44 protein-coding genes, 1 tRNA gene and 2 riboswitches are annotated in these 46,582 nt (G+C 48.4%); of the genes, 19 read left to right on the top strand and 26 right to left on the bottom strand.

The window, feature by feature from the left end; translation table 11 throughout:
* Positions 1–130 precede the first annotated feature (130 nt).
* Complete coding sequence (locus ACJAYR_RS13115) at positions 131–880, top strand: protein phosphatase CheZ (RefSeq protein ID WP_415237017.1); 750 nt, start codon at positions 131–133, stop codon at positions 878–880.
* Here the strand turns inward: ACJAYR_RS13115 and thrB are convergent.
* The gene (gene thrB / locus ACJAYR_RS13110) at positions 877–1,851 is read right to left on the bottom strand and encodes a homoserine kinase (protein WP_415237016.1); all 975 of its coding nucleotides are present in this window, start codon (positions 1,849–1,851) and stop codon (positions 877–879) included. The two genes, ACJAYR_RS13115 and thrB, sit on opposite strands and share 4 nt — an antisense overlap.
* A gap of 23 nt (positions 1,852–1,874) precedes the next feature.
* Complete coding sequence (gene ispH / locus ACJAYR_RS13105) at positions 1,875–2,831, bottom strand: 4-hydroxy-3-methylbut-2-enyl diphosphate reductase (RefSeq protein WP_415237015.1); 957 nt, start codon at positions 2,829–2,831, stop codon at positions 1,875–1,877.
* A 196-nt stretch (positions 2,832–3,027) separates the two neighbouring features.
* On the opposite strand from ispH, the gene ACJAYR_RS13100 reads away from it, so the two are divergent.
* Complete coding sequence (locus ACJAYR_RS13100; RefSeq protein ID WP_415237014.1) at positions 3,028–3,597, top strand: hypothetical protein; 570 nt, start codon at positions 3,028–3,030, stop codon at positions 3,595–3,597.
* Between the two features lie 44 nt (positions 3,598–3,641).
* Here ACJAYR_RS13100 and ACJAYR_RS13095 read toward each other — a convergent pair whose 3' ends face one another.
* The gene (locus tag ACJAYR_RS13095; protein WP_415237013.1) at positions 3,642–5,051 is read right to left on the bottom strand and encodes a methyl-accepting chemotaxis protein; all 1,410 of its coding nucleotides are present in this window, start codon (positions 5,049–5,051) and stop codon (positions 3,642–3,644) included.
* A complete protein-coding gene (locus tag ACJAYR_RS13090) occupies positions 5,026–5,547 on the bottom strand; it encodes a PAS domain-containing protein (protein ID WP_415237012.1) in 522 nt (173 codons plus the stop codon). Before ACJAYR_RS13090 ends, ACJAYR_RS13095 begins: the two co-directional genes overlap by 26 nt.
* Before the next feature lie 195 nt (positions 5,548–5,742).
* Positions 5,743–5,829, top strand: a riboswitch (glycine riboswitch).
* A gap of 3 nt (positions 5,830–5,832) precedes the next feature.
* Positions 5,833–5,932, top strand: a riboswitch (glycine riboswitch).
* Between the two features lie 60 nt (positions 5,933–5,992).
* On the opposite strand from ACJAYR_RS13090, the gene gcvT reads away from it, so the two are divergent.
* The 4 genes from gcvT to gcvPB are packed head-to-tail and all read left to right on the top strand — an operon-like array spanning position 5,993 to position 10,418.
* Entirely contained in the window at positions 5,993–7,102 is a 1,110-nt protein-coding gene (gene gcvT / locus ACJAYR_RS13085; protein ID WP_415237011.1) for a glycine cleavage system aminomethyltransferase GcvT, read from the top strand.
* Positions 7,103–7,144: 42 nt separating this feature from the next.
* Positions 7,145–7,519 carry a glycine cleavage system protein GcvH gene (gene gcvH, locus ACJAYR_RS13080; RefSeq protein WP_415237010.1) on the top strand — a complete coding sequence of 125 codons (375 nt, stop codon included), beginning with the start codon at positions 7,145–7,147 and terminating at the stop codon, positions 7,517–7,519.
* Positions 7,519–8,862: an aminomethyl-transferring glycine dehydrogenase subunit GcvPA gene (gene gcvPA / locus ACJAYR_RS13075; RefSeq protein WP_415237009.1), complete on the top strand. Its 1,344-nt coding sequence runs from the start codon at positions 7,519–7,521 to the stop codon at positions 8,860–8,862. Before gcvH ends, gcvPA begins: the two co-directional genes overlap by 1 nt.
* On the top strand, positions 8,859–10,418 hold the full coding sequence (gene gcvPB / locus ACJAYR_RS13070) for an aminomethyl-transferring glycine dehydrogenase subunit GcvPB (protein ID WP_415237020.1): 1,560 nt from the start codon (positions 8,859–8,861) through the stop codon (positions 10,416–10,418). The genes gcvPA and gcvPB overlap by 4 nt, the downstream gene beginning before the upstream one ends.
* 305 nt (positions 10,419–10,723) lie before the next feature.
* Here gcvPB and ACJAYR_RS13065 read toward each other — a convergent pair whose 3' ends face one another.
* From ACJAYR_RS13065 to ACJAYR_RS13030, 8 genes are all read right to left on the bottom strand, one after another.
* Positions 10,724–11,209 (bottom strand): F0F1 ATP synthase subunit B, encoded by a 486-nt coding sequence (locus tag ACJAYR_RS13065; protein ID WP_415237008.1) that lies wholly within the window; start codon positions 11,207–11,209, stop codon positions 10,724–10,726.
* Positions 11,209–11,700, bottom strand: coding sequence for a F0F1 ATP synthase subunit B' (locus ACJAYR_RS13060; RefSeq protein WP_169544564.1), 492 nt, complete (start codon positions 11,698–11,700; stop codon positions 11,209–11,211). Before ACJAYR_RS13060 ends, ACJAYR_RS13065 begins: the two co-directional genes overlap by 1 nt.
* Positions 11,701–11,754: 54 nt before the next feature.
* Positions 11,755–11,979 (bottom strand): F0F1 ATP synthase subunit C, encoded by a 225-nt coding sequence (locus tag ACJAYR_RS13055; protein WP_025898179.1) that lies wholly within the window; start codon positions 11,977–11,979, stop codon positions 11,755–11,757.
* A gap of 55 nt (positions 11,980–12,034) precedes the next feature.
* Entirely contained in the window at positions 12,035–12,787 is a 753-nt protein-coding gene (locus ACJAYR_RS13050) for a F0F1 ATP synthase subunit A (protein ID WP_415237019.1), read from the bottom strand.
* Between the two features lie 49 nt (positions 12,788–12,836).
* Positions 12,837–13,151, bottom strand: a complete 315-nt coding sequence (locus ACJAYR_RS13045; protein ID WP_415237007.1) for an AtpZ/AtpI family protein — start codon at positions 13,149–13,151, stop codon at positions 12,837–12,839.
* Between the two features lie 161 nt (positions 13,152–13,312).
* Entirely contained in the window at positions 13,313–16,777 is a 3,465-nt protein-coding gene (gene smc, locus ACJAYR_RS13040; protein ID WP_415237006.1) for a chromosome segregation protein SMC, read from the bottom strand.
* Positions 16,778–16,797: 20 nt separating this feature from the next.
* The gene (locus ACJAYR_RS13035; RefSeq protein WP_415237005.1) at positions 16,798–17,466 is read right to left on the bottom strand and encodes a DsbA family protein; all 669 of its coding nucleotides are present in this window, start codon (positions 17,464–17,466) and stop codon (positions 16,798–16,800) included.
* A 78-nt stretch (positions 17,467–17,544) separates the two neighbouring features.
* A complete protein-coding gene (locus ACJAYR_RS13030) occupies positions 17,545–18,030 on the bottom strand; it encodes a DUF721 domain-containing protein (RefSeq protein WP_415237004.1) in 486 nt (161 codons plus the stop codon).
* Between the two features lie 79 nt (positions 18,031–18,109).
* On the opposite strand from ACJAYR_RS13030, the gene mutY reads away from it, so the two are divergent.
* Positions 18,110–19,213, top strand: coding sequence for an A/G-specific adenine glycosylase (mutY, locus tag ACJAYR_RS13025; RefSeq protein ID WP_415237003.1), 1,104 nt, complete (start codon positions 18,110–18,112; stop codon positions 19,211–19,213).
* Between the two features lies 1 nt (position 19,214).
* Here mutY and ACJAYR_RS13020 read toward each other — a convergent pair whose 3' ends face one another.
* From ACJAYR_RS13020 to ACJAYR_RS13010, 3 genes are all read right to left on the bottom strand, one after another.
* Positions 19,215–19,634, bottom strand: coding sequence for an EF-hand domain-containing protein (locus ACJAYR_RS13020; protein WP_415237002.1), 420 nt, complete (start codon positions 19,632–19,634; stop codon positions 19,215–19,217).
* A 41-nt stretch (positions 19,635–19,675) separates the two neighbouring features.
* The gene (locus ACJAYR_RS13015) at positions 19,676–20,761 is read right to left on the bottom strand and encodes a site-specific DNA-methyltransferase (protein ID WP_169544571.1); all 1,086 of its coding nucleotides are present in this window, start codon (positions 20,759–20,761) and stop codon (positions 19,676–19,678) included.
* 96 nt (positions 20,762–20,857) lie between these two features.
* The gene (locus ACJAYR_RS13010) at positions 20,858–21,475 is read right to left on the bottom strand and encodes a ribonuclease HII (RefSeq protein ID WP_415237001.1); all 618 of its coding nucleotides are present in this window, start codon (positions 21,473–21,475) and stop codon (positions 20,858–20,860) included.
* Between the two features lie 281 nt (positions 21,476–21,756).
* Here ACJAYR_RS13010 and ACJAYR_RS13005 point away from each other — a divergent pair, with 281 nt between their 5' ends.
* Genes ACJAYR_RS13005 through ACJAYR_RS12985 form a run of 5 tightly spaced genes read left to right on the top strand, consistent with a single transcriptional unit; the run spans position 21,757 to position 28,022 of the window.
* Positions 21,757–23,853 carry a hypothetical protein gene (locus ACJAYR_RS13005; RefSeq protein WP_415237000.1) on the top strand — a complete coding sequence of 699 codons (2,097 nt, stop codon included), beginning with the start codon at positions 21,757–21,759 and terminating at the stop codon, positions 23,851–23,853.
* A gap of 16 nt (positions 23,854–23,869) precedes the next feature.
* On the top strand, positions 23,870–25,030 hold the full coding sequence (locus ACJAYR_RS13000) for a hypothetical protein (RefSeq protein WP_415236999.1): 1,161 nt from the start codon (positions 23,870–23,872) through the stop codon (positions 25,028–25,030).
* Positions 25,031–25,058: 28 nt separating this feature from the next.
* The gene (locus ACJAYR_RS12995) at positions 25,059–25,682 is read left to right on the top strand and encodes an RNA polymerase sigma factor (protein WP_415236998.1); all 624 of its coding nucleotides are present in this window, start codon (positions 25,059–25,061) and stop codon (positions 25,680–25,682) included.
* On the top strand, positions 25,679–26,305 hold the full coding sequence (locus tag ACJAYR_RS12990) for a hypothetical protein (protein ID WP_415236997.1): 627 nt from the start codon (positions 25,679–25,681) through the stop codon (positions 26,303–26,305). Before ACJAYR_RS12995 ends, ACJAYR_RS12990 begins: the two co-directional genes overlap by 4 nt.
* A gap of 1 nt (position 26,306) precedes the next feature.
* Positions 26,307–28,022 (top strand): S8 family serine peptidase, encoded by a 1,716-nt coding sequence (locus ACJAYR_RS12985; protein WP_415236996.1) that lies wholly within the window; start codon positions 26,307–26,309, stop codon positions 28,020–28,022.
* A gap of 43 nt (positions 28,023–28,065) precedes the next feature.
* Here the strand turns inward: ACJAYR_RS12985 and ACJAYR_RS12980 are convergent, their stop codons facing one another.
* The 8 genes from ACJAYR_RS12980 to ACJAYR_RS12945 all read right to left on the bottom strand — a co-directional run bounded on the left by ACJAYR_RS12980 (position 28,066) and on the right by ACJAYR_RS12945 (position 35,193).
* Positions 28,066–28,638 carry a peroxidase-related enzyme gene (locus tag ACJAYR_RS12980; protein WP_415236995.1) on the bottom strand — a complete coding sequence of 191 codons (573 nt, stop codon included), beginning with the start codon at positions 28,636–28,638 and terminating at the stop codon, positions 28,066–28,068.
* A gap of 26 nt (positions 28,639–28,664) precedes the next feature.
* Positions 28,665–29,636, bottom strand: coding sequence for an MDR family oxidoreductase (locus tag ACJAYR_RS12975; protein ID WP_415237018.1), 972 nt, complete (start codon positions 29,634–29,636; stop codon positions 28,665–28,667).
* Complete coding sequence (locus ACJAYR_RS12970) at positions 29,614–30,312, bottom strand: TetR/AcrR family transcriptional regulator (protein WP_415236994.1); 699 nt, start codon at positions 30,310–30,312, stop codon at positions 29,614–29,616. The genes ACJAYR_RS12975 and ACJAYR_RS12970 overlap by 23 nt, the downstream gene beginning before the upstream one ends.
* 47 nt (positions 30,313–30,359) lie before the next feature.
* A complete protein-coding gene (locus ACJAYR_RS12965) occupies positions 30,360–31,457 on the bottom strand; it encodes a PA0069 family radical SAM protein (protein ID WP_415236993.1) in 1,098 nt (365 codons plus the stop codon).
* 79 nt (positions 31,458–31,536) lie between these two features.
* A complete protein-coding gene (locus tag ACJAYR_RS12960; protein ID WP_415236992.1) occupies positions 31,537–31,902 on the bottom strand; it encodes a PilZ domain-containing protein in 366 nt (121 codons plus the stop codon).
* 116 nt (positions 31,903–32,018) lie between these two features.
* Positions 32,019–32,567, bottom strand: coding sequence for a molybdenum cofactor biosynthesis protein B (gene moaB, locus ACJAYR_RS12955; RefSeq protein WP_415236991.1), 549 nt, complete (start codon positions 32,565–32,567; stop codon positions 32,019–32,021).
* The gene (locus ACJAYR_RS12950; protein WP_415236990.1) at positions 32,554–34,335 is read right to left on the bottom strand and encodes a transglycosylase SLT domain-containing protein; all 1,782 of its coding nucleotides are present in this window, start codon (positions 34,333–34,335) and stop codon (positions 32,554–32,556) included. Before ACJAYR_RS12950 ends, moaB begins: the two co-directional genes overlap by 14 nt.
* Positions 34,336–34,380: 45 nt before the next feature.
* Entirely contained in the window at positions 34,381–35,193 is an 813-nt protein-coding gene (locus ACJAYR_RS12945) for a uracil-DNA glycosylase (protein WP_415236989.1), read from the bottom strand.
* A 322-nt stretch (positions 35,194–35,515) separates the two neighbouring features.
* On the opposite strand from ACJAYR_RS12945, the gene ACJAYR_RS12940 reads away from it, so the two are divergent.
* The 5 genes from ACJAYR_RS12940 (at position 35,516) to ACJAYR_RS12920 (ending at position 40,899) form a co-directional block, all read left to right on the top strand.
* Complete coding sequence (locus ACJAYR_RS12940) at positions 35,516–37,165, top strand: 4Fe-4S dicluster domain-containing protein (protein WP_415236988.1); 1,650 nt, start codon at positions 35,516–35,518, stop codon at positions 37,163–37,165.
* Between the two features lie 128 nt (positions 37,166–37,293).
* Positions 37,294–39,054 carry a tetratricopeptide repeat protein gene (locus ACJAYR_RS12935; RefSeq protein ID WP_415236987.1) on the top strand — a complete coding sequence of 587 codons (1,761 nt, stop codon included), beginning with the start codon at positions 37,294–37,296 and terminating at the stop codon, positions 39,052–39,054.
* On the top strand, positions 39,051–39,932 hold the full coding sequence (locus ACJAYR_RS12930) for a 4-(cytidine 5'-diphospho)-2-C-methyl-D-erythritol kinase (protein ID WP_415236986.1): 882 nt from the start codon (positions 39,051–39,053) through the stop codon (positions 39,930–39,932). The genes ACJAYR_RS12935 and ACJAYR_RS12930 overlap by 4 nt, the downstream gene beginning before the upstream one ends.
* On the top strand, positions 39,922–40,752 hold the full coding sequence (locus tag ACJAYR_RS12925) for a hypothetical protein (protein ID WP_415236985.1): 831 nt from the start codon (positions 39,922–39,924) through the stop codon (positions 40,750–40,752). The genes ACJAYR_RS12930 and ACJAYR_RS12925 overlap by 11 nt, the downstream gene beginning before the upstream one ends.
* A gap of 72 nt (positions 40,753–40,824) precedes the next feature.
* Positions 40,825–40,899: transfer RNA gene (locus tag ACJAYR_RS12920), tRNA-Gln, on the top strand.
* Positions 40,900–41,135: 236 nt separating this feature from the next.
* Here the strand turns inward: ACJAYR_RS12920 and ACJAYR_RS12915 are convergent.
* Entirely contained in the window at positions 41,136–42,002 is an 867-nt protein-coding gene (locus ACJAYR_RS12915) for a DMT family transporter (protein ID WP_415236984.1), read from the bottom strand.
* A 193-nt stretch (positions 42,003–42,195) separates the two neighbouring features.
* Between ACJAYR_RS12915 and ACJAYR_RS12910 the strand changes: the two genes are divergently transcribed.
* A complete protein-coding gene (locus tag ACJAYR_RS12910; RefSeq protein ID WP_415236983.1) occupies positions 42,196–43,350 on the top strand; it encodes a winged helix-turn-helix domain-containing protein in 1,155 nt (384 codons plus the stop codon).
* A gap of 320 nt (positions 43,351–43,670) precedes the next feature.
* Complete coding sequence (locus ACJAYR_RS12905; protein WP_415236982.1) at positions 43,671–44,327, top strand: hypothetical protein; 657 nt, start codon at positions 43,671–43,673, stop codon at positions 44,325–44,327.
* Positions 44,328–44,848: 521 nt separating this feature from the next.
* Here ACJAYR_RS12905 and ACJAYR_RS12900 read toward each other — a convergent pair.
* On the bottom strand, positions 44,849–45,526 hold the full coding sequence (locus ACJAYR_RS12900; RefSeq protein WP_415236981.1) for a gamma-glutamylcyclotransferase: 678 nt from the start codon (positions 45,524–45,526) through the stop codon (positions 44,849–44,851).
* A 358-nt stretch (positions 45,527–45,884) separates the two neighbouring features.
* The coding region (locus tag ACJAYR_RS12895) for an acyl-CoA dehydrogenase family protein (protein ID WP_415236980.1) at positions 45,885–46,582 on the bottom strand (698 nt) is incomplete at its 5' end.

Raw genomic sequence — 46,582 nt, 5'->3', positions numbered from 1 at the left:
CCCTTCCTAACACATTCATAGATAAAGGAGGTCTGTAAAATTTGATGCAATTAACAGAATATTAGGTGCTTTTTGTCAAAATCGAAGACTAGGAACAAAGTCTTAATAACGGTAACGGCTGGGAGCTCCCATGAGCACAACACAAAAGAAGATGTATTCTGCAGAAATCAGGCAGCTTCAAAAAGACGGCAACGAAACACAAAGTTCTGTCGTGGGTGAAGGAATAAGCCAGCAGCAATATCAGGAATTGCTGGATGCTATTAATTCTGTAAGAGAGGACATCAATAACGTTGATCCGTCTTCTGCTGCAACGGCGGCCGTCAATGAAGCCGTGATGGAAGATTTCAAAAAAGAATTCGCCGAATCGTTACAACTGAAAAGCGAGCTTGAAGAATTATCTCGGGTCATTCTCGATACCCGGCGCGAAATTGCATCTTTAAATGCTCATGATTCAGGCCCTAAAATTCATGCGATGACGGATCAGCTGGACGCCGTTGTTGGCGACACGGAAGGGGCGACTAACGCGATCCTTGAAGCGGTAGAGGTTATTGAAGACAAGAACGAAAGCCTTCAGCTAAACGCGACTGATCCTGATGAGATTGAAATAACCGAAGGCATTAGCAACGCGATTATGAAAATCTATGAAGCCTGTAACTTCCAGGACATTACAGGGCAAAGAATTTCCAAAGTCGTTGGCACGCTAAAATTTGTTGAAGACCGTATCGCAGCCATGATTGATATTCTTGGTGGCGATAGTGAATTGGCAGAGCTTGAAACAATCAATCAGCCCTCACGCATGGACGGCGAGGTTGAACTTAGTGGACCAACTGTCGAAGGCCACGAAATCAGCCAGGACGAAATTGACGCCCTGTTTGATTAAGGAAGGTCGATACCAAATTCTGCGACGGATTTTACATCTCTCAGAAAGCGGATTTTCTGTAAATATTCTGACGGGTCTTTTGGTTTTACCAAGGCCCCGTCAATCTGATTAATCCAGTCATACAACCGTGTTAGATAAAACCGCATTGCTGCCCCGCGAGATAAGAGAGGGAGGGCTTGAAGTTCGGTTTTTTCAAGTGGCCGGGCGCGTTGATAGCTGTTTAAAAGACGCCGGGCCTTTGTAATGTTAAAGCTCGCATCACTTTCAAAACACCATGCGTTCAGGCAGACAGCAATATCGTATGCCAGAAAATCATTGCAGGCGAAGTAATAGTCGATAACGCCGCTAACCTGACCGTTCAAAAAGAAGATGTTATCCGGAAACAGGTCCGCATGTATGACACCTTCTGGCAGATTTTCAGGCCAGTTTTTCTCCAAATCTCCAATTTCTGTGGAGATCTCGCTGATTTCCCGTTTTGAAATGAGGTCGATGCCCGTACTGGCAAGACTGGCCTCAAAAAGGGGACGCCAACTGTCAATGGTCAACGAATTGGGTCTTTGTATTTGAAAACCGTCACCCGCAATGTGTAAATCAGCCAGTGAACGCCCCAGCAGGGCACAGTGTTCAGGGGAAACGCGTCGCATCGACCGGCCTTCAAGAAATTCGATTAAGGCGGCAGGTTTACCCGCAACGCGGGACAGGCTTTCACCGGATTTGGTTTTAACCGGGCGCGGCGAAACATATCCATGATCTGCAAGATGCTCCATTAATCCGAGGAAAAATGGCAGGTCTTCTTCGTTTACCCGCTTTTCGTAGATCGTTAAAATAAAATGTCCTGTTTCTGAATGAAGCAAAAAGTTGGAATTTTCGACCCCCTCCGCGATCCCTTTACAGGACAGTATCTCGCCGATGGGATAATTCCCGGCAATCAGATCAAGATCATCGTCAGATATGTCGGTGTAAACAGCCATGGTGGTTCCAGCAATTCCTATTCTTATTCGCTCACATTTTCCAATTCGCGCGGAAGTTTGAACGTTACATGCTCTTCGGTTTTTACAACTTCTTTTATGGTCACGTCATACCGTTTGGCAAAGGCATCAGTTACCTCTTCAACAAGTGTTTCCGGGGCAGAAGCACCAGCTGTTATCCCAATCGTCTGGCAGCCTTCCAGATTGTCCCACGGAATGTCCGTCGCCCGTTGAACCAGTGATACATGCTGGCAGCCGATCTTTTTTGCCACTTCCACCAGACGCATAGAATTTGAAGAGTTTGGCGCACCGATGACCAGAATACCATCACATTGCGAGGCAAGTTCCTTTACCGCAGCCTGCCGATTGGTCGTCGCGTAACAGATGTCTTCTTTCTTGGGCGCTGCGATTGACGGGAAACGGCGGCTTAACGTCGCCACGATGTCTCTTGTTTCATCAACAGACAAGGTTGTTTGCGTCAAATAGGCAAGCTTTCCATCTATATTTTTTGGCTCGAATTTCTCGGCATCCGCAACCGTTTCGACCAGACTGATTTCTCCGGCGGCCAATTGTCCCATTGTGCCAATGACTTCCGGGTGCCCTTTATGGCCAATCAGAATAATTTCCTGTCCGTCCTTTTTGTGCCGTTCTGCCTCCCGGTGGACTTTGCTGACCAGTGGGCAGGTTGCATCAATGAAGAACATTTTCTTTGCTTCTGCCTCGGCTGGAACTGACTTTGCAACACCATGGGCGGAGAAAATGACAGGGACGTCAGCGGGGACATCTGACAGTTCATCAACGAAAACAGCCCCCTTTTTTTCCAGATTTTCAACCACATAACGATTGTGAACAATCTCATGGCGGACGTATACGGGAGCGCCATATTTTACCAACGCTTTTTCAACGATTTGAATCGCTCGATCAACGCCAGCACAAAATCCGCGCGGAGCGGCGAGAAGAAGAGTTCTTTTTTCACGTGTCATACCATCCACCTCCGGCAGAAATAGCTGATTTATTCCTGCTTTTCAGAATTATCCAGCAACAATGCGCCGCGTCGCTTGCTAAAAGGAGCCGTCCATCCTAAATTCGGCGAATTAGTACATCAATTTCCAGATGAACACCAGTGTGAGACGTACTAATCCGGTCATAGAATTTGGAATAATGAAAGAAAAGCAGGGTATGATACGTTTTTTCAGTCGCGGAAAACTTGTAGCTTCGATGATTTCACTGTCTTTGTTGAGCGCGTGTAGTGGATCCTTTGATGCGGCCCTCCCAGATATTTTTAATCCAAATAAAGTCGTCCTGCCGTGCCCTGCTGTTTCAGTTCTGCCAAATGCGGACACGATAACCGTTTTTCAGGAAGGCCCGGGCCGCGATCTTGTCGATGTCGAATATGAGGGAATTATTGCACCTGTCAGCGGGGAATGTTTTTATGAAAACGATGATACCGAACTGGTCGTGGAGTTAATTTTACGAATTGGTGCGATCAAAGGGCCCGCGGCGAAAAGCCAAACCCATACATTCCCGTTCTTCGTAGCGATAGCAGACAGCTCTCGTCGGATTTTGACAAAGAAGGTCCTGCAAAGTCCGGTAGAGGTTGCAGAAGGTCGGCGTCGAGGTGCTGTTCAGGAAGAAATTGTGCAACGAATCCCCTTGCCAACCAATCGGGACGGCCGTGATTACACGATCGTTTTAGGACTGCAACTCACCAAGGAAGAGCTGGAATATAACCGTAACAAGGTCAACTAGTTACGGCGCCGGATCGCGGACCCGCTGTTCAAAACGACTTATTGTCAAACGACCTTTCGAACATGTTCAAGGAAGGAAGAGACATTGTCTTCCAGCCCTTTTGAATGTTCCTGAAGGGCGTCGGCTTCGGTAAGTAGCTTTTTACTGGTGGCGGAGGTTGCCTCCGTCGATACTTTTACAGTCTTGATATTATTTGACACCGATACAGTGCTTTCAGAGGCACTGGCGACACTTTGCGCAATTTCCTGAGTGGCGGCATTCTGCTCATCCATGGCCGAGGAAATTGCGGTGACAGCATGGTTGATATCGCTGACCGATGAATTGATTGTCTCCATGGAAGAGACGGCTTCATCCGTCGCGTTTTGAATATCAATGATCTGCTTGCTGATATCTTCGGTTGCCTTTGCTGTTTGATTGGCCAGATTTTTAACTTCGTTGGCAACGACCGCAAAGCCCTTACCTGCATCGCCCGCCCGGGCGGCTTCGATGGTGGCATTCAAGGCCAGAAGATTTGTCTGACTGGCAATATCTTCAATCAGCTTCACAACTTCGCCAATCGATTGGGCGGCGAGCGCCAGACCTTTGATTTTCGTATTTCCGCTATCGGCCATTTGTGAGGCCGTTTGTGCATTTTCAAGGGAGTTCCGAACTTGTCGTCCGATTTCCTGAATAGAGGCTGACATTTCTTCTGCTGAACTTGCAACAGTTTGAACATTAGAGGAGGCACTTATCGCTGCGTTGTTGACATTATCGACCTGTGTTGCTGCATCACTTGCATGACTTGAAAGAATATCGGCTGAATGGTGCAACCCTTCGGCGCTCTCATATATTGATTTTGAGACGCTGCCGATTGTGTGTTCAAACTGATAAATGACATCGCTAAATTCATTCGTCCGATGCTCAAACATGTTTGTGCATTCATTAATGGTAGCAGCCGTGCGCTTGAACGCACCATCCATATCAAAATCAATAATTCGGCGGTAATATTTCTGGTCGGCCACATGTTGCATGGACGCCGCGGCTTCCCTCATAAAGGCATCGGTCCGATCTGCCAATTCATTAATGGACCACATCAATTCAGTGAGATCGGTGCCTTCTTCTATGTGGGAAATTCGGGCTTCAAAATCACCCGTAGCCAGTCGTTTGCAAATATTTTCAATTTTTTTGATTTCGTCAGCGGAATGGGAGGAGGTTTGAAACCCGGTATGGTTCATGTCGCCCGCCCGTGCTTCCAGCATCAATCTCATATTGTCCCGTTCCTGCGCCGCTTTTCGGGCGTCCAGTCTGAACTTAAATGCGACAACGGCCACTGCCGCCAAAGCACCGACAAATGCAATGGACATGAAGTTGAACGAATTTTGGGTAAACAGGTAAATCGCGAAAGCCGCACTGGTAAAAAGGACGGCTCCAATTACGGGCGAAATGGATTTAAAGAGAGAAGAGCCATTTGTCATAGTTGCCTCCTTGATCCTGGATAAATGTTGAGAGCAAGCCAAGGGAGGCATTTAATCCTTCTTTCGGCGACGAATGGGATTTCTCTTCGGCAACAAGTTTCTGATAGAAAGGGGCAATTATGTTGGTGACGATGTCCGGATCAACGGCCCGCCTGTTGGAATGGTATCCGACTGTGACGTCATCTTGAATAGAAGGGGTTACATGAGCGAAGACCCAGTAGTAATCACCGTTCTTGCACAAGTTTTTCACATAGGCAAAGACTTCATTGCCTTTTTCCAGCTGATCCCACAAAAAATGGAAAATCGCTCTTGGCATATCTGGATGGCGGATAAGGTTATGCTGGACACCAAGTAGTTCCGGTTCGGAAAAATCTGATATCTCCATAAATTTCCGATTGGCGTAGGTAATCTTACCACTTAGATCTGTCTTGCTGACAATGATTTCTTTTCTGCCAAGATGACGTTCCTGATCTGTGGGCGGAGTGTCTGGGCGCATTCTGTTTTAAACCATCTTTGTTTCACTGTTCTATTTCCCCACAGTGGCTTAAAATGGTTAATACTTAGTAATATTATTAATTTGCTGTTGTTTAAGTCAGCAAGAAATTTAAGTCTAAATGTTCTTAGTTCGTAGGAAGGCCGTTTGTTCGTTTGACAGAATGAAAAGCTTGGCTATTATCACGGCTTCATACAGATGATCCCTGCGGGAGAGATGGATTTGTCCATCGCCGAAGGAGCAACCGCCCCGGAAACTCTCAGGCACCCGGACCGCAGGGGGATGAAACTCTGGAAAGCAAATTACCGTTGGTAATTTCACCGAAGGGGTAAGCGTTCGAATCCAGTAGGATTCGCAACGTCAAATCTCTCAGGTCCTTAAGACAGAGGGGGTTGCTTTCGGTACAAGTGTATCGCGGCATAACCTCTTTGCTGGATTGAGATTTCTTATGGTAAACACTTCTGATGTTAATCGGACCGTTCTTTACGACCTTCATGTAGAGCTAGGCGCCAAAATGGTCCCGTTTGCCGGGTATGATATGCCTGTGCAATATCCTGATGGAATTATGAAGGAACATTTACAAACCCGCGAATCTGCCGGGTTGTTTGATGTGTCTCATATGGGGCAGGTAGTGATCACCGGGAACGATCCTGCAAAATCCATTGAAAAGCTTGTGCCCGGCGATATCCAGTCCCTTAAGACCGGTGAAATGCGCTACAGCTTTTTTACAAATGAGCAGGGCGGTATTCTGGATGATCTTATTATCACGCGCCGCGAGAATGATCTGTTTGTTGTGGTGAATGCTGCCTGCAAAGAACAGGATATTGCCCTTTTAAAAAACGGATTGGCGGGCGAGGCCGTTGTTGAAGAGCTGACAAACCGGGCTCTTGTTGCTTTGCAGGGCCCAAAAAGTGCCACCGTTTTAACGCGCTTTAATCCGGAAGTGGCGACTATGCCATTTATGAGTTTCAAGGAACTCGAGATCGATGGCGTCCCGTGTTTTGTAACCCGGTCAGGGTACACAGGTGAAGACGGATACGAAATTTCAATTCCAAATGAAAACGCCGTTGCAATTTGCAAGAAACTCCTCGCAGAGACGGAAGTCGACCCCATTGGTTTGGGTGCGCGCGATTCCTTACGTTTGGAGGCAGGCCTGTGTTTGTATGGCCATGACTTGACAACGGAAACAACTCCCGTGTCGGCGGGTCTGTTGTGGGCAATCAGCAAACGGCGACGGGAAGAAGGCGGATTTCCAGGCGCCGATACTATTGTAAAAGAAATTGCGGACAAGCCTGCCATGAAACGCGTTGGAATTCTGCCTGAAGGGCGGGCACCCGCAAGAGAACATACAGAAATTGCGGATATGGACGGAAATGTTGTCGGCGAGATTACATCCGGCGGGTTTGCGCCCAGCCTGCAGGCACCGATTGCAATGGGCTATGTTCCTTTGGCACTCGCAGCCGCGGGAACAGAAGTTCAACTTATTATACGCGGAAAAGCAAGGGCGGCAAAAATCGTCAAGATGCCGTTTGTCGAACAAAGATATTACCGGGGCTAGGCCCTCAAACCTGAAAATTTAGATTGAATTTGGGAAAATCAGATGAGCATTAAATATACCAAAGATCACGAATGGATTTCCATTGAGGGTGACATTGCGACCGTTGGCATTAGTGATTACGCACAGCAGCAACTGGGCGATGTCGTTTTTGTCGAAGTCCCCGAAGTAGGCGCTAACCTTGGAAAAGGGGACGAACTTGCTGTTGTTGAAAGTGTTAAAGCAGCATCAGAAGTTTATGTTCCTGTTGCCGGTGAAGTTGTTGAGGTGAACGGTGATCTTGAAGAAACACCGTCTTTAGTAAATGACGAAGCGTTGGGCAGCGGCTGGTTTGCAAAGCTTAAAGTGGCGGACGCCTCTGATCTGGACGATCTGATGGATGAAGATGCGTACAAGTCTTATATTGAAGGTCTTGGCTAATGAGATATATGCCGCATACCGCTGCCGAGAGGCAGGCGATGCTGGAAAAAATCGGTGTTGGGTCGGTTGATGATCTCTTCGTTGATATTCCAGAGGACGCGAGACTGAAAGGCCTGCTGGATTTGCCAAAGCATGCACCCGAGATGGATGTGGATGCGCAGATGCAAGCCTATGGCGCGAAAAGTCTTTCGCCGACAAAAGCACCTTTTTTTCTGGGGGCCGGTGCGTATCGACATCACGTTCCTTCGGTTGTTGATCATTTGATTCAGCGATCTGAATTTCTGACTGCCTATACGCCCTATCAGCCGGAAATCAGTCAGGGAACGCTTCAGGCGCTGTTTGAATTTCAAAGTCAGGTGGCATTGATCACCGGAATGGATGTGGCAAATGCTTCCATGTATGACGGCGCAACATCCTGTGCGGAAGCCGTCTTGATGGCATGTCGCGTGACACGGCGCAAAAAAGCAATCCTGTCCGGTAATCTGCATCCGCATTACCGAGAAGTTACTCAGACAACGCTGCAATATACTGATTTTGAAGCTGTGGAATATCCAACAGTCCCAATGGGAGATGAGGATTACACAGCAGGTCTTGGAAAAGATATTGCCTGTGTTGTTGTTCAGAACCCGGACTTCTTTGGTCGTTTGCAGGATCTAAGTGACCTTGCGGAGCAGTGCCACGAAGTAGGCGCATTGCTGGTCGTTGTTGTGAACGAAATTGTATCGCTTGGCGCGGTAACACCTCCCGGTGACATGGGGGCTGATATTGTTGTGGGTGAGGGGCAGTCTATTGGTGTTCCTTTGTCTTATGGGGGACCTTATGTTGGTCTGCTTGCAACGCGCGATAAGTTTGTCCGGCAGATGCCCGGCCGGCTGTGCGGCGAAACAACCGATCAAGAGGGAAAACGTGGTTTTGTTTTGACCCTTTCGACGCGGGAGCAGCATATCCGCCGTGAGAAGGCGACCAGTAATATCTGTACCAACGCTGGTTTGTGTTCGTTGGCATTTAGCATTCACATGAGCCTTCTGGGAGAAACTGGTTTTGCCAAACTTTCAGAAATCAATCATGGTGAAGCGGTTACGGTCGCTGAAGCCATTGATTCTTTGGAAGGTTTTGATGTTCTGAACGACACTTTCTTCAATGAATTTACCGTGAAATTACCGTGTTCTGCCGAAAAAGCTGTCGAAGCGATGGCCGACAAGGGAATTTTGGGGGGCGTCCCCGTCTCTCGGCTTATCCCCGGAAATGCCGCGCTGGACAACCTGCTGCTCGTTGCCGTCACGGAAACAGTAAAAGCAGCCGATGTTGAAAAGTTGGTTTCTGCCTTGAAGGAGCTTGTCTGATGCTAAACAATGTTGGACGTCCGACCCGTCCGGGTGAATTGGATGAGGCACAGGCCGTTTCTGATACCTTCACGGGAAACCGGGCGCTTAATCTCGAAACACCTCTCATTTTTGAGCAAGGGGTTACTGGCCGCGTTGGTGTTGATTTGCCGGAACCGAAAAAGGTAAAATCCCGTCTTGGGGGGCTGGGTCGCAAAAAAGCGACCGGACTACCCGATTTGTCAGAACCGCAGGTTCTTCGTCACTATGTCCGGTTAAGCCGCCAAAATTATTCCATTGATGCAGGTTTTTACCCTCTGGGTTCCTGCACGATGAAGCATAATCCGCGCATCAATGAAAAAGCAGCGCGGATTGCCGGTCTTGGCGATATCCATCCTTTACAGCCAGTAAGCACTGTTCAAGGCGCGCTTGCCCTTATTGATGATTTGGGTCATTGGCTGAAAACCATAACCGGTATGCCTGCCGTTGCCATGTCTCCTGCAGCAGGCGCCCATGGTGAGTTATGCGGTGTTATGGCGATCAGGGCTGCGCATGAAGCAGCCGGAGAAGGCGCGCAACGGAACCGCATTCTTGTTCCTGAGTCAGCACATGGTACCAACCCTGCTACCGCAGCTTTATGCGGATATAAGGTTGACGCTGTGCCCGCAAGGGCTGACGGTCGCATGGATATGGAGGCCTTTAAAGCCAAGCTGGGACCTGATGTTGCGGGTGTCATGCTGACCAATCCAAACACCTGCGGCCTGTTTGAAAATGACGTCAAGTTGATTGCCGATCTGGTGCATGAAGCAGGCGGGTATTTTTATTGTGATGGTGCAAACCTGAATGCCATTTTGGGCCGGACCCGTCCGGGCGATCTTGGTGTTGATGCGATGCATATCAATCTGCACAAAACCTTCTCTACGCCTCATGGCGGTGGTGGCCCGGGTTCAGGCCCAGTTGTGCTATCTGATGCCTTGGCGCCTTATGCTCCTGTTCCATACGTGGTCAAGGACGACAGCGGATATAGGCTTCAGGAACATGTGGAGGGGAATGCGGAAAATAGCTTTGGACGCATGAAAACCTACCATGGACAGATGGGTATGTTTATCCGGGCGCTGGCCTACATGCTTAGCCATGGCTCAGATGGACTGCGGCAGATTGCCGAAGATGCCGTTCTGAACGCCAACTACATTCGCGCTGGCTTAAACGATGTATTGCATGCACCCTTTGATGGAGTTTGCATGCATGAAGCGTTGTTCGATGACAGTACTTTGAAGGACACTGGTGTTACGACACTGGATCTGGCAAAGGCGATGATCGATGAAGGATATCATCCGATGACGATGTATTTTCCTTTGGTTGTTCATGGTGCGATGCTGATTGAACCGACAGAAAGCGAAAGCAAGGAAACATTGGATCTGTTTATCGGGAGCATGCGTTATCTGATCGATAAGGCAAAAACCAGCAATGATCCGACTGTTTTTTCTCAGTCTCCGCAATATGCGCCGAGGCGTCGCCTGGATGAAACAGGGGCAGCCCGGAAACCGATTTTGAGATGGAAACCATCTGAACAATAAGATCGGTTAAGAACCTGCAACGCTCCGCCATTTTTTGGCGGGGCGTTTTTTTGTGGAATGGCCAACAGGGGCCAAGTTTATCCCCTTTTTGGTCGGGAGAGGGAAGTGGATGCCAAGCAGCGCCATTGGGCGCTCATTCGCGCTTTAACGCGGTTCTATGAATGGATTTCAAGGCGGTAACACTCAGCCACCTATTTCCAATGGTCTTTGTTTAAAGGGAAAGACGCTTTCAATGAAATATCGAAGGCATAAAAAAACCCTGCATCGAAATGCAGGGTTTGTGAATTTTTGCGTTGGAACGGCAATCAGTTCAGCTGTGATCCAAGATCCTTGATCGACTGATCGATCAGGCTTCCGGCTTCTTTCGCCTTCAGGTTATCTTTCATCAGCTTCTCGGACGCTGCGATCGCAACATCAACGGCAATATTCTGAACTTCAGCGAGGGCTTTTTCTTCGGCCTGTTTTATTTTGGCTTCAGCAAGTTCCTGCCGTCGTTTTAGCGAGGCCTGCAATTCTGCTTCACTCTCTTTACGGAGAATTTCAGCATCTTCTTTGGCTTTTGCAACAATGTCTTCAGCCGTAGCGAGAGCATCCCGCTGGCGGCGCTGATAATCAGCAAACATTGCTTGGGCTTCTTCGCGAAGCTTCTGTGCTTCGTCAAGCTCGTTTTTAATACGATCGGCCCTGTCGTCGAGCTGCTTACCGACAATGGCAGGCAGCTTGTAATAAATAACGACAGCAATAAAACCAATAAAGGCAACTGCAACCCAAAATGAAGGAGACTGTAACATTATGCGTCCCCTTTCAGATTTGCATTTACGGCGGCTTGCAGATCTTTATCTGCAACATCAATGGCAATCAGTCTGGAAACCGCAGCTTTTGCAGCTTCCCCAGCGATATCCTTTACGTTGGATAGGGCTGTTTCTTTCGCCTTGGCAATGCTCTGTTCTGCTTCTTTTGCATTTGCAGCAAGAGTAGCTTCCAGTTTGGCTTTGCTGGCTTCCTGATCGCTGGCGAGTTCAGCTTTTAGCCCGGCAACCATGCCATGGGCCTTATTGCGAGCATCGTCCAAAGCGGCCTCATATTCGGCTTTTGCTTTTTCAGATTCTTCGCTAAGCCGTTTGGCTTCGTCCAGATCCCGTGAAATACGGTCCTGACGGCCTTCCAGCACCTCAGAAATGCGAGGAATAGCAACTTTCGCCATTGCGATATACAAAATGACGAAACAAATTGCCAGCCACACAAGTTGAGGTGGGAAATCTGCTATATTTAGCTGCGGCATAACCGTTCCTAAATCCTAGTGATCAAACAATTCTCTAACGGGATGTCAGAGAGATTATACGAACAGGATAATAAGAGCGATAACCAGAGCAAACAGAGCAACAGCTTCTGTCAGAGCAAAGCCGAGCAGAACGTTACCGAAAACTTTCGGAGCGGCTGCTGGGTTGCGCAAAGAACCGGAGATGTAAGATCCGAAGATGTTACCCAGACCAAGGCCAACACCGGCAAGAGCGATAGTCGCGAGACCTGCACCAATCATACGAGCGGCTTCTAATTCCATGATTAACTTCCTTCTTCAAACAAGATCTATAAAGATATTGGGCTAACAGTAAAACTTAGTGATGCAGGTTGACCGCATCGTTCAAATACAGGCACGACAGGATGGCGAAAACGTAGGCCTGCAAAAATGCAACCAGGAATTCCAGTCCAGTCAAGGCTGTGATAAATCCGAGTGGCAACCAGCCACCCCACCAGCTCAGGCCGACAACAAAGGCGCCGAAAACTTTCAGCAATGCGTGGCCCGCTACCATGTTGGCAAAGAGACGAACAGAAAGACTGATCGGCCGAACAAAGTATGAGATGATTTCAATAGGCACCAGGATCACCAGCAAAAAGACCGGGACACCGCTTGGTGCGAAAAGAGAGAGGAACTTGAAGCCGTGACGGAAGATACCCACAAGGGTGACCGTGATGAATACGGTGGCCGCCAAGCCAAAAGTAACAACGATATGGCTTGTTACAGTAAAGCTGTAAGGGACCATGCCGATAAGGTTACAGAATAGAACAAACATGAAGATCGAAAAGATGAACGGGAAGTATTTACGACCTTCCGAGCCCACGTTCTCTTTCAACATGTTGGCGATAAACTCATAGCTGAGCTCAGCAATTGACTGCATACGGCCAGGCACCATGGCGCGGCCACGCATGCTCAGCGTCAGAAAGAGTGTAATGGCCGCAATAACGATAACCATTAACAAGGATGAGTTGGTGAATGAGACGTCGACGCCGCCCACTTCCATTGGAATCAGTCTTTTGATTTGAAACTGCCCCATAGGGTCGATCACAAGCCCTTGACCTTCTGCCACGATACTATTCCCGCCTTGTCTGTTTCACATGCATAAACAGGCAAACGCCTGTTTACTGTTCAAAATCATCTGGGTTCATTGCTTTGGCTACTTTATAGACGTTGTACACGCCAACGACCATACCAATTACAGCAAACACCAATATAAATACTGGCCGAGTGTCCAACCAAGTGTCGATCGCCCAACCAAATCCACCGCAAACCACAAAAGCCGCAACCATCTCTACAGAAAGTCGCCAGGCCCGGCCCGCTGCGCCAGATCGCTCGACACCAAGCTGCCCATCCCATGAACTTTCGTCCCGTTTATGTTGGGCGGCCTTTAGCCGAGCTTTAAATTCCTGCTTCTGCTGGTCAGTCGGCTCATTCATTTTTCGTCACTTACACGAAAAATTAACATAACACAATTCCCCCTACAGAAAGCGCGGGAAACATACGGTCTGGCTATCCCACTGTCAAGGTCCAAACCGCATGCAAATATACTCTTTCGTAAAAAACAGAAAAGCGTGAAAAATAAGCTGTATTTCAAGGGCTAGACCGTTTCATTTGTCATCAGCTGGGCGCGAGTGAGATCAACAGAGACCAATTGGGAGATACCGCGCTCCGCCATGGTAACGCCAAACAATCGGTCCATCCGCGCCATCGTTATGGGGTGATGCGTAACAACCAGAAAGCGGGTGCTTGAATTTTCCGAGATACTATCGAGCAAATTGCATAGGCGTTCCACATTGACATCATCCAAAGGTGCATCCACTTCGTCCAACACGCAGATTGGCGCGGGGTTTGTGAGGAAAACAGCAAAAAGCAATGCTACCGCTGTCAGGGCCTGCTCGCCACCAGATAACAAAGACATCAATTGCAGCCTTTTTCCCGGTGGGCTTGCCATTATCTCCAGTCCTGCAGCAAGGGGATCGTCTGATTCCGTTAATGTAAGATGGGCATGACCGCCCCCGAACACCTGCTTGAACAGGGTCTGGAAATGGGCATCCACCTTTTTAAACGCAATGAGAAGGCGTTCCCTGCCTTCTTTGTTAAGGCTCGCAATTCCCTGCCGTAGGCGAAGTATGGCATCTTCCAGATCTTTTCGTTCTTTCAGTAGCGTGGAAAGCTGCTCGTCAATTTCATCGGCTTCGATTTCGGCTCTTAGATTAACCGGGCCCATACCGTCCCGTTCCTTTTTCAGGCGCTCGACCCTGCGTTCACTGACATCAACAGGCGGGATTTCTTCATCCTCTTCGATTTCCCCGGCTTTGCGAATGTCTTCGGGGCTGCATTCCAGTTTTTCGTATATCTGATTGGCCAGTTGCTGGAGGTTTTCAATGCTATGATCTTTATCAGCTTGAAAGCGCACCCGTTCTTCCCGGCATAGTGCAAGTGATTCTTGGCTTTTTCTCAACGCTTCATTGCACTCGGAAACAACGGCTTCTCCCTCACTTAATTGATCCTTAGCCGTCGATCTGGCGCCTTCTGCTCTGGCTATTTCGTCCATCAGCTGCCCGCGTTTTAGCGAGATCTCTTCTGGTTTTCCTTCAAGGTCTTTGAGTTCCTGCTCGGTAGAGGAAAAACGCATTTCAAGTTGGCTGAAGTGACTGGCTACACTGTTACTGCGTTGTATCCAGCTTTCTTTTTCCACCGCAATGGCGTCCAGCCGATCGCGACGCAATGCTGATTCGCGAGTAAACTGATCAAAGGTTGAGCGCATATTACCAAGAGATTCGCGTTCTTCCCGCAAAACCTGACGGGCTGATTCCAGTTTTTGCTGGGCGTCAGTAATATCAGGAAGGGAAGAGCGTTGCTGTTTGATGTGGGATAATACCTGTTCCAGATCAGCCTTTTCCTGCAAAAGCGCTGTCTTGCTTTCTACGAGTGAAGACTGTCTGGACTGTAAGGTTGCAAGTTTACGGGTCTGTTCTGAGACCAGCGCGCGAAGAGAGTTCGCTTCCTGCTCTTTTGTTCGCAAGAGTGTCCTGAGTTCTTTTTCCTGCTGGCGTAAAGCCGATAGCTTCTGTTCGAATTGTTCCAGTTCAACCCGTGATTTTTCAGCCGCCGCTTCTTTGCTGGATTTTTCTTTTTCCAATCCAGCCAGTCGATTGCGTTGCTCCAGCCTTAGGGCTGCCGCCGTTTTAGCACCGGCCTTGCGAACAAACCCATCCCACCGCCAGAGATCTCCTTCCTTGGAAATCAGGCGTTGGCCGGGTTTAAGGGTTTTGGACAGGTGGTCTCCTGCTTCGGCATCCGTTATGCCGATCATTTTAAGACGGGACATCAGGATCTCTTCACCCGAGACGAATTGATCCAAGGTGGCAAGGTCATCTTCAAATGACGGTAGTGGGTGTGCGGTGCAAGTATCCGCCGACCAATAGGATTGCGCACTTTGATCCAAAGGCGCTTCTAAATCTTCGCCAAGGGCGGCGCCAAGGGCTGCTTCATAACCCTTTTTAACCGAGAGATTCTCAGCAATGGGGGTCCATTTCCCCTCTGACCCATCCTCTAGCATGGATAAAAGTGCTTTTATTTCAGCCTGTACAGCTGATGTTTCTTTTTCGGCCTCTCTAACCCGATCTCGTGCTTGCCGTTCTTGATGATCCGCGGATTTACACTTCTCGTCAAAGGCCTCAATGTCAGAAGAATAGTTGAGGATTTCTTTCAGATGCAGTTCCAGTTTAGCCTGAATATCCTGATTATTGGTCAGGGAGGTAAGCGCTGCGTCAATTTTAGTGGTCTCGCTTTCGATTTCGGTCAATCGCTGGGTCAGTTTGTTCAAGGATGCTTCGGTGTTTTTTTGCTGATCAAGAAGGCTATGTTCTTTCGCCTTATGAGCCGCCAGTTGTTCCGTTTCCAAGTCGAAATCTGATTGTAGCTTGCGAACCTGATCCTGACGGTCGCTTATTTCACTCTGAACGATTTTCAGTTTGGGGGCATCTTTTGCCGCTTTTTCATGAATGCTTTTTTGCTCTTCTGTCAAACGGGTGACTGCATCGGCCGCATCTTTTTCAAGCGACTTCTCGCGGCTCATATCATGGGAAATTTGTACCCGTTGGTCTTCCAACTGCTGGCGCGCACGTTTTAAGCGTTCTTCCTCTGCATCCAGATTTTCGCGTTCCAGCGTTAATCGTTGAACCTTGGCCGCGGCAGAGGCTTCACGTTCACGGAGTGGCGCAAGGATCTCATTGGCTTTTAGAGCGGCATTCTGTGCGATGGCGACCTGCTTTGTCAGTTCGGCAACAGCGGCCGAAGCATCCGCGAGTTCTTTCGTTGCTTTTTCCTGCGCACGCAGCGCCTGCTCCTGTTTTCGAAGTAATAATAGAGCTTCGGCTTTTCGTATATGACCTGAAATATTTCTGTATCGGTTGGCTTGGCGAGCTTGCCTTTTCAGGCTGCCTAACTGGACTTCAAGTTGTCCGGCAACATCATCAACACGCTCCAAGTTGGTTTCTGCAGCTTTCAGCCTGAGTTCGGCTTCATGCCGACGGGAGTGCAGGCCGGATATTCCCGCAGCTTCTTCCAGCAGGTGACGGCGATCTTTTGGTTTCGCATTAATAAGGGAGCCAACCCGGCCCTGACTGACAATTGCAGTTGAATTCGCACCGGTTGCCATATCCGCAAAAAGAAGTTGAACATCACGGGCCCGGGAAACCCGGCCATTGATACGATAGTCCGATCCGGAATCCCGCCTGATCCTCCGGGTAATGTCCACTTCACGGGAATCATTATATGCGGCAGGCGCGATTCTGTCAGAGTTATCCAGTCCCAACGTAACTTCTGCCATATTGCGCGGAGGGCGACTGGATGTGCCAGCAAAAATAACATCATCCATTGCGCCGCCGCGCATATTCTTGGCAGATGTTTCCCCCATAACCCATCGAAGGGCCTCGACCAGATTGGATTTACCACACCCGTTGGGACCGACAATGCCGGTGAGGCCGTCTTTAATCAATAATTCCGTTGGTTCCACAAAAGACTTGAAACCAGACAGACGCAATTGAGTAAATTTCACGGCCCCTCCATTCTATGCCTTTAGATGCCAGCGAGATACGGCCCCAATACCTCGTATTCACGGGAACCTTCGTATTTCTCGCCGTTAATAAAGAGGGTAGGGGTGCTGCTGACACCATATTCATTGGCGCCAACCATCCGGTCCGTTAAAATGCTTTCTCCCAGTTTTTCATCTGCGAGGTTCTTTTCGAAAGTGGCTTTTGAGATACCAACCATGTTTCCGATCTTGGTCAACGCTGCCGTTATGTCCGACGCTGCTGTCCATTCTGCTTGCTTTTCAAAAAGGATCTTAAGCACAGCAAAAAAACGATCTTTTCCTGCGGCATGCGCCAGAACGGATGCCTGGAAGGCGTAGCGATCCAGCGGGAAATCCCGATAAATCAGGAACGCTTTTCCCGAATTGATATAGTCTTCTTCGATGTTTTTCAGGGCATTGACATGAAAGTCAGCACAATGTGGACAGGTTAAGGAGGCATATTCGACAATTGAGATGGGGGCCTTCGGGTCACCTAAAACATTGTCATTTTCCAGAATATCCATGACACCGGCCTGCGCAGTTGCAGGAGACAGCAAAGTGCCCGCTGCACCCAATGCAAGAGGGGCGATACCGGCGGAAGCCACAAAATGTCGGCGTGATAGTGTCATTGTCTGCTCATTCATACTAGATATGGTGTTAGTATAGCTTTTCATAAACGATTCCTCAATCTTTCGAATATTCCTTAATAAACCCAGCATTTATGCGGGTTTGATGGGTGACGTGTTGATATTTCAGGTGTTGTTCTTTGCCAGAATTGCGGCTCCCAGGGTCATTAAATGAGCTTTCAGCTCTTCATCTTTGACCTCTTTTACAGAGTGTTCTAGCCAATTTTTTTGTTCCGAAGTTGGCTCTGGGGGCGCAGTTTTCTTGGGTTTTTTGGCTCTTTTTACTGGTGCTTGAATGATGCTGATCCGGCTGATCGCCTTATAGCCAAAGAAACTGTTGATTCGTTCAATGATCAAAGGCTCAAAATGTTGAAATTCCGGCGCGTGCCCGGGCGCTACTCTCACTTTGAGGGTTGCTTCTGCATTTTTGTTCTTCGAATAAGTTAATCTTTCCGGACTGGAGAAGTGATAGAGCGTGGGGCCAACAATATTCTGCCAATGCGACAAAATGTCGGCTTGGGCAAAGCCACGCTTGACCAACGCTGCACGCGCAGTTTTGCCGACATAGCTGCCAATGGCCTTCGGTCCTTTTAAATGTCCGACTTTTCTCACCGGATCTCTTCTCCCTCGCCTGATTATTCCTGTATATAGGTGGCAATGTCCTCTTTGAGAATGATATGATCGAAAAATTATGGATAATCAACTTTTTGCGACCAAGGATTTCTCTCAGAAGATCCTTAAATGGTACGATGTAAAGGCCCGAATTTTACCGTGGCGAAGCCCTCCCGGGAAAACGGCGAATGCCTATCATGTCTGGCTGAGTGAAATCATGTTGCAGCAAACAACGGTTGCAACAGTTGGGCCGTATTTTGAAAAATTCCTGAATAGCTGGCCGACTGTGCAACATCTTGCGAATGCCTCATTAGATGACGTTTTGGTCGCTTGGGCTGGCCTTGGATATTACGCGCGCGCCCGAAACCTTCACAAATGTGCTGGCGAGGTTTGTCAAAAATATGGCGGACATTTCCCTAAATCCGAAAAGGAACTCCTGGCCTTGCCTGGTATCGGTGAGTATACAGCGGCGGCGATCGCCTCGATTGCCTATGGTGTTCCGGCAGTGGTTGTGGATGGGAATATTGAACGCATCATCACCAGAGTTTACCGGGTTCAGGAGGCTCTTCCAAAGTCCCGACGCCAAATTCGGGAACTGGCAGCCAGAGTCTCTCCTGAAAACAGGCCAGGCGATTATGCACAGGCCTTGATGGATATCGGTGCAATAGTCTGCACACCTAAAAAACCGCGTTGTTCGGATTGCCCTGTAAATAAAGAGTGCGCGGCATATGCAAAGGGCGATCAGGAACAATTTCCAAAAAAGGCGCCCAAGAAGACGAAACCAACCCGAAAAGCAGCGGTTTTATGGATTGAAAACCATCTCGGTGAAGTGTTGTTGCGTAGAAGGGAAGAGAAGGGATTGCTGGGTGGTATGATGGAGTTCCCATCCACTTCGTGGGTTGAGGCTGACTATTCGGGAGACGATATCAACGCGCTGCTCTGCGAGTTGGGCGATCTTGATCATCAGGAAGTACACAAACTTGGTGACCGGATTACCCACACATTTACGCATTTCCATCTGCATTTTACGCCCCACATCTTGCGTTTGAATAAAGAGGATCGGGTTGTCTCAAACCATCTTTATTGGGTGCAGCCGGAAAAATTTGTTGAAATCGCCTTACCCACCCTGATGACCAAGGTTGTGTCTTCCGTCAAAACTGGGCAAGGCGTTCTGGGATTATAACTTAGAGACCTGGCGCGACAAATTCCGGTTGAGAGATCATTCCGTCATTATTCGTATCCAAAGCCTTAAACGCGGCTTTCCCGGCAGCCATAAATTCTTCCCGCGTCAAAACGGTGTCGCCATTTTCGTCGTTCCGTTTATAGGCGTCGGTTACTGGAACGGCTGATCCGGGCCCGGCCGTCGCGGCTCTCAGTTGATTGGCTTTCACATATTCTTCGAATTCGACGCTTCCGTTGGCATCAAGATCAAGGTTGGTAAATAGTCTTTCCCGATAGGTCGCGGCTTCAGCTGGGGAAATGATATTGTCGGCGTTCCGGTCAATTCCCAGGAACTGAGCAGAATTAAACTCTGCCGCGTGAAGCGAAGGGGCTGCAAATAGTGTAATCATGCAGCCCAGTGCGATTGAAATAACTTTTGTCATTGTGCGCCCCTTTGATGGTTGAAGGGACAACAATATCCCTTCTAGTTCATTTCTGCGCGTACCTGTTGACGGAGAACGTCAATCGAAATGGCTTGCCCTTCAGCGTCGAAATGCCAGAATGTCCATCCATTGCAGGTGCTGGCGCCTTGCAATTGTGCACCAACTTTGTGAATAGAGCCACTGACATCTGAAGCAATAAGACTGCCGTCGGCGCGCACCTTTGCTTTGTACCGCTTACGGGAGTCAAATAAAACCTGACCTGCGGACAATAAGCCTCTCTCGACCACAGAGCCAAAAGGTACACGGGGTTCTTGTCGCTTGCCTTTCGTGATTTCAAGATTTTCAGGCCCCAAGGCCTGTACTTTGCGGATACGTTCCTTTGCGACATTGATGTATTTCGTTTCCTGTTCGCAGCCAATAAAGTGGCGCCCCAATTTTTTGGCAACAGCACCCGTTGTGCCAGAACCGAAAAATGGATCCAGAATAACGTCTCCCGGATTAGACGCTGCAGTTAGAATACGATAGAGCAGGCTTTCCGGTTTTTGCGTTGTATGTGCTTTTTCACCATCAATCTTTAACCGTTCGCCGCCACTGCAAATGGGTAAATGCCAATCGGAACGCATCTGTATATCGTCGTTCATGACTTTCAAGGCATCATAATTAAAAGTCATGCCTTTGGCATTCTGGTCTTTTGAACACCAGATCAGTGTTTCATGTGCATTGGTGAACCGGGTTCCGCGAAAGTTTGGCATAGGGTTGGTTTTACGCCAGATAACATCGTTCAGGATCCAGTATCCCAGATCCTGCAGGGTTGCCCCAACCCGGAAGATATTATGGTAAGAACCGATCACCCATAACGTGCCATCGTCTTTCAAAATTCGTTTTGCGGCTTGTAGCCATTCACGGGTGAATTTGTCATAGACCTGAAAACTTTCGAATTGATCCCACTCGTCATCGACCGCATCAACTTTGCTGTCATCTGGCCGACGTAACTCGCCAGAAAGCTGCATGTTGTATGGAGGGTCGGCGAAAATCATATCAACTGATTTTTCAGGTAAGCTGTTCATCAATTCGATGCAGTTACCTTGTAGTATTTGGTTCAATGGAAGCTTTGTTGTCTCTGTCATAAGGGCATCACCTGTGGTTCCGGATAACACCAATACTGATTCGGCCGATTCGTTCAGTCAATAACTTTTGTTGAATCAGTGTCTTAGCGGAGACTCTTAAATTATAGTCTCATTCTCTTCCAAAATTTTTCGAATTGGGGCAAAACTTCGCCTATGTTGTGGTGTGACACCAAAGAGACTCAACCCCTTGCGATGCTCGGCCGTGCCGTAACCCGCATTTTTCTCCCATCCGTAGTGCGGAAACAGCTTCGCAAGAGCACACATTTTTCGATCGCGTGTCACTTTTGCAACAATCGAAGCGGCCGCAATTGACACTGAAATGCTGTCACCTTTTACAACAAGTTGTGTCGGGATCCCAAGTTTTGGATCCCGATTACCATCAACCAAGGCAAAGTCTGGCGTAATATTTAATGCAGTTGCCGCTCGCTTCATTGCCAGAAAGGTGGCTTGCAAGATGTTCAGCTGATCCACTTCCTGAACGGTGGCCTCGCCGATACCGACATTGGCACAGGCCATCAATGTCTCATAAAGGGCTTCGCGTCTATTTTTGCTGATCTTTTTTGAATCTTGAAGGCCATCTGGAATATTCTGAGGATCCAGAATAACAGCGGCAGCAACCACCGGCCCCGCAAAGGGGCCTCGGCCCACTTCATCGATGCCGACAATCCGCCCGGCCAATTTTGTCTCTAGAGAATAATCTGGTTTATCAGGCATTTTATCAGAGATGTTGTCTATCCAAGATGTCTACTTAGACGAATATATTGATTGACACGACCCGCTGTTTACCGGATTCGTTGACATGATTATAGGCGGTATCAGAACGCCAAAACAATAAAGTATGAAGCCAATTGGTCACAAATACGTATTTTCTGATTTAAACTAGACCATTTGGGAGACATTTAATTGCGTTTTGGTTCTATAGTTTTTAATCATGTAGGGAAGATGCACCAGCAAAATAGGGATTTTGCAAAGTTAAACGGGGGATTGGTCTCTTCATGATGCGCTTTTTTGGCAGCATGGCGATCGTTATGCTGGTTTTTATAATGGGACTCCCGTCGGTTTCGAACGCGGACGAGATATCGTGGCCTGCAGAATTTCTGCCAGAGGATAACCACGATGGCCGCTCTTCACTTGTGATAAAAATCAGCGAGGCTGTTCGTACTGCTGAAGAGAGCAATTTTGCAGTCGAACTGGATAACATCGACATCACAGGGCTGGTAGAACAAACCCCAGACGCTCTTATTTTTAAGCCGATCGAAACCTTGCAGCCCGGATATCATACTCTGCGTTTATATCAGGTGACCGGTTCTGGTGAATATATAGAGCAGCATTTCTGGGAATTTACCGTTCAGGAAAACTCGGTTTTGGTAACGAATGGTTCCTCTGAACAGGGGAGTGCCGCACAAACGGTTGCCAGCGACACACAATCGGCGCCAGAGGGCCTGACTGTCGAGGCCTCAGCTGATAATAATATTGAAATTTCCCAAAGACTATTTGATAGCAACATTGCATCCTCGCCAAACGATCTGACGATTTCGGGTTCGGGTAATGGCGCCCTGAATATGACCGGTGGGCGCTGGACGTTTGATGCGACCGGAAATTACTTCATTGAGTCTGAAGAAGACTTGTCTGTAACCGGGAACGAAATTGATTTGGGGGAGTATACGATCAATCTTGGATACCGCGGGGATGCTGTCAATGGCTCGGCCATTTTGGGGCATCAGGACATCGGCATTGAAAGTCTGTCCATGTCTTCGTATATGCGCCGGGGGGCATCTATCAGCGTTGGTGCGGCTGATGACCGGTTGAAATTTACAGGCTTTTCACTGAGTAGCGATTCACTTGCGGGGGCTGACGATTTTACCGGTCTACAAAAGAAATCCGGGCATGTAACCGGGGGAGCTGTTGTTGGACGGCCCGTTTGGCACGAAGACACGAAAATCGAACTAACCGGATTATATTTTGCCTCTGAGGGGGGCGAAGATGATTTCGGGAGCGGAGGCGGACTGACATCGGACAGCGCCCCAAAGGGAAGCGGTGGTGCTTTGATTGCCGACAGTTATTGGGGGCAGGATCGGTTGCGATTGCGCGGGGAGCTTGCATTTTCAAATATGGACCTTGATGGATCTGGGAGTCTGGGTACTGATTTTGCAGACGCCGAAACTGTCGATATCAGTTACGTTCTTATTCCAGATGATGGTCAATCAGATGTGCCGCTTTCGATGACGGTTGGCGGAAAATGGGAGCAGGTTGATACTTTTTTCTACAGCCTTGCCAATCAGGGGTTAAGTGTCGACAGAAACAGTTATTCTGTCTTCTCCAATCTGTATTGGGGGGCCTTAAACCTGAATGCGCAAGCCAGCTACGAAACCAACAACACCGCGGACCTTGCTGATGTTGCCACTGATCAGGTTATGATGGCGGGTGTTGACGGCAGTTATTCTTTCTCGATTGACCGGGAAACACCGGATGATCGTGCCTGGTTGGGCACCCCGTTTGTTGGGTTTGGTTTTAATCTGGTTGATGCAGACCGGAAAGAGACACCGCTTGGGTATCTAGGGGATCAAACAGATAATATATCTGTAAATTATTATGCCAATGTCGGGTCGAGCTATGAACGCTGGAACTGGCAACTGTCCTATAACCGGTCGACATTTACCGATGAAACTGAAGTGTCGTCCGATACCACAGACCAAACGGTGGATCTGTCGGCATACTGGACCGTTTCAGATGCTTTGAACCTGTCTCTTGGTACAAGTTACAATCAGTATGTTCAAAAGGCTGATGGTGAACGATCCTATAATGTGACCGGTAATCTTGGCGTTCAGGCAAGCTTAATCCCGCAAACACTTACAACGAATATCAATTATAATATGAACCTTTCTTCAGGAAGCGGCGACTTACCAGATAAGCATATTCTATCAGGTGAGATGGAATGGACGTTTATTCCGGCAGATGTAAACAGGCCGGGTGTCGCGCTTGCTTTCCGCGGCGCAATGGAGAAAGAAAATGGAAATTCGGATAATGCGCTGGATGACGCGAAATATGAGGGATTTATTGTCCTGCGCCTCAAAGCGCCGGTTGTATACTAGGCCAATGATAAATAGTTTGAAAAACATAACAGTTGTTCTATTTGCCCTTTTGTCGCTGACACTCTCGGCAGAGGCGAGTGTGAGTAGTGTTACGGCCGTTCCCAGCAAGGTGACGGTTTTGCCGACCGGCGGGGGCGTCAGTGTAACCTGGCGTGTGGTTCACACAATCAGCGCGCCGGCAACGACAGTCACATCCTCAGCTTCCTATGATATTATCATCAACGGTTTGACCGTTCTGACTGTTTCAAAAAGTTTGAGCAGAACAACAACGCCGACTGTTGGTGTACCAGAGACCCTGACCTTCTCTGAGGTTATTCCTGTCTCGGTGACCCTTGCGAAGCAAATTGCCAAAGGTGGTAATGATGCCCGTATTCAACGTATTTTTAATGATGGTTTAGGGGCTGGAACGGGATTCGCCCAACTCATCGCTGGCGGTGGGGCCTCTGGCGCACTTAATATAAACCGGATTGAATTGTCATTTGAAAATGGCGGCAAAACGAATGTTGTCGGCCAAAATAGCGATTTAAGAGCTGTTGCAGAAATTAATTTTGTCTCGCGGGGCTTGTTGCAGGCCGAATGGCGCGTGATTGATAGTCCCTCTATTCGGGGTGGGCAATTTGAGCGGCGGTTATCACAAGTGCGTCGACAGTTGTCGTCATCCGGGAACGGTCGTGTTCGCCTGCTGAGCCCAAAACTACCAACAGGAACAACAGGATTGCATGAAGTGAAGCTGGTTCTGATTGACCCGCAAACTCAGTTTACACAGCCTGTTCTAAGATATTATGTAAATCCTAATTCCACACCGGGTTTGTCACGTTTGTCGCCACTGGAAGCGTTTCGTCCGGTTGAGGGTGTGCCGTTCAATGCAAACACAGTATTTGATTGGCATCCAGTTGCTGGTGCTGCGGCCTATCAGATTGAACTTTTTGATCTTCCAGGCGGGAAAAATCCGCTCAGCAACTTAAATGCCGCCCCATTGATTGTCAGTCCATTTGATACGGATGCGGAGCTTGTTGTTGGTAAAATTGTTCCGGGCACGCAGACGTCATCAACATTTGCGGGATTTGCCGAAAAACATTTGCTGCACGGTAGTACTTATTTGTGGCGTATTCGGGCGATCAGTTCGGGCGGCACTGTCCTCGCTCAGTCAGATTTTAGAAAGATCCTATACCCTTGATCTGTTTCAGGGGAACATAGCAAGGCAGTTGAAACGCCGTGACGAACTTGTTCGCCACGGTTTTCTTCTTGGAGAGCAGCGGATGATGAATGTGACCGGTTCCTTGAACGATTTAGAGCTTATTGAACATATTAAAAAAGGCGATAAACAAGCCTTTGACGAGTTTTATCGCCGGTTTGAGAAGAAAGTTTATCATTTTATTCGTCAAAAATTGAACGATCCCTTCGAAGCATACGACATACTTCATGAAGTCTTCCTCGATGTCTGGCGTAAGGCCGACGGATTTGAAGGCAGGTCTAAAGTCTCAACATGGGTCTTTGGGATTGCTTTTAATAAATCCATAGACCGCCTTAGAAAACGCACAGTGGACCAGCTTGATGAAGACAAGCATGAAACAATGGCGGATGACGAAGGATTAAGTCCCATGGAATTATTAAACGCAACTGAAGAGGCGACCTTTCTTCAAAAATGTGTCGAGGCGCTGAGTGAAGCGCAGCGTATGGTTGTCCATATGGCTTTTTTCGAGGATCTCTCATATCCTGAAATTGCTGCCATCATTGATCGGCCCGAAGGAACGGTAAAGACCCGGATTTTTCATGCAAAACAAGCCTTAAAGCGGTGCGTTGAAAAATTCACAGGAGCAAGATCATGAGTGACTTTACGGACAAAGAACTGGATCATCTTCTGCCTTTTTATGTCAATAATTCCTTATCCGGAGCAGAGAAACAAGCGGTTGAAGATCGTTTGAAAACCGATCCGGATTTTGAAGCGGAACGTCAGTTCCTGGTTGCTTTACAAGGGAAGATTAAAGAACAGGTCTTTGAAAAAAGCCCTGGTGAAATGGGGCTCGCCCGTCTTCATGCTGCAATGGGTGAACACGGAAAATCCTTCAAATCCACAGATGTACCAAAGGGTGTTCTTGCGAATGACAATAGCGTGCAGGGGTGGTGGCGTCCTGTTGCTGTTGCGGCCTGCATCGCATTAGCTGTGCTGGGTGGCATTCAGGTGAATTCCACCCTGACGGAAGAAGGAATGGTCACAGCGTCTGGCGGTACTGCTTCTGGCCCTGTCTTACAGGTGTTTTTTGAAGAACTATCAACGGAAAAAGATATTCGAAGTCTTCTTAGGCAACAGCAGCTCAATATTATTGAAGGGCCTACGGCACTCGGTTTTTACCGCGTTGAAATTTTAGGGGCTGACAAAGATAAGGACGTGGAAGCGCTCATCAAAAAGCTGGTGGCCAACGTCCATGTGATTGAGGTGTTGGAGGAGTAAAATGCTTACTCTGTTCCTGAAGGATCGCTTTTTCAAATTCTTGCTCATCTTTGCACTGTTTGCCGGACCTGTTGCGGCCAAAGAAGAAGGGCGGTTTTTGTCGCAACACCTTGATCTGGTTGCGTCTTCTTCATCCGCACCGGGGACATCACCAGCAACGGATCCCGCAGCTCAGCCTTTGACGGCCACGCCTTCGCGTCCGACAGGTGCAGAACCAGGAACTGCCGCTCCTCGCCCGACAGGCAAGAAAAGTCGGGAGGTGACCCCTGAATTGAAAAGAGCACTTCCGGTATATTTGCGAACAGCAACTGGTTGCTTGGACAAGCAAAAACGGGTTCACCTGATTGGCAGTAATTTGGGCGATGTCCCCCCCAGGGTTCGGGCTGTTACACTCAAGGGCGCGGGACAGTCGGCTTCTCTTGAAATCAAAAGGTGGTCTGGAAAAGAAATAATTGTCGCCTTTCCCAAATCGCTCGATTTGCAACCGGGTCAGAGGTACCAGATTATTCTTAAAATAAATGGGCTGATTGTTGCCGGGGAGGGCAATCGGAGGTCATACAGGATGTGTGATCCAACTGATGCGAACCTACCTGTCAAAATCCAACCCCAAAAGGCTGATCACATCGCCGCCGAATTGCTTGTTTTATTATCCAAAGACCTGTTCGGTCAGGCGCGTGTTGACGCGATTAAGCAGGAATTGGATCGCGCCGGTTATTTGTTGTTAAAGGAAAGTAACCTTGCGGGGCTAAATTTTGTCCTTCTGCGCGTTAAAATGCCTTCTGCTGTGGATGAAGATGAAGGTCTGAGGGCGTTGCGCGTACAATATCCTGATGCGGTAATTGACTTCAATCATATCAGCGAACTTTCCGGGCAGCCCAGACTTTATGCCGATACGTTGACGGCCCGTACAGTTCAGGCAAAGAAATGCCAGACGGTAGATGGTGAGGGCTTCTCGATCGGTGTTCTGGATGGCGGGGCGGATCTGAATCACCCTGCGATCCGGGGGGACAGAAACATAAAGATGGCCGCCTTTGGCCTAGATGGGGGTGGGTTGCCAAAGGCGTCGGATCATGGAACCGCAATCGCAGTGCAATATAAAGGTCGTTTGCCGAAAGAGGGATATGACGGCTTAATGGTGCAGTCTTCCTTATTCATTGCAGATATTCTTTCGCGGAAATCGGGTCGCATCTATGCTGCGACCAGCTCTTTTTTGGAAGGCATGAACTGGCTGATCGGAAGAAAAGTCGACTTTATCAATATGTCGTTGGAAGGCCCTGAAAATAGGGCCGTTGGAACAGTCCTAGCAGAAGTATCCAACAAAAATATCGGCCTGTTTGCGGCTGCGGGGAACGGTGGCGCAGAGGCGCGCCCTCCTTATCCAGCGGCGCATTCGGATGTGGTTGGTGTTACGGCTGTAGATCGCGAGAAGCAGGTGTATCGCTTGGCAACGCGTGGCTCTCATGTAGACTTTGCAGCGCCGGGGGTTATGTTGTGGTTGGCAAAGGCAGGCGGCAAAGGCAGTTACCGATCAGGGACGTCGTTTGCCGTTCCGTATGTCGTCGCCAGAGCCGCGTTGGAAATGACAAAGGCGGGCGCTAAACAGCAAAATAGTCGTTCGATGATTTTACCTAAGCTATCCGCATCGGCACTTGATCTGGGGCAGAACGGCCCAGACCCTGTTTTTGGCTTTGGCCTTATTCAATTTGAAGGATGTTAAACAAGGCTCTGCTGTTTAAGCTGCAGAGCCTCGCTTGGTTAGTTTAGCCTCGGCCCATGGTGAAAAACTCATCGTTTGGCCGCATGCTTGTTAAGTTCGCCATGCGATTGCTGAGCCCGAAGAACGCTGTGATGGCCGCAATATCCCAGATATCCTCCTCAGTGAAACCATGGCTTTTCAACAGGTCAAAATCGCTTTCGCCAATTGACTGGGCGTCATTCGATACTTTGAGGGCAAAATCAAGCATGGCTTTTTGACGATCCGTTATATCGGCCTTGTGGTGGTTGGTCGTCAATTGGTCGGCAATAAGCGGGTTTTTAGAGTAAATCCGCAAAATGGCACCGTGGGAGACCACACAATAAAGGCAATTATTGTCGGACGACGTTGTTACGACAATCATTTCTTTTTCGGCTTTCGTCAGGTTACTCTCCCGTAGCATGATCGCGTCATGATAGTTGAAGAAAGCCCGCAATTCGTCTGGGCGGTGGGCCAATGTCAAAAAGACATTGGGAATGAATCCTGCTTTTTCCTGTACGCCCAGAATTAGTTCCTGTAGATCCTCCGGCAGATCCTTTATCTCTGGGATCGGGTAACGGCTAATTGCTTGATCGCTCATGTTGCGCCTCTTTCTTATGCGTTTCTTTATGCGTTAACGTTAACGACGGCCCGGCCTCGAATGGTTCCCTTCATCAGGTCACTCGCGGCTGAAATGGCTTCAGACAGTTTTATTTCATTGGTAATCAGATCGATATGTTTCGTATCCAGATCCTGAGCCAGTCTATTCCAAGCTTCAATGCGGGTTTCAATCGGGCAATATACACTATCAATCCCGTTCAAAATAACACCGCGCAGAATAAAGGGCATCACTGTTGCAGGTAGATCCATGCCTTGAGCAAGTCCGCAAGCTGTGACAACACCACCATATTTTGTACCAGCGCAGATATTCGCAAGGGTGTGGCTGCCAACCGTATCGACTGCGCCAGCCCATCGCTCTTTGCCAAGAGGGCGGCCCGGAGCGGACAGTTCTTCTCTGTTAATGATGTCAGAAGCACCCAGTTCTTTCAGATAATCCGCCTGATCTGCACGGCCTGTAGATGCGACAACGGAGTATCCAAGTTTTGCGAGAAGTGAAACCGCAACACTACCAACGCCACCCACAGCGCCGGTGACCAATATATCCCCTTTGTCCGGTGTCACGCCTTGCCGTTCAAGCGCCATGACACACAGCATTGCTGTATACCCTGCGGTTCCAATTGCCATCGCCTGTTTAGTTGAAAACGCGGCGGGTAGCGGCACCAGCCATTCAGATTTTAGGCGGGCCTTCTCAGCCAGTCCGCCCCAATGGGTTTCTCCAACGCCCCAGCCGTTCAAAATGACCTTGTCGCCTGCCTTGAATTGATTGCCCAGGCTGTCAATAACGGTACCGGCGATATCGACCCCGGGAACCATCGGAAATTTGCGAACAACCGGAGAGGAGCCAGTGATCGCTAGGCCGTCTTTATAATTTAACGTCGAATATTCAACTGCAACCGTTACATCCCCTTCAGGAAGCTGGTCTTCTGAAACATCGCTGAGCGCTGCTTTGTATTCTTCATTTTCTTTGGTAATCAGAATTGCTTTCACGGTTTTCACTCCTGTTATTCTCAATTGGATTATTTTTCTTGATCATGCCGAAAAACTGATCGGCAAATAGGTCTAATGGATCGCAGGACTGGGCGAGTTTGGCCCTTAAAATGGCACCTTCCCAACCAATCCAGAAAAAGGAAGCCAGATCCTGGCAGTTTAGATGAACGGCAATCTCGTTTTGTTGCTGGGCCTCTTCAAGGCATCTTGAAACCCGGGTTTGCCACGTCAGAAAAACTTGTTCCAAGGGAAGCCGGAATGTTTCATCCACTCCTGCGAGTTCCTGACCCAAGTTACCAATAAGGCAGCCCCGTTTAAACTGGTATCGTTCCATGCCATGTTTGGCATCAGCAATAAAGTCAGCCAATCGATTAAGGGGAGAGCGGCTGTCATTCAAAAGCCATTTGTCCAGTTTGGCGCAAAAATAGGCGTTATAGTTGTCAATGACGGCGAGACCGAACGCTTTCTTATTAGCAAAGTAATGATAAAAAGAGCCTTTTGGAATGCCAGCTTCTTTTAAAATACCATCCAGTCCCGTACTGGAAAACCCTTTTTCCGTTAAAACCTGTGTGCCCATTCGAAGGAGCTTTTCCTTGGTTTCCAGATGGCCGCTATCCAGTTTTGGTGGGCGCCCACGGCCTCTTTTTAGGGGTACTTCCTGTTGCATTCGTTATTTTTAGACTGATCGTCTAGTAAAATGCAATGAAAATCAGGTTAATCATCAAAAAGAGAATATTGATTGATGGGTCCAGTAGGCTTTTTAAACAAGTCGGTTGCAAGGTCGTGTTTTCGTTTTTTCAGTCCGTATTTACGGCAGGCGAGAGTGAACCGGTTAGCGATGAGATCCGCGTAGGCTCCCTGACCTCTCATCCGGGTTCTAAAATCAGGGTCATAATCGCTGCCTTTTCGCATCGATTGGATCAGCGACATGACTTTGGCGGCCCGATCCGGGAAATGTTCCTGCAGCCAATCTCGAAAAAGAGGAGAGACTTCACGCGGTAATCTGAGAAGCAGGTAAATAGCGTCAGACGCACCATTTTCCTTGGCAGCTTTCAAGATTTGTTCCATTTCCATATCATTCACAGCCGGGATGACAGGGGCCATTTGAGCAACGACCGGAATTCCGGCATCGCTTAGTTTCCGAATGGCCTTTAAGCGTTTATGGGGCGCACTGGCGCGCGGCTCCATGGTTCGAGATAAACGATTGTTTAAGCTTGTTAAAGAAATGCCGACCGTCACAAGCCTTTGTTTTGCTAAAGGCTGCAGAATGTCGAGATCACGTAAAACAAGATCAGATTTCGTTGTAATGGTGAAAGGGTGTTTTGTTTTTGCTAAAACCTTCAAAATCTCTCGGGTAATGCGTCTGTCTTTTTCTATTGGCTGATAGGGATCCGTATTGGTTCCCAGTGCAATGGGGGCACATTCATACTGGCTGCGGCCGAGTTCATTCCATAGAAGGTCTGGCGCATTTGGTTTTTCAAAGAGTTTGCTTTCGAAATCCAGACCAGGTGATAAATCCATATAGGCATGCGACGGGCGGGCATAACAATAAATACAGCCATGTTCACAGCCCCGGTAGGGGTTTATCGAACGGTCAAAAGGCAGGTCTGGTGATTGATTGCGGGAAATAATTGATTTTGCCCATTCAACCGTCACCGATGTGCGAAGGGCCTCATAGGCATCATCATCCTTTTCCCATCCATCATCTACCCTAACATGTTCAGTCGTTTGAAAGCGGCTCACCGGGTTGAGCGTCGCGCCGCGCCCGCGTTTGCTTATTTCAGGAGGTGGAAGGGTAGGCTGAGGTTCCATTCTTTCATGGTAAAACCAAAAAAAGAACAATTCAAGAACATTTGTTTAGGTGGTACTTATTATAAGCAGATTGGGTTCGTTATTTACCAGCGTTGGAAAGTAGCGTGAGGCGCTGCATACTGGCTTTTTCAAGAAAATCAAATGCGGCTTCATCCAATTTGTTAAAGGCGAAGGCCACCTGGTTTTTACCTAGAATAATACGGGTTACCGTTGCGCGGCAGTCAACAGACACCGAATTTTCAAGCGAATAGGACAGCTCTGAGATGCGGACAACTTCGCCAACTGGCGGCCGACCTCGATAATCATCTATTCGGAATCCTCCAAGACTCCAATCATAAGTATCAAACCGGATTGCACCGATCTGGATTGTCATGCATGGCAACTCATGACGGTGATCCCGTCTGTTGTGAGGTCGGTATTTTCCAACTGTAAAAAAGTTTGCCATGGTTAAACTTGGAGTGCTTTCAAATTTGTGTAGACCCAACTATCAAGCTAAAAAATTAACAAACTGTTTTCGATAAGCGACTTGTTTCATTTATCCGGAAATTAGCATTAGAAGGGCTACGATTTACTGCGTTTTAGATGTTCCTGAAGGCGCGGAAAGAGTTCGACAAAGTTACACGGCATGAATCGGTAATCCAATTGATGAACCAAAATATCATCCCAAGCGTCTTTAACGGCCCCTGTCGATCCGGGCAGGGCGAACAGATAAGTACCGCCAGCGACCCCCGCTGTTGCACGAGACTGAATTGTAGAGGTCCCGATTTTCTGATAGCTCAGCATTCGAAATAACTCACCAAAACCGGGGATTTCTTTTTCATACAGGGCTGTAAACGCTTCGGGAGTTACGTCTCGACCCGTCACACCGGTGCCACCAGTAGATATAACGACGTCGACTTCCTCATTGGCAATCCAGTCTTTGAGAAGCGCTTGAATTGCCGGGATTTCATCTTTGACGATTTGGCGATCCGCCAGCAGATGGCCGGCGTCTTTCAGGCGATCAACGAGCGTTTGACCGGAACGATCTTCAGACAAATCTCTTGTATCTGAAACGGTAAGAACGGCAATTCGTACAGGAATAAAAGTCCTGCTTTCATCAATTCCGGGCATTGTCTGCAACCTTTCTATTCTTTTTGTCCAACGAACGGTACTGGGGCCATCTTCCCTGCGCAATGTCGTCAAGCGCAGGCAGGTCTTGCCCCAATCTGTGCCGATAGATCCAGAAGTTGGTCAATACCCGTTTTATAAAGCTTCTGGTTTCACGGCTTTGCATGGCTTCGATAAAGAAGAGTGGATCTCCATTTGCTTTTGTTCTGGATTTCCATTTTATCAAATTTCCAGGCCCGCCATTATAGGCGATTGTAAGATGGAACAGATTTGTCTGAACTGTTTTGTCTTGCATCAAATAGGTCAAATATTTTTGACCCAGCTTCAAATTGTAAGACGGGTTAAACAGCTTCCTGTTCTTTCTATTGCGCAGGCTTTTGTCTCCGGCAAGATAACTTGCTGTGGACGGCATCAGTTGCATAAGGCCCTTCGCCCCAACGGGGCTTTCGGCGCGCGAATAAAACCCTGATTCTTGACGCATAAAAGCATAGATCAAGGCGCGGTCTACTTTGAAACCGCCTTGAGGGATCCATTGGGGCAGCGGATATATAGCGGCGTCAATTGCAGTATCTTTTCGTTCCCATAGATACAAACCCATCCGCATGGCAACGGCAGGAACGCCAATGCGCTCGGATAAGGTCAACAAAAGGTTCCCGTCTTTTGACCGCAACTTAGAAAAGGAGGATCGTAATTCGCGTTCCGCCAAGTGGAACTGGCCGGCTTCGCTTAGGGCAATTGCCCGTTTGGCGGCCGGCAGCTTTAGAAGTTTTTCAAGATTTACTGCTGTTAATTTCGGCAAATCCCAGTCGAAAGGCTTGTAAACGCCAAGTTGCCGCAACGCTAACAATCCATAAAATGTCCTTGGATGGGTTGCCGCCTTTTGGAGATACTCAATCGCTTTTTCAGCCTCTCCCAATTTCAGGAAACTACGCGATGCCCACCAACTGGACCGACTGGCTGTCCAACCAGAGATCCGTTTAACATTGCTTAACGCTGTGAAATGGTTGGCAGCCTTTTTCATCTTTCCAAGACGCCAAGCCGTCAAGCCCGCAGTCCAGTGGGCGAGGGGGACATAACGGCGGGACTTTTGCAAAGCCGCTTCTGCGTGTTCTAAAGCAAGGTCATCTTTTGCATAGAGAAAGAAGCTTTTGGCAATTCGCGCCTGCAAAATGGCGTACTCGGTTTTATCCAATAATTTCTGGATTTTCTTTTGTTCCAGATACTCGATCGCCTTTGTTGGCTGACCTCGATACAAATATCGCCGAACTACTCGATGCGCATGTTTGACTTCAGTAACTGTTTTTGTGCTTCGAGAACGTTTGCTCTTATAGGATCTTGAAAGGTAAAACGGTTGGCCCGGGCCTGTTCCACCAAGATATCTGCCGGTTTTCGGCTTTGGTGTGGCTTTCCAATCAGATAAATGGCGACTGACGGCCAGCCGGTATAGCTTGTCGGCACCAGGATGATCCGCATATTGTTTCATCCATAGATGCAACTCCGGATAAGTCGCCCGATAATGGGTTGGGTGCATATATCGCTGTTGCTTGACATGTCCCATCAGCAGAGGGTCTTCAATTTTCTTGATGAGTTTGTCTGCTTTATTCCAGTTGCCTTCTTCCTGCTCCCGAAAAATTTGCTGATATAGGCCGGCATCCTTGTCACTGAGAATTGTCGGTATTGTCTCGGCGTTTACTTTTCCTGGCAGTGCAGAAAAAGAAATCAAGATCAGCAATCCGATCAAAATGAGGCGTTTTGAGAAGGTCAAGTTCATTACATGCTACTTGTGATTAAACGGTTACTGTTGTGAGGGGCGATGTCATGGGCGCGCGGCATTGATCGCAGACTGTATGGTCAACAGGTCTTTCCAGGCAATCTTTTTTGATGCGGGATGTTCTAGCAGGAAGGCAGGATGGAACATTGGCAAGGCCCGGACGCTGGTTTCACCATATTCCAGGGTCAACCACTTTCCGCGTAACCGGTTAATGCCAGATTTTTTGCCGGTTAAGAAAGAGGCGGCTTCTCCGAATAAGATAACGGTCTGAGGGGCAGCAAGTTCAATATGCCGTTCGACAAAGGGCAGACAAACAGCTTGTTCTTCGGTTGTTGGCGCGCGCCCTCCCGGTGGGCGCCAGGGAAGAATGCTTGTCATATAGACGTCGTCTTCCGTAAGGCCAATGGCATTTAACATTTTGCTGAGCAGTTCGCCGCTTTGTCCAGAAAAAGGAAGACCGGTTCGATCTTCATCTGATGCCGCGGGCCGATCAATCAGCATAAGCGGACTTTTCGCGTTGCCCCGGGCGAACACTGTATGGGTGGCAAGCTCTTTAAGCGAGCATCCGTCGAATAATTCGACGGCATTTTTCAGGGCGTCAATCGTGGCACAGTCAGCCGCCACAGATTTGGCATGGTTCACCAGCTCAGCATTGGGGCGCGGCGGTTTGGCTGCTGACACAGAGACAGTCGCAGCCCGAGCCGTTGGCAGGGGGCGACGGACTGTCTGTTCTGCTGGGGCTGATTTTACGGGTGGTTTAAGGGCGAAATGATCGATCGGTGTCTCACCGATGGTTTCATTGACGCCTGCCTCCAGATAAAAGTCCAGAATTTGTTTTATGTTTGCATTCCCGTACATGACGCGCATCATAGCAGCAGTCGATTATAAATTTGAACCCTGTGTCGTGTCTCATTTTTATAATCGCAAATTATGTTTCACGGACTTTCCCAAGGGGAAATCTGCATGTTTGCGCATATTCAAAGCTCCTGATTTTCCAATCGCAACTGTAGAAGGGCAGAAAACTGCCAATGCGTTCAAAAAAAACAGGATTGACGCATCATAAAAAAAATATAGTGTCAGGAAAAAATAAAGTTGGACACTCGTTTGGTTTACCGAGAAAAGACGATTGCAGGCGGCTTGTTCGGCCCGATTAAATAAAAATGCTAGAAGAGGCTTTATAATGGAACGCGAATCTATGGAATTTGATGTCGTAATTGTTGGCGGAGGACCGGCTGGTCTGTCTGCGGCGATAAAATTGCGGCAATTGAGCATGGAAGCTGATATCGACATCAGTGTATGCGTTCTGGAAAAAGGCTCTGAGATTGGCGCGCACATTTTGTCGGGCAATGTTTTTGAGCCACACGCGCTGGAAGAACTTTTTCCTGACTGGAAGGAAAAGGGCGCTCCGCTTAACACTCCGGTGAAATCAGAAAATTTCTATTTTTTGACAGAAGCAAGTGAGATTGCTTTTCCAAACTTCCTTTTGCCTAAGCAGTTGCATAACAAGGGCAATTACATCATCAGTCTTGGAAATTTGTGTCGCTGGCTGGCCGAACAGGCTGAGGCGCTTGGCGTGGAGGTCTATCCTGGATTTGCAGCAGCCGAGGTGCTGTATCATGAGGATGGCAGCGTTAAGGGTGTCGCAACCGGCGATATGGGGATCGGCCGCGATGGCACGCCGAAGCCGACCCATGAGCCGGGTATGGAACTGCATGCGAAATACACGCTTTTCGCCGAAGGGGTTCGCGGATCTCTTACCAAGACATTGTTTGAAAAATTTGATCTGCGCGAAAACTGTGACCCACAGTCCTTTGGGATCGGCATCAAAGAAATCTGGGAGCTGGACCCTTCACAACATCGCGAAGGTCATGTTTTCCATACGGCGGGCTGGCCGATGGATATCAAGACCTATGGTGGTTCTTTCGTTTATCACCTTGAAAATAATCAGGCTTATGTCGGCTATGTTGTCGCACTCGATTATGAAAATCCTTATTTGTCACCGTATGACGAATTCCAGCGTTTCAAATCTCATCCAATGATGAAAGAAATGCTCAAAGGCGGCAAGCGGATTGCATATGGTGCCCGGGCGATTAATGAAGGGGGCCTTCAATCCGTTCCCGAGCTGGTATTTCCAGGCGGTGCGATTGTTGGCTGTTCAGCCGGTTTTGTGAACGTTCCAAAGATCAAAGGATCTCATACGGCGATGAAAACAGGTATGATGGCTGCTGAAGCGATCATGGCTGAATTCAAGGAAAATGCAGAGACCCCTGCGAAGGTTCTGGAAACCTATCCAAAGCTGTTTAAAGATTCATGGGTATATAAAGAACTTTATGAAGTTCGGAATTCAAGGCCAGCCTTCCGGTGGGGCCTCTTTGCAGGAACACTTTATACTGGTATTTCACTGAAGCTCTTTGGCGGTAAAGAGCCTTGGACCTTTAAGATCCATGATGATCATTCTGCGCTGAAAAAAGCAAAAGATTGCAAGAAAATTGAATATCCGAAATATGATGGTGTTTATACATTTGATAAACCCTCTTCTGTCTTCCTGTCGGCCACAAACCACGAGGAAGACCAGCCCGTTCATCTGACATTGAAGGATGATACGGTCCCGGTTCGTATTAATTATAATGAATATGCGGGCCCGGAACAGAGGTTCTGTCCAGCCGGTGTTTACGAGTATTTGACGGACGACGACGGCTCCAACCCTCGTCTGCAGATCAATGCTCAAAACTGCGTGCATTGTAAAACCTGCGATATCAAGGATCCAACCCAGAATATCAATTGGGTGGTCCCTGAAGGAGCGGGAGGACCAAATTATCCAAATATGTAAGATATTAACCGCTTACATATTGAAATCGCTCCTCATAACATCCTATTTCTGTTACCTGGTTATCAAAAATAAGTTAGTGTCTTATCGCTAAAAGTAGAGATAGTATCCGGGTAACAGAGGTATTTTGAATGAAAAAACAGACATCACGACGCTTTGTATCCCTATTGACCGGATCGGTCTTTCTTGTCTCGCTTGGGGCGTGCGCAGGGACGGGCTCGGGTGCTGGAAGTGAAACCTTACCATTTTCTTTTCAGGATGACGGGGGGATTGCCGATCCTTATCCTTCATCTTTTGCCGGTCAGTATCTGGCAGGCCGACAAGCCTTTCGAGAGAAAAACTCTGAAGAAGCTGCCAAATATTTTGATCAGGTTCTGGAACAGTATCCGGAAGACGGGTTTATTCTACAAAATACGTTTCAGGTAGCGCTTGCCAACGGGGATATGGAAAAAGCATTATTGCTCGCCCGGGACATTACAGCGCAAAATGCCAACGACGACGGCGCTGCGCGCCTTATCCTTGCTATTGACGAAATCCGGTCCCGCAATTTTCTGAAAGCCAGCGAGCATTTGTCGAAAACCCGTGCGGCCGGGTTCAATATTCTTATCCGACCTGTTCTTGGCGCCTGGGTTAAGTTGGGTCAGGGGCAAAAAGAAGAAGCTTACAAAGCGCTGGATGAACTTGATAATTATGATGGCTTTAAAGCCCTGAAATCTTATCATTTGGCGTTGTTGGCGCATGTGTCTGGGGACCGCGAAGAAGCCCAAAAACAGTTTGAAGCGGCGTATTCCGGGCCCGCCGGGCGCGCCGTTCGGTTTGTGCAGTCCTACGGTCGTTTCCTGATGGAACAGTCGGACAAAGAAGCCGCTCTGAAGATTATTTCGGACTATCAAAAACGGTTTCCGCTCAGTCCAACGGCAAACCGACTGTTGGAAGATCTGACCAAAAACAACAATGTCGAACCAGTATTAAATAATCCCATCGATGGCGCAGCAGAGGCCTTATACAGTTCGGCGACTATCGTAAGTCAAGAACGGGTGCGCAGCGTTGCCGCGACATATGCCTATTTCTCCTTGATGTTGCGTCCGGACCTGGTGGAAGCAAAGGCATTGCTCGCCGAAATCGCGGAGGACGAGCAAAAGTGGGAGAAAGCGCTTTCTTACTATCAAGCGATCCCGGAAGGCTCACCTTATACACTCAACGCTCGTATCCGATCCGCGTGGATTGCGCACCGTCTGGGAGAAACGGACCGTGCGGTTTCCCGGTTGGAACGACTGGCAAAAGACAACCCGGATAATATAGAGCCACTGGTGGTTCTGGCAGACTTGAACCGCGATGTAAAAAATTGGCGCCGGGCCGCGAGTGCCTATGGCCGCGCGATTGATAATATTGGCGAAGCAAAAAGCAGGCTATGGTCCTTGTTATATGCGCGTGGCATCGCTTTTGAGCGCCTGAATGAATGGAATAATGCTGAGGCAGATCTGGTGAAGGCGCTTGAGCTCCGTCCAGATCATCCGCAAATTTTGAACTATCTCGGATATTCCTGGGCTGACCGCGGTGAAAATCTGGAAGAAGCCAGGAAAATGCTGACCAAGGCCGTCTCGTTGCGCCCTCGGGATGGCTATATCGTTGATAGTCTGGGATGGCTGTATTACCGGATCGGTGACTATGAAAATGCAGCGCTGCAACTTGAAAAAGCCGTGGCCCTTCAACCAGAAGACCCGACAATAAATGATCATCTGGGCGATGCTTACTGGCAGGTTGGCCGGTATAAAGAAGCACGATATCAGTGGCAGCGGTCTTTGTGGCTGGATCCGGAAGAAAAGCTGATCCCGATTATTGAAGATAAATTGAAAAACGGCTTGCCTAAGGGGAATGGCACAAGTCAATGAAGCGGGTCGCTTATGCTCCTCCGAAGGTTAATCTGTTCCTGCATGTGACAGGCAAAAGACCCGATGGATACCATTCGCTGGAGAGCCTTGTCTGTTTTCCAAGGGGCGGGGACGAACTCACTCTTACAGAAGATGAGTCTCAGCTTCAATTGTTCGAAACGGGGCCATATGCTGCGCAGACAGGGTGCCAGTCTCGTAATCTTGTGATGCAGGCGGCGGACCTGTTGAAACGGAAATATTCAGTATCAAACGGAGCGCGCCTTCTTTTGCAGAAGAATTTACCGGTTGCGTCCGGCATTGGCGGGGGGTCAGCTGATGCCGCGGCGGCGTTATTACTTCTCAATGAAGCTTGGGGCTTGAATTTGTCTAAGGAGACGCTGGGCGAAATTGGCCTGACGCTTGGGGCCGATGTGCCGGTATGTCTTTTGCAGCAGACCGCGATGATGCGCGGAATAGGGGAGCAGATTACCCCGGTAGCCAACGGGCCAGCCTGTGCCATTCTTCTTGTTAATCCCGGAATATCGATTTCAACGCCCGACATTTTTAAGGCGCTAACGCTCTCTGACAACACGCCGGATTGTCCCCGTTTTGAAAATCTGGATTTCGAGCAATTTATAGAGGCACTTGATGCGTGTAGAAATGACCTTCAACCCGTGGCCGTAGATCTGGCACCTGATATTCAGACTGTTCTGAATAAAATAAACGACACCGAGGGCTGCCGCCTTGCGCGCATGAGTGGGAGTGGGGCAACCTGTTTCGGGCTTTACAAGACTGTGCCTGAAGCGGAAAAGGCACGCGCTGAACTTTTGGACAGCAATCCTGCCTGGTGGACGCTGGCCTCTCATTTCCCAAGTCTGGACCACCCTGATGACCAATAGGTATTTGGGGCGCCTGTCCGCAGCTTTTGGGCTGTTAGCACTGCTACTGGCAACGGCCTGTTCCTCGCCATCGGATCCACCCCGTGCCGATGTCCCCCAATTCAAAGCACCGGTTACTTCTGATCTGGAACGGATCTGGCAAAATGCCGTTGTGGCGGTGCCTGTTCGCGGAACAACGGGTTCTATGGTGACGACCAATCGGGGCCGGGCCGGGCCGCCGCAAGGTCTGGCTGGAGTGGGGCCGGATATCAGATGGCCAATCATTGTTGTTGTGCAGGCCTGCGGGTTGCCTGACCCGCTTGAATTAATGCGCGCGATGGCGGAACAGGGCTATGTCGTCCTGTCTCCCGCCTCCAATTCGCGGTTTTTTAATCCGTTGGACTGTCAGTCCGCAGCATCTGTGCACGATCGGGCAGAAGCGACACTGGATGAGCGGCGGCTGGAAATCAGATATGTTCTGAAACAGTTGTCAAAGCAGTCGTGGATCGATCCCGCCAATGTTTTTCTTGTTGGTCTGCACGATGGTGCGGCGGCTGTGGCCCGCTATACTGGCCAAGACGTGAAAGCCCGAATTCTTGCGGAATGGGACTGTCAGGGAAGCGGTAAGGTAAATGGCGTGGCCCACGCGGAACGGTCGCCAATTTTCGCGGTCACATCCGCACGAACACCAATATTTGGTGGGGATTGCAGTCGTTTTTTTGCCCCAGCGGAGGAAAGCGTTGTTCTATCCATGCCCCAGAAATATGCCAATAATATCCTTCTGGAGCCAATTGTTTACACACAGTTTCTCCGTTTTCTGGACCGCCAACTTTTTAAATGACACGGGATTGTCATTTTTTTTAAATTTAGACTTGAGATTACCGAACTTCTTGGATAGAAAGAGGCCTCTCGTTGGGGTGTAGCCAAGCGGTAAGGCACCGGTTTTTGGTATCGGCATGCGCAGGTTCGAATCCTGCCACCCCAGCCATTTTTTCCCAGAAATTTAGATATTTGGCGTTTTGCCACTCTCTGGGGCGGACGTTCTGAATATCAGGGACGTGGTTGAAGACTGAAAGTATAGCGCGGTCGAGCTTGGAAGAGCGTTTCCTTCAACGGGCTCACCGGAATATTATATCCTCTCTCAGAATGAGAGCAGGATTTCTCCGGCTTCAATTTGATGAGATGCTTTTCCAGCAAGATATTGTCCAAGGCATCTTTTCCATTTCATTGTTTTCGTGTTTTTCGTTCTCGCAGGACGATATAGCAGCCGCTTGTGACGACAATTGCGCTGCCCAAGAGTGTCAGTCCGTCCGGGCGTTCTGAGAAAACAATGGCGCCCAGTATCATCGCGAATACAAGGCGGGTATATCGAAACGGTGCGACGACCGAAATTTCCCCGGTTCTCATTGCGATTGTGAGTGCGTTATAGGCCACGACCCCTGCGGCGATGGTTGCCAACAACTTGAACCAGACCGTCAGTTCAGGCACAACAAACGAGATGCCGTGCCACACAGACAGGATAACACCTGCCAAGAAGAGGATAAAAAAGCCATAGATGCCCAATTGCCGGTTGGACATGGTCATTGGAGCGGCCCGTGTGGCAAGATCGCGGCCTGCAAAGCCGAGGGTTCCCAAAACGGCGAAAAGTGAGGCTGCTTCAAAGCCGCTCAATCCTGGGCGGAGGATAAGAAGCACACCCGCAAATCCAAGGATAATACCTGCCCAGCGGTGCCAGCCAACGCTTTCTTTAAAGAAGAAAATAGCGCCTAACGCCACAAATAAAGGGGTTGCCTGCAATATGGCAGAGGCGCTGGATAGTGGGGTATACGCAATGGCGAGCGCAAAAAACAGACGCCCCAATAATTCACATGCCGATCTGATGATCAGGGGCGGGGCCGTGATTTGCGGATGGATGATCTTTTCCCGCTTGGCCATGCTCAAAATCATGAAGACAAGCATACCACCCAGGCCGAATAGAATAAGGGCCTGTCCCACCGGGATGGTTTGCACGGCCGATTTGAAGAACATGTCTTCCAGGGCGAAGGCTGCCATTGCGAGAACCATAAAGAGTGTGCCGCGTATATTGTTCATTTTCAGCGCTTTATTATTTGTGCATTCGGGAAGAGATGTGTGATTGGGGTCTACCGGTCTTTATTAGTGGCCGTGGCCGATGTTGGCCAGTGAGAACAAAAAATGTTCGATGAATTTGTGATCCGTGTCAAATTCTGTTTGACTGAAATCCGCTTCAATAGAGAGTGTCCATCAATAGAGACGAAAGCTGTTTATGCCCCTTAAAATATCAAATCAAGATGCCCGGTTGTTGCTATTAGAGGCGATGGGGCTTTGTGCAAAAGTGACGGGCCCCGTTGATGTTGAGGCCCTTTCTAAATCATTAGGATTTGTTCAGTTGGATACGATCCGAGTGGTTGAAAGGGCACACGATCACATTCTATGGACGAGGCACCCCAAATACAGACCCCACATGTTGCCTCAGGCCTTTTCGAAGAAACGGCAATTGTTTGAACATTTTACCCATGATGCATCGCTTATTCCCATGGCCTTTTTTCCCTATTGGCAACGGCGGTTTTCGCAGTTAGAGGAAAAAGTTGGCAGACGGTATCAGGATTTAAAGACGCTGAACCTGGCGCATTTGTTGCAGCGGATTGAGGCGGAGGGACCTCTGTCCACCCATGCATTTGATACAAAAGTTGTTGGCCAAAAAAAGATGTGGCAACGCCCACCTCATAAACAGGGGCTGGATTATCTTTGGTATTCTGGAAAACTGTCCACGTCTCACCGCGTTAATTTTAAGAAGTTTTACGATCTTACTGAGAGGGTCGTTCCGTTTGAACTGCAGCAACGGAAGATTTCTGATGAGGCCCAGATTAACTGGCTTTGTGAAGCGGCTCTCAACCGTCTTGTTTTCGCGACTGAAGGTGAAATCCAACGGTTTTGGGAAGCGGTCAGCTTAAGGGAGGTGAAGGCCTGGACAGAAAAGAATGCAAGCAGGCTTGTACGCGTTGAAGTGGAGGGGCATGACGGGGCGGTCCAGCCCTGTTTTTCGTTTGCCGATATCGAAGAGCGGTTGAACAAAGTTGGGGATCCATCAAAACAGCTTCGTATATTAAATCCGTTTGACCCTCTTATTCGGGATCGAAAGCGGTTAGAGCGCCTGTTTGGTTTTTATTATCGTATCGAAATCTTTGTGCCAGAACAAAAACGGCAGTGGGGATATTATGTTTATCCTATTCTCGAAGGCGCAAGATTTATCGGTCGGATCGAGGTGAAGGCAGACCGTGCTTCTGGCCAGATGCAGGTTCTACATGTCTGGATGGAAGACGGGTTCCCTCTTACCAGCGGGCGGTCAGCGAAACTGGAAGCTGAAATCAACCGTTTTAAGCGATTTGCCGGACTGGATGAAGTGTGCTGGGCGGTTTAAGGGCTGCTCTGGCCTATCTGATTCGATTTCGTGTTATCTGACTGTCCAATATGTCTATATCTAACGCAAAATATTAACCATAAAGACCCACCACGTTAACCTAATAATTCAATTTATGGTTAATTTATTGTGTCAAATTTGACGATTTCTCGACGAAGATGATTAAAATTTTATTAAATTGTAAAGAATGCCCTTCTGCGCGTTGACAAGTTTGAGCGCAAACATTAATCAGACGTTAATCATTTGTTAATGTTTTCTGCAGGCGTCAACAGTATCGACGTGACTGTAGGTGTAAAATTTCCGCTTTATTGGATGGAAAAATGCTTAATCGAGTTAAACTTTTAGCTGCTGCTGTCAGTGTTTCTGTTTGCGCAATCGCTGCGACACCAGCATCTGCTACAACAGTCTTCTTCAGTGGGTTTGAAACACCTATTGCTGATACAAATAACAATGGCTGGGACGTTATCAACCCTCTTTTCGAAGGTTGGGCAGTCACAGCAGGTCCTGGTATTGAAGTTCAAAAAGGAAATATTGGCGGCGCAAATCCTTATGCTGGCAATCAGAAAATTGAACTTGATAGTGACTTTGCTCCAGATTCAAACTCTGCAATGGCGCAAAGTGTAAATCTTGCTGCTGGTACATACGAGTTTTCATTCGCGTATCTTGGTCGTACAGGTGACGTGAACACGAACGGAATTGGTTATAGCATCGACACCGGTGTTCTTGCTGATACACTTGTGACTGGTGTTCGCTCAGATGGCTGGGAAATTATCTCTCACATCTTTACGCTGGACACTGCACAGACTATCACAATGAATTTCTGGGCGTCTGGCACAGACGATACCCGCGGCGGTTATCTGGACAATGTTCAGATTTCTGCAGTTCCACTTCCGCCTGCTGTTCTTCTGTTCGGCGCGGCGCTTGGTGGACTTGGGTGGCTTGGCCGTCGTCGCAAGAAAGCAGCACTTACTGCATAAGTGGTAGACCTAATACTTATAAAACGGCGGCTTGTATGGCCGCCGTTTTTTTTGCCTAAACGTCAAGATCAGGCCTGTTTCTGGCAGAGGACGGAAAAATAATCATTTAGGTCGTTTGATTCGTTTTTTTCGTGATAAAAAAGTGAATAAATTTTTTTTAATGTAATTTTATAATTACATAGACGTCATCTATATGACGTTAAGTAAAGAATAAAAATACTAAGAAATAAGCCTATGCTATTAGATTGCTTATTGTTTTCGTTTGGCACCGGCAATTCTGTTTGTTCTTGATCTTTCCCGTCATTATGCAGATACTCAAAATCAGTTGATCAGTTCCAAGAATTGATCTGCTGGATATCCCCCCCGATATCCTAGTAGATGTAGTATCAAGTACCCTAGTATTAAGTACATAGTTGCGTATTCGTACCGATTATTTAGTATCAAGTACCCTAGTACCCCTCTGATGTTGGAGAGATCTAATATCAGCCGATATGATCCCGGCACACACCCCTCGTGCCGGGTCATTTCTTTTTCGGGTAGGCATTTTCCACTTTCCTCATCAGATAATGCAAATACTGATCTTTGACGTTGATTTCTTCTAGATGCGTTACGGTATTGCTTAGATAATCACGGCATGTTCCAAGATATCCTTCTCCCGTTGCAATCAGTTTGATCTTTTCATCAATATCGATCTCTGGCGTATATCTTCTATGCTGATGATTGACAACAAACGTCAACGCAGGGACCTTTTCACCGTTTTGAAGGGTGAGTTTGCATTCGGTGGCCCGATAGGCGCCAGAAAGCATCTCTCTCATCCACAGGATACGGGTTTCACTCTCTACTTTTTGCGCTGGGATATAGAACCCTCTGCCATTACAGGACCCCCCGTTATCAAGGGCGAGCATAAGTCCTGGCTTTTCAGCGCTCCCTCGGCCCATCGAAAGTTTCAGGCAAAAACTCCGCCGGTAGCCGTATAACCGTGCTGGCATAGAGTGATCAAACTCAAAGGCGGGATTCCAGAGAAGTGAACCATATCCGAACACCCACAAACCGTCCTCGCTTTGCCTGTTTTTTAAAAAGTCCTGCCGGCTATTTTCCCTTTCTTCATGAGTAAGGGCATCATAAGGGCCATACTTGCGCGCTTCTGCGATCAGTTCATCGATCCGTTGGGGGGTGAAATCTTCTCGTTTCAGCATCATCTCTCCTTTGCCAGAATGTTGTGGCTTTCGGGAACGGTCAGAAAACTCTTTCTCTGGGCCCATAAATGGCGTCAAGGCTCAGGGATTTATTATTGATCGATCCTAAACGAGAATGTCGCTTGGGTGAGGAGCCTTTGAAAAGCAGAGCATTTCTTTTTAAGCATAGAATTTGGTGAGTGCAGGATAATCGTTTCTTTGGAGGGTCTCTGTATTTTTGCGCAAGCCATAAAAAGTGGAGCAGGGCCTGACGAAGAGAGCTTTGCCCTGAATGGATAGGATGGCAAAGAACTGTCGATGAGAGGGGTATCACAGGACCTCCGGCAGGAAATGGGGCCGGTCCATGGACCGACCCGTTATCTTATAGGCCGAGGATAAGTTTTGCCATAATGTTCCGCTGGATCTCGTTTGATCCACCGTATATGGAAACTTTTCGGGCATTAAAGTACCGAGGCGCGACGCCACTGGCATAATCCGCGCCAAGGGGCTCGTCATTTCGTCCGGCCTGTAGCGGAATGAACGGCGTTGAGTATGTCCCGACAGCCTCGTACGCAAGCTCAACAACATCCTGATACAGGTCAGTGCCCCGACATTTCATCAAGGACGACTGAGGGCCCATATTCTGTCCGTTGCTGAGTTTACTCAAAATACGAAGTTCAGTCATTTCAAGCGCCTGAATATCAATTTCCAGTTTCGTCAATTTCGACCGGAATGATGGATCAGACAGAAGAGCCTGACCGCCGGCAACTTCCTTTTCAGCAATCGCTTTGACCTTTTGAACACCGCGTTTTAGGCGGCCTGCATAGGCGTTTCCGCGTTCAAATTCCAAAAGATATTTAGCGTATGTCCAACCTTTATTCACTTCACCGATAAGATTCTCTTTTGGAACCTTCACGTCGTTGAAAAAGACCTGATTAACTTCTTGAGCGCCTTTAACAGGAAGGTCTGTCGTTTGAATTGGGTCTACTGAAATGCCTGGTGATTTCATGTCGATCAGCAGAAACGAAATACCTTCCTGTCGTTTGCCCTCTGTCGAGGTACGCACAAGGCAGAAAATCC

Source organism: Sneathiella sp., from assembly GCF_047631475.1.
Taxonomy (GTDB): Bacteria; Pseudomonadota; Alphaproteobacteria; order Sneathiellales; family Sneathiellaceae; genus Sneathiella.
The sequence above is the reverse complement of the archived record's forward strand: the minus strand, read 5'-3'. Positions and strand labels throughout refer to the sequence as shown.

What these genes read in the sequence shown, in the direction of transcription:
- ACJAYR_RS13115 (WP_415237017.1), top strand. Translation starts at nt 131, where the DNA reads ATGAGCACAACACAAAAGAAGATGTATTCTGCAGAAATCAGGCAGCTT.
- thrB (WP_415237016.1), bottom strand. Translation starts at nt 1,851, where the DNA reads ATGGCTGTTTACACCGACATATCTGACGATGATCTTGATCTGATTGCC.
- ispH (WP_415237015.1), bottom strand. Translation starts at nt 2,831, where the DNA reads ATGACACGTGAAAAAAGAACTCTTCTTCTCGCCGCTCCGCGCGGATTT.
- ACJAYR_RS13100 (WP_415237014.1), top strand. Translation starts at nt 3,028, where the DNA reads ATGATACGTTTTTTCAGTCGCGGAAAACTTGTAGCTTCGATGATTTCA.
- ACJAYR_RS13095 (WP_415237013.1), bottom strand. Translation starts at nt 5,051, where the DNA reads ATGACAAATGGCTCTTCTCTCTTTAAATCCATTTCGCCCGTAATTGGA.
- ACJAYR_RS13090 (WP_415237012.1), bottom strand. Translation starts at nt 5,547, where the DNA reads ATGCGCCCAGACACTCCGCCCACAGATCAGGAACGTCATCTTGGCAGA.
- gcvT (WP_415237011.1), top strand. Translation starts at nt 5,993, where the DNA reads ATGGTAAACACTTCTGATGTTAATCGGACCGTTCTTTACGACCTTCAT.
- gcvH (WP_415237010.1), top strand. Translation starts at nt 7,145, where the DNA reads ATGAGCATTAAATATACCAAAGATCACGAATGGATTTCCATTGAGGGT.
- gcvPA (WP_415237009.1), top strand. Translation starts at nt 7,519, where the DNA reads ATGAGATATATGCCGCATACCGCTGCCGAGAGGCAGGCGATGCTGGAA.
- ACJAYR_RS13065 (WP_415237008.1), bottom strand. Translation starts at nt 11,209, where the DNA reads ATGTTACAGTCTCCTTCATTTTGGGTTGCAGTTGCCTTTATTGGTTTT.
- ACJAYR_RS13060 (WP_169544564.1), bottom strand. Translation starts at nt 11,700, where the DNA reads ATGCCGCAGCTAAATATAGCAGATTTCCCACCTCAACTTGTGTGGCTG.
- ACJAYR_RS13055 (WP_025898179.1), bottom strand. Translation starts at nt 11,979, where the DNA reads ATGGAATTAGAAGCCGCTCGTATGATTGGTGCAGGTCTCGCGACTATC.
- ACJAYR_RS13045 (WP_415237007.1), bottom strand. Translation starts at nt 13,151, where the DNA reads ATGAATGAGCCGACTGACCAGCAGAAGCAGGAATTTAAAGCTCGGCTA.
- ACJAYR_RS13035 (WP_415237005.1), bottom strand. Translation starts at nt 17,466, where the DNA reads ATGAAAAGCTATACTAACACCATATCTAGTATGAATGAGCAGACAATG.
- mutY (WP_415237003.1), top strand. Translation starts at nt 18,110, where the DNA reads ATGGATAATCAACTTTTTGCGACCAAGGATTTCTCTCAGAAGATCCTT.
- ACJAYR_RS13020 (WP_415237002.1), bottom strand. Translation starts at nt 19,634, where the DNA reads ATGACAAAAGTTATTTCAATCGCACTGGGCTGCATGATTACACTATTT.
- ACJAYR_RS13015 (WP_169544571.1), bottom strand. Translation starts at nt 20,761, where the DNA reads ATGACAGAGACAACAAAGCTTCCATTGAACCAAATACTACAAGGTAAC.
- ACJAYR_RS13010 (WP_415237001.1), bottom strand. Translation starts at nt 21,475, where the DNA reads ATGCCTGATAAACCAGATTATTCTCTAGAGACAAAATTGGCCGGGCGG.
- ACJAYR_RS13005 (WP_415237000.1), top strand. Translation starts at nt 21,757, where the DNA reads ATGATGCGCTTTTTTGGCAGCATGGCGATCGTTATGCTGGTTTTTATA.
- ACJAYR_RS12990 (WP_415236997.1), top strand. Translation starts at nt 25,679, where the DNA reads ATGAGTGACTTTACGGACAAAGAACTGGATCATCTTCTGCCTTTTTAT.
- ACJAYR_RS12985 (WP_415236996.1), top strand. Translation starts at nt 26,307, where the DNA reads ATGCTTACTCTGTTCCTGAAGGATCGCTTTTTCAAATTCTTGCTCATC.
- ACJAYR_RS12980 (WP_415236995.1), bottom strand. Translation starts at nt 28,638, where the DNA reads ATGAGCGATCAAGCAATTAGCCGTTACCCGATCCCAGAGATAAAGGAT.
- ACJAYR_RS12970 (WP_415236994.1), bottom strand. Translation starts at nt 30,312, where the DNA reads ATGCAACAGGAAGTACCCCTAAAAAGAGGCCGTGGGCGCCCACCAAAA.
- ACJAYR_RS12965 (WP_415236993.1), bottom strand. Translation starts at nt 31,457, where the DNA reads ATGGAACCTCAGCCTACCCTTCCACCTCCTGAAATAAGCAAACGCGGG.
- ACJAYR_RS12960 (WP_415236992.1), bottom strand. Translation starts at nt 31,902, where the DNA reads ATGGCAAACTTTTTTACAGTTGGAAAATACCGACCTCACAACAGACGG.
- moaB (WP_415236991.1), bottom strand. Translation starts at nt 32,567, where the DNA reads ATGCCCGGAATTGATGAAAGCAGGACTTTTATTCCTGTACGAATTGCC.
- ACJAYR_RS12950 (WP_415236990.1), bottom strand. Translation starts at nt 34,335, where the DNA reads ATGAACTTGACCTTCTCAAAACGCCTCATTTTGATCGGATTGCTGATC.
- ACJAYR_RS12945 (WP_415236989.1), bottom strand. Translation starts at nt 35,193, where the DNA reads ATGTACGGGAATGCAAACATAAAACAAATTCTGGACTTTTATCTGGAG.
- ACJAYR_RS12940 (WP_415236988.1), top strand. Translation starts at nt 35,516, where the DNA reads ATGGAACGCGAATCTATGGAATTTGATGTCGTAATTGTTGGCGGAGGA.
- ACJAYR_RS12935 (WP_415236987.1), top strand. Translation starts at nt 37,294, where the DNA reads ATGAAAAAACAGACATCACGACGCTTTGTATCCCTATTGACCGGATCG.
- ACJAYR_RS12930 (WP_415236986.1), top strand. Translation starts at nt 39,051, where the DNA reads ATGAAGCGGGTCGCTTATGCTCCTCCGAAGGTTAATCTGTTCCTGCAT.
- ACJAYR_RS12925 (WP_415236985.1), top strand. Translation starts at nt 39,922, where the DNA reads ATGACCAATAGGTATTTGGGGCGCCTGTCCGCAGCTTTTGGGCTGTTA.
- ACJAYR_RS12915 (WP_415236984.1), bottom strand. Translation starts at nt 42,002, where the DNA reads ATGAACAATATACGCGGCACACTCTTTATGGTTCTCGCAATGGCAGCC.
- ACJAYR_RS12910 (WP_415236983.1), top strand. Translation starts at nt 42,196, where the DNA reads ATGCCCCTTAAAATATCAAATCAAGATGCCCGGTTGTTGCTATTAGAG.
- ACJAYR_RS12905 (WP_415236982.1), top strand. Translation starts at nt 43,671, where the DNA reads ATGCTTAATCGAGTTAAACTTTTAGCTGCTGCTGTCAGTGTTTCTGTT.
- ACJAYR_RS12900 (WP_415236981.1), bottom strand. Translation starts at nt 45,526, where the DNA reads ATGATGCTGAAACGAGAAGATTTCACCCCCCAACGGATCGATGAACTG.